At 30.7% G+C, this 57,671-nt stretch carries 58 protein-coding genes, 1 other RNA gene and 1 pseudogene (2 of these 60 running past the window's edge); 28 read left to right on the top strand and 32 right to left on the bottom strand.

The annotated features are described in order from the left end of the window. The 5 genes from G4L40_RS08590 to G4L40_RS08570 form a co-directional block, all read left to right on the top strand. Positions 1-1,563: the 3' portion of an AMP-dependent synthetase/ligase gene (locus tag G4L40_RS08590; RefSeq protein ID WP_166236791.1), read on the top strand. 219 nt of this gene lie to the left of the window's left edge; only the last 1,563 of its 1,782 coding nucleotides appear in the window; its start codon lies off the left edge, out of view; it ends in the stop codon at positions 1,561-1,563. A gap of 122 nt (positions 1,564-1,685) precedes the next feature. Next, entirely contained in the window at positions 1,686-2,126 is a 441-nt protein-coding gene (locus G4L40_RS08585) for a MarR family winged helix-turn-helix transcriptional regulator (protein ID WP_166236790.1), read from the top strand. Positions 2,127-2,146: 20 nt separating this feature from the next. Beyond that, positions 2,147-4,537, top strand: coding sequence for a 3-hydroxyacyl-CoA dehydrogenase/enoyl-CoA hydratase family protein (locus G4L40_RS08580; RefSeq protein ID WP_166236789.1), 2,391 nt, complete (start codon positions 2,147-2,149; stop codon positions 4,535-4,537). Positions 4,538-4,540: 3 nt separating this feature from the next. After that, positions 4,541-5,725 (top strand): acetyl-CoA C-acyltransferase, encoded by a 1,185-nt coding sequence (locus G4L40_RS08575; RefSeq protein WP_166236788.1) that lies wholly within the window; start codon positions 4,541-4,543, stop codon positions 5,723-5,725. A gap of 137 nt (positions 5,726-5,862) precedes the next feature. Continuing rightward, positions 5,863-7,653, top strand: a complete 1,791-nt coding sequence (locus tag G4L40_RS08570) for an acyl-CoA dehydrogenase family protein (RefSeq protein WP_166236787.1) — start codon at positions 5,863-5,865, stop codon at positions 7,651-7,653. Between the two features lie 80 nt (positions 7,654-7,733). Here the strand turns inward: G4L40_RS08570 and G4L40_RS08565 are convergent, their stop codons facing one another. Together G4L40_RS08565 and G4L40_RS08560 are read right to left on the bottom strand one after the other, a co-directional pair. After that, on the bottom strand, positions 7,734-8,426 hold the full coding sequence (locus G4L40_RS08565; protein ID WP_166236786.1) for an SIMPL domain-containing protein: 693 nt from the start codon (positions 8,424-8,426) through the stop codon (positions 7,734-7,736). A 46-nt stretch (positions 8,427-8,472) separates the two neighbouring features. Further along, entirely contained in the window at positions 8,473-9,099 is a 627-nt protein-coding gene (locus tag G4L40_RS08560; RefSeq protein ID WP_166236785.1) for a rhomboid family intramembrane serine protease, read from the bottom strand. An 80-nt stretch (positions 9,100-9,179) separates the two neighbouring features. Here G4L40_RS08560 and G4L40_RS08555 point away from each other — a divergent pair, with 80 nt between their 5' ends. Then, the gene (locus G4L40_RS08555) at positions 9,180-10,052 is read left to right on the top strand and encodes a lysophospholipid acyltransferase family protein (RefSeq protein ID WP_166236784.1); all 873 of its coding nucleotides are present in this window, start codon (positions 9,180-9,182) and stop codon (positions 10,050-10,052) included. Here G4L40_RS08555 and G4L40_RS08550 read toward each other — a convergent pair. Next, the gene (locus G4L40_RS08550; protein ID WP_166236783.1) at positions 10,049-11,536 is read right to left on the bottom strand and encodes an aminotransferase class V-fold PLP-dependent enzyme; all 1,488 of its coding nucleotides are present in this window, start codon (positions 11,534-11,536) and stop codon (positions 10,049-10,051) included. The two genes, G4L40_RS08555 and G4L40_RS08550, sit on opposite strands and share 4 nt — an antisense overlap. A gap of 96 nt (positions 11,537-11,632) precedes the next feature. On the opposite strand from G4L40_RS08550, the gene pepT reads away from it, so the two are divergent. From pepT to G4L40_RS08535, 3 genes are all read left to right on the top strand, one after another. Then, positions 11,633-12,877, top strand: a complete 1,245-nt coding sequence (gene pepT, locus G4L40_RS08545; RefSeq protein ID WP_166236782.1) for a peptidase T — start codon at positions 11,633-11,635, stop codon at positions 12,875-12,877. Positions 12,878-12,981: 104 nt separating this feature from the next. Beyond that, positions 12,982-15,219: a M20/M25/M40 family metallo-hydrolase gene (locus tag G4L40_RS08540; protein WP_166236781.1), complete on the top strand. Its 2,238-nt coding sequence runs from the start codon at positions 12,982-12,984 to the stop codon at positions 15,217-15,219. A 65-nt stretch (positions 15,220-15,284) separates the two neighbouring features. Continuing rightward, on the top strand, positions 15,285-15,863 hold the full coding sequence (locus tag G4L40_RS08535; RefSeq protein WP_166236780.1) for a YdeI/OmpD-associated family protein: 579 nt from the start codon (positions 15,285-15,287) through the stop codon (positions 15,861-15,863). Between the two features lie 52 nt (positions 15,864-15,915). On the opposite strand, the gene yajC is transcribed toward G4L40_RS08535, so the two are convergent. The 4 genes from yajC to G4L40_RS08515 all read right to left on the bottom strand — a co-directional run bounded on the left by yajC (position 15,916) and on the right by G4L40_RS08515 (position 18,811). Further along, positions 15,916-16,185 (bottom strand): preprotein translocase subunit YajC, encoded by a 270-nt coding sequence (gene yajC / locus G4L40_RS08530; protein ID WP_166236779.1) that lies wholly within the window; start codon positions 16,183-16,185, stop codon positions 15,916-15,918. Between the two features lie 8 nt (positions 16,186-16,193). Next, the gene (locus G4L40_RS08525; RefSeq protein WP_166236778.1) at positions 16,194-16,670 is read right to left on the bottom strand and encodes a DUF1573 domain-containing protein; all 477 of its coding nucleotides are present in this window, start codon (positions 16,668-16,670) and stop codon (positions 16,194-16,196) included. 12 nt (positions 16,671-16,682) lie between these two features. After that, positions 16,683-17,624 (bottom strand): transcription antitermination factor NusB, encoded by a 942-nt coding sequence (gene nusB, locus G4L40_RS08520; protein WP_394367766.1) that lies wholly within the window; start codon positions 17,622-17,624, stop codon positions 16,683-16,685. Positions 17,625-17,707: 83 nt separating this feature from the next. Beyond that, positions 17,708-18,811: a Glu/Leu/Phe/Val dehydrogenase gene (locus G4L40_RS08515; protein WP_166236777.1), complete on the bottom strand. Its 1,104-nt coding sequence runs from the start codon at positions 18,809-18,811 to the stop codon at positions 17,708-17,710. A 193-nt stretch (positions 18,812-19,004) separates the two neighbouring features. Here G4L40_RS08515 and G4L40_RS08510 point away from each other — a divergent pair, with 193 nt between their 5' ends. Both G4L40_RS08510 and G4L40_RS08505 read left to right on the top strand, forming a co-directional pair. Further along, positions 19,005-20,771, top strand: a complete 1,767-nt coding sequence (locus tag G4L40_RS08510) for an ABC transporter ATP-binding protein (protein ID WP_166236776.1) — start codon at positions 19,005-19,007, stop codon at positions 20,769-20,771. A 69-nt stretch (positions 20,772-20,840) separates the two neighbouring features. Then, positions 20,841-21,215 carry a PUR family DNA/RNA-binding protein gene (locus tag G4L40_RS08505; RefSeq protein ID WP_166236775.1) on the top strand — a complete coding sequence of 125 codons (375 nt, stop codon included), beginning with the start codon at positions 20,841-20,843 and terminating at the stop codon, positions 21,213-21,215. A gap of 38 nt (positions 21,216-21,253) precedes the next feature. On the opposite strand, the gene miaE is transcribed toward G4L40_RS08505, so the two are convergent. The 10 genes from miaE to G4L40_RS08455 form a co-directional block, all read right to left on the bottom strand. Continuing rightward, on the bottom strand, positions 21,254-21,835 hold the full coding sequence (gene miaE, locus G4L40_RS08500; protein ID WP_166236774.1) for a tRNA-(ms[2]io[6]A)-hydroxylase: 582 nt from the start codon (positions 21,833-21,835) through the stop codon (positions 21,254-21,256). A gap of 101 nt (positions 21,836-21,936) precedes the next feature. Continuing rightward, on the bottom strand, positions 21,937-22,986 hold the full coding sequence (locus G4L40_RS08495) for an o-succinylbenzoate synthase (protein ID WP_166236773.1): 1,050 nt from the start codon (positions 22,984-22,986) through the stop codon (positions 21,937-21,939). A gap of 33 nt (positions 22,987-23,019) precedes the next feature. Then, a complete protein-coding gene (locus tag G4L40_RS08490; protein ID WP_166236772.1) occupies positions 23,020-23,583 on the bottom strand; it encodes a TPM domain-containing protein in 564 nt (187 codons plus the stop codon). Positions 23,584-23,590: 7 nt separating this feature from the next. Continuing rightward, positions 23,591-24,787 (bottom strand): tetratricopeptide repeat protein, encoded by a 1,197-nt coding sequence (locus G4L40_RS08485; RefSeq protein WP_166236771.1) that lies wholly within the window; start codon positions 24,785-24,787, stop codon positions 23,591-23,593. Between the two features lie 41 nt (positions 24,788-24,828). Further along, the gene (locus tag G4L40_RS08480; RefSeq protein ID WP_166236770.1) at positions 24,829-25,506 is read right to left on the bottom strand and encodes a metal-dependent hydrolase; all 678 of its coding nucleotides are present in this window, start codon (positions 25,504-25,506) and stop codon (positions 24,829-24,831) included. Positions 25,507-25,536: 30 nt separating this feature from the next. Next, complete coding sequence (gene menA, locus G4L40_RS08475; RefSeq protein WP_207785351.1) at positions 25,537-26,427, bottom strand: 1,4-dihydroxy-2-naphthoate octaprenyltransferase; 891 nt, start codon at positions 26,425-26,427, stop codon at positions 25,537-25,539. 2 nt (positions 26,428-26,429) lie between these two features. Further along, positions 26,430-26,708, bottom strand: coding sequence for a hypothetical protein (locus G4L40_RS08470; protein ID WP_166236769.1), 279 nt, complete (start codon positions 26,706-26,708; stop codon positions 26,430-26,432). A gap of 18 nt (positions 26,709-26,726) precedes the next feature. Continuing rightward, on the bottom strand, positions 26,727-28,232 hold the full coding sequence (locus G4L40_RS08465; RefSeq protein ID WP_166236768.1) for a PH domain-containing protein: 1,506 nt from the start codon (positions 28,230-28,232) through the stop codon (positions 26,727-26,729). Then, complete coding sequence (locus tag G4L40_RS08460) at positions 28,225-28,797, bottom strand: PH domain-containing protein (protein WP_166236767.1); 573 nt, start codon at positions 28,795-28,797, stop codon at positions 28,225-28,227. The genes G4L40_RS08465 and G4L40_RS08460 overlap by 8 nt, the downstream gene beginning before the upstream one ends. Positions 28,798-28,863: 66 nt before the next feature. Then, positions 28,864-29,703 carry a 1,4-dihydroxy-2-naphthoyl-CoA synthase gene (locus tag G4L40_RS08455; protein WP_166236766.1) on the bottom strand — a complete coding sequence of 280 codons (840 nt, stop codon included), beginning with the start codon at positions 29,701-29,703 and terminating at the stop codon, positions 28,864-28,866. 101 nt (positions 29,704-29,804) lie between these two features. Here G4L40_RS08455 and G4L40_RS08450 point away from each other — a divergent pair, with 101 nt between their 5' ends. Together G4L40_RS08450 and G4L40_RS08445 are read left to right on the top strand one after the other, a co-directional pair. After that, complete coding sequence (locus G4L40_RS08450) at positions 29,805-30,923, top strand: C1 family peptidase (protein ID WP_166236765.1); 1,119 nt, start codon at positions 29,805-29,807, stop codon at positions 30,921-30,923. Between the two features lie 22 nt (positions 30,924-30,945). Next, positions 30,946-32,127, top strand: a complete 1,182-nt coding sequence (locus G4L40_RS08445) for a serine hydrolase domain-containing protein (RefSeq protein ID WP_166236764.1) — start codon at positions 30,946-30,948, stop codon at positions 32,125-32,127. Position 32,128: 1 nt separating this feature from the next. Here the strand turns inward: G4L40_RS08445 and ygiD are convergent, their stop codons facing one another. The 4 genes from ygiD to G4L40_RS08425 form a co-directional block, all read right to left on the bottom strand. Continuing rightward, entirely contained in the window at positions 32,129-32,962 is an 834-nt protein-coding gene (ygiD, locus tag G4L40_RS08440) for a 4,5-DOPA-extradiol-dioxygenase (RefSeq protein ID WP_207785353.1), read from the bottom strand. A gap of 109 nt (positions 32,963-33,071) precedes the next feature. Further along, a complete protein-coding gene (locus G4L40_RS08435) occupies positions 33,072-33,356 on the bottom strand; it encodes a hypothetical protein (protein WP_166236762.1) in 285 nt (94 codons plus the stop codon). A gap of 1 nt (position 33,357) precedes the next feature. Beyond that, positions 33,358-34,194 carry a CvfB family protein gene (locus tag G4L40_RS08430; RefSeq protein ID WP_166236761.1) on the bottom strand — a complete coding sequence of 279 codons (837 nt, stop codon included), beginning with the start codon at positions 34,192-34,194 and terminating at the stop codon, positions 33,358-33,360. 133 nt (positions 34,195-34,327) lie between these two features. Continuing rightward, positions 34,328-35,545, bottom strand: coding sequence for a porin (locus G4L40_RS08425; protein WP_166236760.1), 1,218 nt, complete (start codon positions 35,543-35,545; stop codon positions 34,328-34,330). Between the two features lie 91 nt (positions 35,546-35,636). Here G4L40_RS08425 and prmA point away from each other — a divergent pair, with 91 nt between their 5' ends. Both prmA and G4L40_RS08415 read left to right on the top strand, forming a co-directional pair. Further along, positions 35,637-36,470, top strand: a complete 834-nt coding sequence (gene prmA, locus G4L40_RS08420) for a 50S ribosomal protein L11 methyltransferase (RefSeq protein ID WP_166236759.1) — start codon at positions 35,637-35,639, stop codon at positions 36,468-36,470. A gap of 60 nt (positions 36,471-36,530) precedes the next feature. Continuing rightward, positions 36,531-36,806 carry an ATP-dependent Clp protease adaptor ClpS gene (locus G4L40_RS08415; RefSeq protein WP_166236758.1) on the top strand — a complete coding sequence of 92 codons (276 nt, stop codon included), beginning with the start codon at positions 36,531-36,533 and terminating at the stop codon, positions 36,804-36,806. Between the two features lie 31 nt (positions 36,807-36,837). Here the strand turns inward: G4L40_RS08415 and G4L40_RS08410 are convergent, their stop codons facing one another. The 3 genes from G4L40_RS08410 to G4L40_RS08400 form a co-directional block, all read right to left on the bottom strand. Beyond that, entirely contained in the window at positions 36,838-37,104 is a 267-nt protein-coding gene (locus G4L40_RS08410) for a heavy-metal-associated domain-containing protein (RefSeq protein WP_166236757.1), read from the bottom strand. A gap of 80 nt (positions 37,105-37,184) precedes the next feature. Then, positions 37,185-37,598 (bottom strand): DUF6691 family protein, encoded by a 414-nt coding sequence (locus G4L40_RS08405; RefSeq protein ID WP_166236756.1) that lies wholly within the window; start codon positions 37,596-37,598, stop codon positions 37,185-37,187. A gap of 2 nt (positions 37,599-37,600) precedes the next feature. Beyond that, a complete protein-coding gene (locus tag G4L40_RS08400; protein ID WP_166236755.1) occupies positions 37,601-38,167 on the bottom strand; it encodes a YeeE/YedE family protein in 567 nt (188 codons plus the stop codon). Positions 38,168-38,271: 104 nt separating this feature from the next. Between G4L40_RS08400 and G4L40_RS08395 the strand changes: the two genes are divergently transcribed. The 11 genes from G4L40_RS08395 (at position 38,272) to creD (ending at position 45,021) form a co-directional block, all read left to right on the top strand. Beyond that, a complete protein-coding gene (locus G4L40_RS08395; protein ID WP_166236754.1) occupies positions 38,272-38,769 on the top strand; it encodes a DUF4199 domain-containing protein in 498 nt (165 codons plus the stop codon). A gap of 6 nt (positions 38,770-38,775) precedes the next feature. Continuing rightward, a complete protein-coding gene (locus G4L40_RS08390; RefSeq protein ID WP_166236753.1) occupies positions 38,776-39,231 on the top strand; it encodes a 2-dehydro-3-deoxyphosphooctonate aldolase in 456 nt (151 codons plus the stop codon). A 99-nt stretch (positions 39,232-39,330) separates the two neighbouring features. Then, on the top strand, positions 39,331-40,149 hold the full coding sequence (gene kdsA, locus G4L40_RS08385) for a 3-deoxy-8-phosphooctulonate synthase (RefSeq protein WP_166236752.1): 819 nt from the start codon (positions 39,331-39,333) through the stop codon (positions 40,147-40,149). A 16-nt stretch (positions 40,150-40,165) separates the two neighbouring features. Beyond that, positions 40,166-41,011, top strand: coding sequence for a hypothetical protein (locus G4L40_RS08380; RefSeq protein WP_166236751.1), 846 nt, complete (start codon positions 40,166-40,168; stop codon positions 41,009-41,011). Between the two features lie 18 nt (positions 41,012-41,029). Next, positions 41,030-41,359: a hypothetical protein gene (locus G4L40_RS08375; protein ID WP_166236750.1), complete on the top strand. Its 330-nt coding sequence runs from the start codon at positions 41,030-41,032 to the stop codon at positions 41,357-41,359. 117 nt (positions 41,360-41,476) lie between these two features. Further along, positions 41,477-42,100 carry a hypothetical protein gene (locus G4L40_RS08370; protein ID WP_166236749.1) on the top strand — a complete coding sequence of 208 codons (624 nt, stop codon included), beginning with the start codon at positions 41,477-41,479 and terminating at the stop codon, positions 42,098-42,100. Position 42,101: 1 nt separating this feature from the next. Next, positions 42,102-42,473 (top strand): hypothetical protein, encoded by a 372-nt coding sequence (locus tag G4L40_RS08365; protein ID WP_166236748.1) that lies wholly within the window; start codon positions 42,102-42,104, stop codon positions 42,471-42,473. A gap of 10 nt (positions 42,474-42,483) precedes the next feature. After that, positions 42,484-42,780: a winged helix-turn-helix domain-containing protein gene (locus tag G4L40_RS08360; protein WP_166236747.1), complete on the top strand. Its 297-nt coding sequence runs from the start codon at positions 42,484-42,486 to the stop codon at positions 42,778-42,780. A 56-nt stretch (positions 42,781-42,836) separates the two neighbouring features. Next, positions 42,837-43,292 carry a hypothetical protein gene (locus tag G4L40_RS08355; protein WP_166236746.1) on the top strand — a complete coding sequence of 152 codons (456 nt, stop codon included), beginning with the start codon at positions 42,837-42,839 and terminating at the stop codon, positions 43,290-43,292. Positions 43,293-43,400: 108 nt separating this feature from the next. Then, positions 43,401-43,718: a hypothetical protein gene (locus tag G4L40_RS08350; protein ID WP_166236745.1), complete on the top strand. Its 318-nt coding sequence runs from the start codon at positions 43,401-43,403 to the stop codon at positions 43,716-43,718. A 13-nt stretch (positions 43,719-43,731) separates the two neighbouring features. After that, on the top strand, positions 43,732-45,021 hold the full coding sequence (creD, locus tag G4L40_RS08345; protein WP_166236744.1) for a cell envelope integrity protein CreD: 1,290 nt from the start codon (positions 43,732-43,734) through the stop codon (positions 45,019-45,021). A 62-nt stretch (positions 45,022-45,083) separates the two neighbouring features. Here the strand turns inward: creD and G4L40_RS08340 are convergent, their stop codons facing one another. The 3 genes from G4L40_RS08340 to G4L40_RS08330 form a co-directional block, all read right to left on the bottom strand. Beyond that, a complete protein-coding gene (locus G4L40_RS08340; protein WP_166236743.1) occupies positions 45,084-46,850 on the bottom strand; it encodes a sugar MFS transporter in 1,767 nt (588 codons plus the stop codon). Positions 46,851-46,881: 31 nt separating this feature from the next. Then, positions 46,882-48,981, bottom strand: a complete 2,100-nt coding sequence (locus G4L40_RS08335; RefSeq protein WP_166236742.1) for a glycoside hydrolase family 97 protein — start codon at positions 48,979-48,981, stop codon at positions 46,882-46,884. Between the two features lie 233 nt (positions 48,982-49,214). Next, positions 49,215-50,417, bottom strand: coding sequence for an NAD(P)-dependent oxidoreductase (locus G4L40_RS08330; protein ID WP_166236741.1), 1,203 nt, complete (start codon positions 50,415-50,417; stop codon positions 49,215-49,217). 153 nt (positions 50,418-50,570) lie between these two features. On the opposite strand from G4L40_RS08330, the gene ssrA reads away from it, so the two are divergent. After that, positions 50,571-50,968: a transfer-messenger RNA gene (gene ssrA, locus G4L40_RS08325) on the top strand. Between the two features lie 790 nt (positions 50,969-51,758). Here ssrA and G4L40_RS13195 read toward each other — a convergent pair. The 5 genes and pseudogenes from G4L40_RS13195 to G4L40_RS08295 form a co-directional block, all read right to left on the bottom strand. After that, positions 51,759-52,457, bottom strand: a pseudogene (locus G4L40_RS13195) (recombinase family protein); the annotation flags it as partial. Between the two features lie 233 nt (positions 52,458-52,690). Next, entirely contained in the window at positions 52,691-53,599 is a 909-nt protein-coding gene (locus G4L40_RS08310; protein WP_166236740.1) for a hypothetical protein, read from the bottom strand. A 613-nt stretch (positions 53,600-54,212) separates the two neighbouring features. Next, positions 54,213-54,833 (bottom strand): hypothetical protein, encoded by a 621-nt coding sequence (locus G4L40_RS08305; protein WP_166236739.1) that lies wholly within the window; start codon positions 54,831-54,833, stop codon positions 54,213-54,215. A gap of 168 nt (positions 54,834-55,001) precedes the next feature. Continuing rightward, on the bottom strand, positions 55,002-56,330 hold the full coding sequence (locus G4L40_RS08300) for a nucleotidyltransferase (protein WP_166236738.1): 1,329 nt from the start codon (positions 56,328-56,330) through the stop codon (positions 55,002-55,004). Continuing rightward, entirely contained in the window at positions 56,317-56,835 is a 519-nt protein-coding gene (locus G4L40_RS08295; protein ID WP_166236737.1) for a hypothetical protein, read from the bottom strand. Before G4L40_RS08295 ends, G4L40_RS08300 begins: the two co-directional genes overlap by 14 nt. Positions 56,836-57,552: 717 nt before the next feature. On the opposite strand from G4L40_RS08295, the gene G4L40_RS08290 reads away from it, so the two are divergent. After that, positions 57,553-57,671: the 5' end (the start) of a ribonucleoside triphosphate reductase gene (locus G4L40_RS08290; protein WP_166236736.1), read on the top strand. The gene runs 1,999 nt beyond the window's last position; only the first 119 of its 2,118 coding nucleotides appear in the window; its start codon is at positions 57,553-57,555; its stop codon lies beyond the right edge, outside the window.

The raw sequence follows: 57,671 nt of genomic DNA, 5'->3' as shown, positions 1-57,671 counted from the left end.
CATATCACAGATATTGGTGCTTTGCAAACTGGCGCACAAACAGTTCCAATTTATCCAACGATATCTTCTGAAGATTACGAATACATTTTAAATCATTCTGAATCTTCTTATTGTTTTGTATCCGATCAAGAAGTATATGACAAATTAGTTGCTGTACAGAACAATATTCCAAATTTAAAAGCTATTTATTCCTACAACGATATTAATGGATGTAAAAGCTGGAAAGAAATTTTGGAACTTGGAGCCGATGAATCTAACCAAGATGTTGTGGAAGACCGCAAAAACAATGTCACTACAACTGATTTAGCTACAATAATATATACGTCTGGAACTACAGGAAGACCAAAAGGTGTGATGTTATCGCATCAAAACATTGTTTCGGATGTTTTATTAAGTGCACCTAGAGTTCCGTTAAGACCTGGTGATACAAAAGCATTAAGTTTCTTACCTATTTGCCATATTTTTGAGCGAATGTTGACATACTTATACCAATATTATGGTATTTCAATATACTTTGCCGAGAGCATTGAAAAAATATCAGACAATTTAAAAGAAGTACATCCACATGTAATGTCTGTTGTTCCTCGTTTATTGGAAAAAGTGTACGACAAAATTTATGCAAAAGGTGCTGAATTGACAGGTATTAAAAAGAGATTATTCTTTTGGGCAACTGGATTGGGAATTCAATACAAGCCATATCAAGAGAATGGATGGTTCTATGAATTCCAATTAAAAATTGCCAGAAAATTAATTTTCTCTAAATGGCAAGAAGCACTTGGAGGCGAATTAGAATTACTAGTTTCTGGTAGTGCTGCGTTACAACCAAGACTAACCAAAGTATTTACTGCAGCAGGAATTCCAGTTATGGAAGGTTATGGATTAACCGAAACATCGCCTGTAGTATCCGTTAATGACATGAGAAACAGAGGTTTCAAAGTAGGAACAGTAGGAAGAGTTTTAGATGGTGTTGAAGTAAAAATTGCTGAAGACGGTGAAATCTTATGTAAAGGACCAAATGTAATGATGGGTTATTACAAAGATGAAACACAAACTAATGAAGTGTTAAAAGGAGGCTATTTCCACACAGGTGATATTGGCGAAATTGATAATGAAGGATTCTTAAAAATTACTGATCGTAAAAAAGAAATGTTCAAAACTTCTGGTGGTAAATATGTGGCTCCTCAATTATTAGAAAATACTTTTAAACAATCAAGATTTATTGAGCAAATAATGGTAATTGGTGAAGGCGAAAAAATGCCAGCTGCATTCATACAACCTGCTTTTGATTTTATTAAAGATTGGGCAATTAAACATCCAGATGTAAAATTGGGTGATTCAAATGAAGAAATTTGTTCAAATCCAATAGTAATCAAACGAATTCAAGAGGAAATCGACCATTATAATGAGCGCTTTGGCAATTGGGAAAAAGTAAAACGTTTTGAGCTTACACCAGACGTATGGTCAATTAACGACGGGCATTTAACTCCAACCATGAAATTAAAACGTAAAATAATTAAAGAAAAATATTTAAACTTATACACTAAAATATACGGAGAACAATAAAAAAATCCACCAAAAGGTGGATTTTCGTTTTTTAAATGTTAAAAAATCATTAATTATAGAAAAAAGTCTTAAAATACTATGCGTGCATAGTATTTTTTTTTATATTTGAACAAATTTAGATTATGCAAGACAAAACAATTGACTATATATTAAGATATACTTGGCAAGCAGTTGCTAGAATGTATAATGAAGAAGCGACAAAATATGGTGCTACCATGGCAACAGGTTTTGCGCTTTTAAGCATTGATAGAGAAAATGGAACACCATCAACCACACTAGGTCCGCGAATGGGAATGGAAGCCACTAGTTTGACCCGTACCTTAAAATCAATGGAAGAAAAGGGGTTAATCATTCGTAAAAAAAATCCCGCTGATGGTAGAGGCGTTCTAATATATTTAACCGAGCTGGGTAAAGAAAAAAGAGAACTTTCAAAAAATACCGTACTACGATTCAATGATACAGTTAGAGCTAATTTAACCGAAGAGAAATTGCAAAATTTTATGGAAGTAGCCGAAATTATTAATGAGTTAATTACGGATAAAAAAATATTTAACGACAAATAAAAACAAACCCTATCAACAACATGAAACGTAATATTAAAAAAGTAGCTGTTATAGGTTCGGGTATTATGGGAAGCGGCATCGCTTGTCATTTTGCTAATATTGGTGTAGAAGTCTTATTATTAGACATTGCTCCAAACGAATTAACCGAAGCTGAACAGAAAAAAGGATTGACTTTAGAAAGTAAAGTTGTTAGAAATAGATTGGTGAATGACCATTTAGCTAATGCTTTAAAATCGAAACCCTCTCCTATTTATCATCCCAGTTTTGCTAATCGAATAACTACAGGAAATACAACAGATGATATGTCTAAAATTGCAACTGCAGATTGGATTATCGAAGTTGTTGTAGAGCGCTTAGACATTAAAAAAATTGTTTTTGAACAAGTTGATAAATATAGAAAACTAGGAACTTTAGTGACTTCAAATACTTCTGGTATTCCTATTCAATTTATGAGCGAAGGAAGAAGCGAAGATTTCCAACAACATTTCTGTGGTACGCACTTCTTTAATCCTGCGCGTTACTTAAAATTATTTGAAATTATTCCTGGACCAAAAACATCACAAGAAGTATTGGATTTCTTGAATGGTTATGGTGAAAAATTCTTAGGAAAAACTTCGGTGATTGCTAAAGATTCTCCAGCTTTTATTGGAAATAGAATTGGAATTTTCGGAATCCAAAGTTTGTTCCATCAAGTAAAGGAAATGGGATTAACCGTTGAAGAAGTAGATAAATTAACAGGACCAGTAATTGGTCGTCCAAAATCAGCTACTTTTAGAACGGTTGATGTTGTAGGTTTAGATACTTTAGTTCATGTTGCTAACGGAATTTATGAAAATTGTCCAAACGACGAGGCTCATGAATTGTTCAAACTTCCTGAATTTGTTAACAAAATGATGGAAAACAAATGGTTGGGAAGCAAAACAGGACAAGGTTTCTACAAAAAAGAAGGAAAAGACATTCTAACTTTAGACTTAGATACATTAGAATATAGAGCGAATAAAAAAGCTTCATTCGCAACTTTAGAATTAACCAAAACGATTGAAAAACCAATCGACAGATTCAAAGTTTTAGTTACTGGAAAAGACAAAGCAGGAGAATTTTACAGAAAAAATTTCGCTTCGATGTTCCAATATTGCTCTAACAGAATTCCTGAAATCACCGACGCTTTCTATAAAATCGACGATGCTATGAAAGCTGGATTTGGTTGGGAAAACGGTCCATTCGAAATTTGGGATGCTATCGGTGTTGAAAAAGGAATTGAATTAATGAAAGCGGAAGGCTATCAACCTGCTACTTGGGTAACTGATATGTTAGCTTCTGGAAGTACTTCTTTCTATTCAGTTAAAGATGGAGCAACACACTTCTACTCTATCACTAATAAAAAAGTAGAGAAAATTCCTGGTCAGGATGCTTTCATCATCTTAAATAACATTCGCGAAAGCAAAAAAATATGGAACAACAGCGATTCTATAATTACCGATTTAGGTGATGGTATCATCAATTTAGAATTTACCTCTAAAATGAATTCTATTGGCGCTGGTGTTTTACAAGGAATCAACAAAGCCATTGATATTGCTGAAAAAGACTACAATGGTTTAGTAATTGGTAATCAAGGAGCAAATTTCTCTGTTGGAGCTAATTTAGGAATGATTTTCATGATGGCTGTAGAGCAAGAATATGACGAATTAAACATGGCCATCAAAATGTTCCAAGACACGATGATGCGTTGTCGTTATTCTGCAATTCCAGTTATCGTTGCTCCTCACGGAATGACATTAGGTGGTGGTTGCGAATTAACCATGCACGCTGATAGAGCTGTTGCCGCTGCAGAAACTTACATCGGATTAGTAGAATTTGGTGTTGGAGTAATTCCTGGTGGTGGTGGTTCTAAAGAAATGGCTTTAAGAGCTTCTGATTTATTCCGTAAAAACGATGTTGAATTAAACGTTTTACAAGAATATTTCTTAACAGTAGGTATGGCAAAAGTAGCAACTTCAGCTTACGAAGGTTTTGATACTGGAGTTTTACAAAAAGGAAGAGATATTGTAGTAGTAAACAAAGACCGCCAAATCGCTACAGCTAAACAAGTAGCTTTACAAATGGCAGAACAAGGCTATACACAACCTGTAAGAAGAAAAGACATCAAAGTATTAGGTAAACAAGCTTTAGGTATGTTCTTAGTTGGAACGGACCAAATGGAAGCGGGTAAATACATTTCTGAACACGATAAGAAAATCGCCAACAAATTAGCTTATGTAATGGCTGGTGGCGATTTATCAGAAGCAACTTTAGTTTCTGAACAATATTTATTGGATTTAGAAAGAGAAGCATTTTTATCATTAACTGGAGAAAGAAAATCTTTAGAAAGAATTCAGTACATGTTAACCAAAGGGAAACCATTAAGAAACTAAGAAATGAGAACAGCATATATAGTAAAAGGATATAGAACAGCAGTTGGAAAAGCTCCAAAAGGCTTATTCCGATTCAAAAGACCTGACGAATTAGCAGCAGAAACCATCGAACACATGATGAAAGAGTTGCCTGATTTCGACAAAACACGTATTGATGACGTGATGGTAGGAAACGCCATGCCAGAAGCAGAACAAGGTTTAAACGTTGGTCGTTTAATTTCGTTAATGGGATTAAAAATTACAGATGTTCCTGGAGTTACAGTAAACAGATATTGTGCTTCTGGAGTTGAAACTATCGCAATGGCAACGGCTAAAATTCAATCAGGAATGGCAGATTGTATTATTGCTGGTGGTGCCGAAAGTATGAGTTACATTCCTATGGGAGGTTACAAACCAACACCTGATTACAAAGTTGCCGCTGCAGGTCACGAAGATTATTATTGGGGAATGGGATTAACGGCTGAAGCTGTTGCAAAACAATTCAACGTTTCTCGTGCTGACCAAGATGAATTTGCTTATCAATCTCATTTAAAAGCTTTAAAAGCTCAGGCAGAAGGTAAATTCGATAAACAAATTGCTCCTATCACAGTAGAACAAACGTTTATCAACGAAAATGGTAAAAAAGAAACAAAGTCATACGTAGTAAATAAAGATGAAGGTCCAAGAGCTGGAACTTCAGTAGAAGCTTTAGCTGGATTACGTCCTGTATTCGCTGCTGATGGTTCGGTTACTGCTGGCAACTCTTCTCAAATGAGTGATGGTGCAGCTTTCGTTTTAATCATGAGCGAAGAAATGGTAAAAGAATTAAACTTAGAACCAATTGCAAGAATGGTAAGCTACGCTGCTTCAGGTGTAGAACCAAGAATCATGGGAATTGGTCCAGTTACAGCCATTCCAAAAGCATTGAAACAAGCAGGATTAAAACAAGACCAAATCGATTTAATTGAATTAAACGAAGCTTTTGCAGCACAATCTTTAGCAGTTGTGAGAGAATTAGGTTTAAATCCTGAAATCGTAAACGTTAATGGTGGCGCTATCGCTTTAGGTCACCCACTAGGTTGTACTGGTGCTAAACTATCGGTTCAATTGTTTGACGAAATGCGCCAGAGAAACAGCAAATACGGAATCGTTTCAATGTGTGTTGGAACAGGTCAAGGAGCCGCTGGAGTTTTTGAATTTTTGAAGTAAGAAAAAGGAACACAGATTAGAAAAATTAGAGAAATTTTTAAAATTTTATTTATTTCTTCAATCTGTGTTCCAAAAAAAATAATTAACCAATAATGAATAGAAATTAAGATTTTCTTTTCTCTAAAAAAATAAAAGTTATGTCAGATATCATCAGAGGAGGACAATTCCTTGTAAAAGAAACAAAATGCGAAGACATCTTCACACCAGAAGACTTCAATGAAGAACAAGTTATGATGCGTGATTCGGTAATCGAATTCGTAGACAAAGAAATTTGGCCAAACAAAGAACGTTTCGAAAAGAAAGATTACGCTTTAACCGAAGACATCATGCGTAAAGCTGGTGAATTAGGTTATTTAAGTGTTGCTGTTCCTGCGGCTTATGGCGGAATGGAAATGGGATTTGTAAACACCGTTTTAGTTTGTGATTATATTTCAGGAGCAACGGGTTCGTTTTCAACTGCTTTTGGAGCGCACACTGGAATTGGAACGATGCCAATTACGTTATACGGAACTGAAGAGCAAAAACAAAAATATGTACCAAAATTAGCTTCTGGCGAATGGTTTGGAGCATACTGTTTAACAGAACCAGGTGCAGGATCTGATGCAAATTCAGGAAAAACAAAAGCCGTTCTTTCTGAAGATGGAACGCATTATAAAATCACTGGTGGAAAAATGTGGATTTCTAACGCTGGTTTTTGTAATTTAATGATTGTTTTCGCTCGTATCGAAGACGATAAAAACATTACAGGTTTCATCGTTGAAAATGATCCTTCAAACGGAATTTCAATGGGTGACGAAGAGCATAAATTAGGAATTCGCTCCTCTTCTACTCGTCAGGTTTTCTTTAACGAAACTAAAGTACCTGTAGAAAATATGTTGGCAGGTCGTGGCGAAGGTTTTAAAATTGCAATGAATGCTTTGAATGTTGGACGTATTAAATTAGCTGCTGCTTGTTTAGAAGCACAACGTAGAACAGTTACTGGAGCGGTACATTATGCTAACGAAAGAGTTCAGTTTAAAACGCCTATTTCAAGTTTTGGAGCAATTCAAGCTAAAATTGCTGAAATGGCAACAAATGCTTATGCTGGTGAAAGTGCAACTTACAGAGCAGCTGCAGATATTGAGAACAGAATTAACATTAGAGTAAGTGAAGGAAATTCACACCAAGAAGCAGAATTAAAAGGTGTTGAAGAATTCGCAATCGAATGTTCCATCTTAAAAGTAGCCGTTTCTGAAGATGTTCAAGCTTGTACAGACGAAGGAATTCAAATTTTTGGTGGTATGGGATTCTCTGAAGATGCGCCAATGGAAAGTGCTTGGAGAGATGCTCGTATCGCTAGAATTTACGAAGGAACTAATGAAATCAACAGAATGTTATCAGTTGGTATGTTAGTGAAAAAAGCAATGAAAGGTCACGTTGATTTATTAGGACCAGCAATGGCTGTGGCTGAAGAATTAATGGGAATTCCATCATTCGATGTTCCTGATTATTCAGAATTATTTGCTGAAGAAAAGGAAATGATTGCCAAATTGAAAAAAGTATTCTTAATGGTTGCGGGTGCCGCGGTTCAAAAATACGGACCAGAGTTAGAATCACACCAACAATTATTAATGGCTGCTTCTGATATTTTAATCGAAATTTACATGGCTGAAAGTACAATTCTTAGAACGGAGAAATTAGCTAAAAAAGAAGGCGAAGACAAAGTTCAAGAGCAAATTGCTATGGCAAAATTATACTTATATCATGCAGTAGATATCGTGACTCAAAAAGGAAAAGAAGGAATCGTTTCTTTCTCTGAAGGTGATGAACAACGCATGATGTTAATGGGATTAAAACGTTTTACAAAATATACGAACATGCCAAATGTAATTGGTCTTCGTGAAAAAATTGCTGCAAAAATTATTAGCGAAAATAAATACGCTTTTTAATACAGTGATATAATTGGTTTAGTTTGTTAAAAAAAGCCACTACAATTTGTAGTGGCTTTTTTAATGAAATAAATATTTGTTTACTCTAATACAAAAGTAACTGAAACATTTGCTACAATTTCAATTTCACCAATTGCTAAAGTTTCTCTCTCTGGTATTTGCTCGTAAGCTGCGTCAGAAGATTTTGCCATTGCAAAAACAGGTTGTGGATAATGTGTATATGAATTATCCGAAATTAATAATGCTTTACCCACTTTTTGACCAGATAAAACCGAAACATAATCTTCAGCTTTTTGTTTTGCATCTAGCATGGCTTTTTTTCGTGCTTCTTTTTCAAATTCTTTAATTTTTGACGATTTGAATTCTACTCCTTGAATGTTATTAATGCCACTATCAACTAAATCCATCATTAATTTATCATATTTTGACAAATCTTTCAAATGAATCGTAATAGTTTGATTCGCTACATAATTGTATTTTTTTGTATTATAATCGTAGTTCTTATACAAATTCACACGTTGTGTTTGATAATCAGCAGTTGGAATTCCCTTTTGCTTGATTAATTTCAATACTTTATCAACAGTTTCATCATTTTTCTTTTTCACTTCTACAGCTTCTTTTCCTGTATTTTCAACAGAAACTGTAATTAAAGCTTCATCTGGAGTTACTTTTATTTTTCCTTCTCCAGAAATACTAATTTGAGGTATTTGTTTTACCTCTTGCGCGTGTACCATAGTTCCCAATAATGTTAGTACTAAAATTAATTTTTTCATAATCTATTCTTTTATGATTAGTCATTTTCAAGTTTTGTGCCAAAACTTATAATTTGTTAGTTTTTTCCATAAAAAATAAAACAACAATTGGAACTAACAACGCCAAAACCGTTACGGGTTCGTTAGTAATCAAATAAGGTTCACGTGCTAATGTAATTCCAAAACCACCAATTGCTCCACCAAAATGAGCTACATGTCCAATATTATCGCTTTTTGATTTCATACCATAAATTGATAATAACAGATAACCAAATCCAAAAATATAACCTGGTATAAATCCATACATATAAATATTTGGTTCTAATAATATCGCACTGTAAATAATTCCTGTAACGGCTCCAGAAGCTCCAACGGCTCTATAATAATAATCGTTTTTATGAAAATATAAGGTAAGTAAACTTCCAGCAATTAAACTACCAAAATAGATATACAGAAAATACAAATTACCAAGGTTCCCAAAGACATAAGGCGCAAACAAGTATAATGTAAACATATTAAAAAACAAATGTTGAAAATCAACATGCAAAAAACCTGAAGTAAATAATCTAAATTGCTCACCTGCTTTAATACTTCCAATGTGAAATTCGTGCTTTCTAAAAAAGGATGAGTCATTAAATCCTTTATAACTAATGAGTAGGTTTGCAACAATAAGTGCAATCAATATAAAATTCATTATCTTTTTTTTGTAAATTTAAGAATAGTTTGGCTAATTAACTTAGAACTAAAAAAGTATATTTGTAAAAAAATATACGAATGCAGTTACTTATCTATTTATTATTATATCCGATACTTTGGTTAATTTCTATACTACCATTTCCTATTTTCTATTTATTTTCTGATTTTGTTTATTTTTTGACCTACAATTTAATAGGATATAGAAAAAAAGTTGTTCGTGCAAATATTGCTTTAGCATTACCGCATTTATCAGAGAAAGAAAGACTTAGTATCGAAAAAAAGTTTTATAGTCACCTATGCGATATGTTTTTAGAAATGATCAAAACACTTACTATTTCTCAAAAAGAAGTTGAAAAGCGTTTTACTTTCACAAACTTGGAAGTATATCATGAATTAGAAAAACAGAATAAGAGTATTGCTTTACTTTGTGCGCACTATGCAAGCTATGAATGGGTAATTTCAATGAATTATCACATTACATACAAAGGATTTGGAATTTACAAAAAAATAGCAAACCCTTATTTTGATAAATTGGTTCGAAAAATTCGTTCAAAATTTAAAGCCGCATTAATTACTACAAAAGAGACTATTCCAACAATTGCTGAAAATCATAAACAAGGCCTTTTATGCTTATATGGATTTGCCAGCGACCAATCTCCTAAAAAGAACGCGGCCTATCATTGGGCACCATTTATGGGACACATTGTACCCGTTCATACTGGCGCAGAAATGCTGGCAAAACGTTTTGACATGAATGTTATCTTTTTAAGAACTAAAAAAATTAAAAGAGGATACTATGAAGCTAGTTTTGAATTGCTTTCCAATGATGCTAAATCAGTTCCAAATTATGATATTACGGATAGATTTTTACAACTTGTTGAAGAACAAATTCATGAAGCACCGGAATTTTATTTATGGACGCACAAGCGTTGGAAATACATGAAAAACTAAACTTTAAACCAATTTTCAACCATTTGCTTTTCAGAATTTAGCGCATTTTTATGTGTAAATTCATTTGTTTTAGCATTATAATTATAATCTAACTTCCATTCTTTATGATTAGAGGCTAAGGCTTTGATGCTTTCGCATACATATTGAATTTCTTCGGTTGTAGTTGTTGGATGAATAGACATTCTAATCCACCCTGGTTTTTGAATTAAATCTCCTGAACTAATTTGGCACACTAAATTATGTGAAGTTTCTTGATCAACATGCAATAAATAATGTCCATAAGTTCCTGCGCAACTGCATCCACCACGCGTTTGAATACCGAATTTATCATTCAATAATTTTACTCCTAAATTATAATGCAAATCATCAATGTAAAAAGAAATTACACCTAACCTATCTTGGTGTTGATTGGCTAAAATGTGTAAATTATCAATTGAATTTAATTCTGAAAAAATATAATCTACAAGTTCATGTTCTCTGTCTAGAATATTTTGAACGCCCATTTTTTCTTTCAACTGAATTGCTAAAGCTGTTTTAATCACTTGTAAAAAACCTGGAGTACCGCCATCTTCTCTATCTTCTATATTGTCAATATATTTATGCTCCCCCCATGGGTTTGTCCAACTTACTGTTCCACCACCTGGGCAATCGGGTACATTATTTTTGTATAAGTTTTTATTAAAAATCAACACTCCCGAAGTGCCAGGACCACCTAAAAATTTATGTGGCGAAAAGAAAATTGCGTCCAAATAGCTTTCAGCATCTTCAGGATGCATATCAATTGTTACATAAGGCCCTGAACATGCAAAATCAACAAAACAAACACCATTATTTTGGTGCATTATTTTAGCAATTTCATGATAAGGTGTTTTTATTCCGGTTACATTAGAACAAGAAGTAATGGATGCGATTTTAAAACTTCTGTGTTTATATTTTTCTAATAATTGTTTAAATTCATTTATGCAAAATAATCCTTCATCATTAGCAGGAATTACTTCTACATCAGCAATAGTTTCTAACCAAGACGTTTGATTAGAATGATGTTCCATGTGAGAAATGAAAACTATCGGTTTTAATGCTTCAGGAATTGAAGTAAATTCTTTTAAATTTTCAGCAATACGAAGTCCCAAAATGCGCTGAAATTTATTCACTACACCAGTCATTCCTGTGCCGTCTGTAATGAGAATATCATCTGTATTTGCATTGACATGGTGTTTAATGATATGACGAGCTTCATGATATGCCATTGTCATAGCAGTTCCAGATACTGTGGTTTCAGTATGAGTATTTGCAACAAAAGGTCCGAAATCATTCATTAATTTTTCCTCTATAGGACGATACAATCTACCGCTAGCGGTCCAATCTGTGTATATAATTTTTTGTTCCCCGAATGGAGAAATAAACGATTGATTGATACCAATAATATCTTTTCTAAAAGTACTAAAATAACGTTCTAATTCCGTTGTAGTTGCTGTAGTAATCATTGCATTCTAATTTGATTCCAAAGATACATTTTTTTATAAAAACGCATCATTACAATATCATTTGAATTTGTACATTTGTATAAATTTTAAAAATTCATGCAACATATAATCGATCGCTTTATAAGCTACGTAACTATTGATACAGAATCTGACCCAAATTCAGAAACTACACCAAGTACAAAAAAACAACTAGACCTTGCTAATCTTTTAGTTAAAGAGTTAAAAGCAATGGGAATGACCGAGGTAACCATAGATAAAAATGGATACGTAATGGCTACTCTTGAAAGTAATGTAAAACATAAAGTGCCTACAATTGGTTTTGTGGCCCATTATGACACAACACCTGATTTTACAGGCGCTAATGTAAAACCTCAAATTGTAAAAAATTATGATGGTGGTGATATTGTTTTAAATAAAAAACAAAATATTGTACTATCTCCAAGTTATTTCAAAGATTTATTACAATATAAAGGTCAAACTTTAATTACAACAGACGGAACAACGCTTTTAGGCGCTGATGATAAAGCTGGAATCACCGAAATTATGTCGGCAATGGAATATTTAATTCAGCATCCAGAAATTAAACACGGAAAAATTCGTGTAGGATTTACGCCAGATGAAGAAATTGGTCGTGGTGCACATAAATTTGATGTAGAACAATTTGGCTGCGAATGGGCGTACACGATGGACGGAAGTCAAATTGGTGAACTAGAATACGAAAATTTTAATGCGGCTGGTGCTAAAATCACATTCAAAGGAAAAAGTGTACATCCAGGCTATGCTAAAGGAAAAATGATTAACTCGATGCTATTAGCCAATCAGTATATTGCTAAGTTGCCAAAGAATGAAATTCCAGAAAAGACCAAAGGATATGAAGGATTTTATCATGTAGTAGGAATTACTGGAAGCATTGAAGAAACTGTTGTTGAGTTAATTATACGCGATCACAGTGCTAAAAAATTCAAAGACAGAAAAGAATTTGTTCAAGATTTAGCTGTGAAATTCAATAAAAAATGGAAAAAACAATTTGGTGATGAAATTGTAATTGCCGAAGTAAAAGACCAATATTATAATATGAAAGAAAAAGTAAAGCCTGTTTTTCATATTGTAGAAATTGCTGAAAAAGCAATGAAAGAACTAGGCATCAAACCATTAATTAAGCCTATTCGTGGTGGAACCGATGGTTGTCAATTATCTTACAAAGGCTTACCATGTCCAAATATTTTTGCAGGTGGACATAATTTTCATGGAAAATACGAATATGTACCTGTTGAAAGCATGGTAAAAGCAACTGAAGTAATTGTAAAAATTGCCGAAATTACTGCTAGTACAAAGAAATAATAAAACAACTCTTTTTGAGACAATTATTGCAAAAACAAGCATTTTGAATGCTTGTTTTTTTTGTATATTCGCACTCTATTTATATTAATTACAAATAAAATTATATGTTCCAATCAAATTTCAAACAAAATGGTTTATTGATTTTATTGATTTTTGCATCAATAACAAGTTTTGGACAAGAAAAACATTTAAAAAACATCAAACAATTAACTTTTGGCGGAGATAATGCGGAAGCTTATTTTAGTCCAAAAGGAGATAAATTAACACTTCAAGTAACTAACAAAGCATTTGGTGTTTCATGTGACCAAATTTTCATGTTGGATTTACAAGCACAAGAATTTAATGAAAAAAGTCTTCAATTAGTTTCGACAGGAAAAGGAAGAACTACTTGTTCATATTATATGCCAGACGGACAACATATTTTATATGCTTCCACTCACGCAGCAGACCATGCGTGTCCTGCTCCTCCAAAACCAATTGACGGAAAATATTTATGGGCAATTTATCCAGAATTTGATATTTATATTGCCGATTTAAAAGGGAATATTACTAAACAATTAACAAATACTCCAGGTTATGATGCAGAAGCTGTTGTTTCGCCTGATGGTAAAAAAATTGCTTTCACAAGTATTAGAAGTGGTGATTTAGAATTATACACCATGGATATCGATGGAAGTAATTTAAAACAAATTACTTTTGGATTGGGATATGATGGTGGTTGTTTCTTTTCACACGATAGTAAAAAATTAGTATTTCGTTCTTCACGACCAAAAACAGCCGAAGCAATCAAAGAATATAAAGATTTGTTAGCCCAAAACTTAGTTGCTCCATCTGAAATGGAAATTCACACCTGTAATATTGATGGTTCTGACTTGAAACAAATTACACATTTAGGTAAAGCCAACTGGGCTCCTTACTTTCATCCATCAGATAAGAAAATTATTTTTTCTTCAAACCATCACTCAACAAGAGGTTATGATTTTCAATTATTTATGATTGACATTGATGGAGAAAATTTACAACAAATTACTTGGAATAGTGAATTTAATGCTTTCCCAATGTTTTCACCTGATGGGAAAAAATTAGTTTTCTCTAGCAATAGAATGCAAAGTAAACCAAGAGAAACCAATGTGTTTATTGCTGATTGGGTCGAAGGTGATGCTGCTGAAATTGCGCAACCAAAATCATTAAAAAAGCATATTTCTTATTTATCTTCAGACGAATTACAAGGTCGTTTAACTGGTTCTGTAGGAGAGAAAAAAGCTGCAGAATACATTGTAAAAGAATTCAAAGCCTTGGGATTAAAACCCTATGCAAATAAATCCTATTTACAAACATTTAATTACAAAGTAAAAGTTAATCCGCACAGCACAAACGCTGCTGATGACAAATCTAATAGCGGAACAAATGTTATTGCATATCTTGATAATAAAGCATCTAAAACAATTGTAATTGGAGCGCATTATGACCATTTAGGATTAAACGAACACAATCATTCAACCAAACCAAATGCTACTGGAGAAATTCACAATGGCGCTGATGATAATGCTTCTGGTGTAGCAGGTGTATTAGAATTAGCACGTATGTTTTCTCAAAATAAAACCAAAGAAAATGTAAACTATATTTTTGCTTTATTTTCTGGCGAAGAAGATGGTTTAATTGGTTCAAAACACATGGCTGAAACATTAAAAACATTATATCCTAATGTAGTTACTATGATAAATATGGATATGATTGGTCGCTTAGATAAAGACAAAAGTCTAGTTGTTGGCGGCATTGGAACAGCACCTGATTTTTCAAATATTGTAACCAAAAACAAACCCGCAGGATTCAATGTTACTTTAGACAATACTGGTCAAGGGCCATCAGATCATACCTCTTTTTATCTAAAAGATATTCCGGTGTTGTATTTCTTTACAGGTACACATGATGATTATCACAAACCTAGCGATGATGAAGATAAAATCAATTATTATGGTGTGAGAAATATTGTTGATTATGTATTTAGAGTATCGAATGAAATTGCAACTTTAGACAAAATTGAATTCACAAAAACTGCAATGAATGCAGGAAAAACAGCTCCAAAATACAAAGTAACCTTAGGCATTATGCCAGATTATACTGATCATGGAGATGGATTGCATATTGATGGTGTAACTGAAAATCGTCCTGCTCATGCCGCGGGGATTTTAGAAGGTGATATTTTAATAAAAATTGGCGATTGCGAAATCAAAGAAGTATATGGTTATATGGATTGTTTAGCAAAATTAACTGCTGGTGATGAAAAAGATGTTACAATTTTAAGAAACGGAAAACCGATTACTGTCAAAGTAAAATTTTAAAATAAGAAAGAGGATTCAATTCCTCTTTTTTTATTTATTATTTTTGAATTACTTAAATTGAGTCTATGTTAGAAAAAGAAAACAAATGGAATAAAACCAATCAATGGGCTGAAGAAATTGAGCTTTTGCATAACATCATTAAAAAAACATCGCTAATAGAAACTACTAAATGGGGAGGTCCTGTTTATACTCACAAAAATAAAAATGTAGTTGGTGTTGGTGGATTTAAGTCATATTTTGGCATTTGGTTTTACAATGGTGTTTTTTTAACCGACGAAAAAAAGCTGCTGATTAATGCCAATGAAGAAAACACGAAATCATTACGTCAAATGCGATTCAAATCGATAAATGATATTGATGAAAAATTAATTTTATCCTATATCTATGAAGCAATTGAGATTGAAGAAAAAGGATTGATGATTCCAAAAGAAAAAAAAGAAACAATTATTCCTGAAATTCTTCAAAAAGAATTAGACAATAATTTAGAATTAAAAACAAAATTTAATGCCTTTTCTCCTTATAAGCAAAGAGAATTTATTGAGCACATTACATCTGCCAAGCAAGAAAAAACACAACTTGCGCGTCTAGAAAAAATTCTTCCTATGATTTTTGAAGGAAAAGGATTAAACGACAAATACAGATAAACAAAAAGCCGAACTTCTATCGAAATTCGGCTTTTTTATGATTTTATTTAGCTTATTTAGCAGCTAATTTTGCACTTAATTCAGATGAAATAGCTGATTTTTCCATTTTAATTTTTCCAGCCATTGTTTCAATTACTACTGTATCATCAGTCATTTCGGCAATTTTACCATGAATTCCTGATTTAGTGATAATTTTATCTCCTACTTTTAATCCGTTTTCAAAAGCTTTTTCTTTTTTTGCTCTTCTTTGAGCTGGCATAATCATAAAAAAATACATTACTGCAATCATTGCAAGTAACATCAAAGTATTCTGATTCATCATAATAATTACTATTTATTTGTTGCGGCAATTCCCGCTTTTGGTGTTACGTTTGCTTTAATTTGAAATGTTTCATGACCATTTTCAGTATTGGTCGTTAATGTAACCGTTTTTTCTTGTGCTCCAGGCTTACCTTGAGAGTTAAACGAAACTTTTATTGGCGCAGAATCTCCTGGTTTAATAGGATCTTTTGGTGGTTGTGGCACAGTACATCCGCAACTTCCTTTTGCTTCGGCAATAACTAAATCTGCTTCACCGTCATTTGTTACTATGAATTCTGTTTCTACTTTGTCCCCTTCATTAATAGTTCCAAAGTCATGAACCAGTTTATCTAGTTTTACTTTTGGTAATTTTCCACCTAATGCTTTTTCAGCTTCAAGTGCTTTCATATCAGCGTCAGTAATTTTATCAGCTGCACTCTCTTGTTTGCATGAAGTAGTCATTAAAACCACTGAAAGGGCTAAAAACCCAATTGATTTTTTCATCATAATTTTTAAATTTTATAATAAACCTCTACCTGATTTTTTTAATTTTCCGTCTTGTGTAAATTCTTTGACTAAGTTGTCTAAAATTCCGTTGATAAAAATACTACTTTTTGGTGTAGAATATTCTTTTGCAATCTCTAAATATTCGTTAATTGTAACTTTTGCAGGAATTGATGGAAATTTTAACAATTCACAAATAGCCATTTTCAAGATAATTGTATCGATTTCAGCAATACGTTCCACGTCCCAATTAGGCGTTTTATCAATATATTCTTTTGATAATTCAACTTCGTTTAAAACTGTTTTTCTAAATAAGTTTTTTACAAAATCTTTATCATCTTCATCTTTATACACTTTAGGAACAACTAAAGCATCGTCAACTGACTTTAATTGTTTAATTTGTTTTAGAATCAAAGTGTTAATTCCTGGCAAATCATCTACCCAAGTTAACTTATAATCTTCCAAATAGTCATATAATTTATCACTTGGAGCAATTACTTCTGTATATAAATCAGCTATAAAATATTTATCATCATCAAAGCTACCTTCTGGTTTTTGCATATATTTTTGATACAACTCACTAGCTTTAATCGATTCAATTAGCATCAAAATAATGTCGTCATTTTGTTTCCAATTGTTAATTTTTCGATCCTCTAAAGCTTCTTCTAATGCTTCAGACTCGGCTAACAATACTAAAACTTTATTTTGAACAAATTTTAAACTTGGATTGCGTTCTTCTTTAGTAGCTAAATGTTTTTTTGAAGCTAATTCCATGTAAATTTCTTCTTTCTTTTTGATTTCAATAAGTGCTGAAAGCAATAAAAGATACAAGTCTTGGGTGTTTTCGATACTTTGATACAAGAATTTTTCTTCTTTATCTAAATTATCAGATTGGTGTTGATGCATAGCATAAATACTTTGCATTACTTTTACTCGGATATGTCTTCTGTTTAACATACTAATTAAGAACTTTATAAAATTAAGAGAGCGAAAGAATAACTCCTTTCGCTCTGCAAAAATACAATTTTATTTAAAACGAATTACTTGTTTAACCCATTTTTTGTATCATCAATACGCTTTTGTGCCATTGAAAAAGCGGCTTGATGTGTTGTAATATTATTATCATCAGCAAATTTGAAAATCTCTAATGCTGTGTTATAGATATTTTCAGTTTTTTGCATCACTTGCTCTCTTGACCAATTTACAATTTCTGAATACACATTGATAACTCCACCTGCATTAATTAAGAAATCTGGTGCGTATAAAATACCTTTTTCTTTCAAAATTTTTCCATGAACCGCTTCATTAGCTAACTGATTATTTGCAGCACCTGCAATAATTGAAGCTTTAATTTTGTCGATTGTATTATCATTAATGGTAGCTCCTAAAGCGCAAGGCGCATAAATATCCACATCAGCGCTGTATAAATCTGCACCAGTAAATATTTTAGCTCCATATTTAGCACCTATTTGATGTACTCTATCTTCGTTAATATCAGTAACCGTTACGATTGCTCCACTTTCTGTTAAATGTTGTACTAATACTTCACCCACGTGACCAATTCCTTGTACTAATACTTTTTTACCTTCTAAATTATCTGAACCATATTTATATTTTGCAGCAGCTTTCATACCCATAAACACACCATAAGCAGTCACAGGCGATGGATTTCCAGAACCTCCTTTTTCAACAGAAATTCCAGCAACATGTTTGGTTACTTCACTAACAATATCCATATCTTTAGTTTCCATACCAACATCTTCTGCAGTAATATATTTTCCTGATAATGAGTCTACAAACTGTCCGAATTTAGTCATCAATTCAGGTGTTTTTTGAGTTTTAGCATCACCAATGATAACTGCTTTACCTCCACCTAAATTTAATCCAGAAATCGAGTTTTTAAAAGACATTCCGCGCGATAAACGTAAAACATCATTCAATGCTTCCCACTCATTTGTATAATTCCACATTCTTGTTCCTCCTAATGCAGGTCCTAAAACTGTGTTATGAATTCCAATAATTGCTTTTAATCCTGTATCTTTGTCGTGACAAAATACAACTTGTTCATGACCATCAAAAGAAACTTGACCAAAAACTGGGTCTACTTTATGAAGCTCATTAGCTTTTAATAAATCTGCTGTCATGTGATTTGATTTGGGTTGAAAATTATTCAATATTTGATTACAATATTACGGATAATTTTAAAATGAATTAAAAAATTATGTATTTTTTAATAATTTAGCAATGAAATGTTATAAAAAAGAATAATACTTCATTATCAATACATTAGCTTTTTAATGGATTTGATAAGAAAATGTTATGACATCTAAAAATACTATGAAAGAATTACAATATTTAAACAAATATTTTATCAAATATAAATATCGCTTCTTGTTGGGCTTATTTATAACTATTATCGCACAAATATTTTCTTTATTTACTCCAGAGCTTATTGGAAACTCCATAAAAGTGATTGAAGATTTTGTAAAATCAACGCATAAAGATGTTGGTTTATTAAAATATTCGTTATTAAAAAACATTCTTTACATACTGGCAACCACAATTATAGCTGGTTTTTTTACTTTTCTAATGCGTCAAACACTCATAGTGATGTCACGTTATGTTGAGTTTGATTTGAAGAATGAAATTTTTAATCATTATCAAAATTTGACTCAAAGTTTTTACAAACGCAATCGAACAGGCGATTTAATGAATCGAATTAGTGAAGATGTAGGCAAAGTAAGAATGTATGTAGGACCTGCCGTTATGTATTCTTTAAACACGGTTATGCGATTTACAATTGTAGTGGTGTATATGTACAATATTTCGCCGAAGCTTACCTTATATTCTTTACTTCCACTACCTTTATTATCGTATAGTATTTTTAAAATTAGTTCAGAAATTCATAAGAGAAGTGGTGCTTTTCAGCAAAATTTATCAAATTTATTTTCATTTACACAAGAAATTTTTTCAGGTATTCGAGTAATAAAAGCATATGCTATTGAAAATAAAAAGCAAGATGATTTTTTTGAACTAACAAAAGAAAGTAAGGCTAAAGCAATGGATTTAGCTAAAGTAAACTCATTATTTGGTCCATTAATGATTTTACTTATTGGCTTGAGTAATTTAGTAGTTGTTTATGTTGGTGGTTCTATGTACATTAACAACGATCCAGAAATAGAGAGTATTGGCGTAATTGCTCAGTTTATTTTATACATCAACATGCTAACTTGGCCAGTAGCTTCATTAGGCTGGGTATCTTCTTTAGTTCAAGAAGCCGAAGCATCGCAAAAGCGAATCAATGAATTTCTAAAAGAAGAACCAGAAATTAAAAATACCACTACTACACATTCTAAAATTGAAGGAACAATAGCTTTTAATAATGTATCTTTTATTTATGAAGACACAAACATCAAAGCTTTAGAAAACATTTCGTTTACCATCGAAAAAGGTAAAACATTAGCAATACTAGGGAAAACAGGTTCAGGAAAATCAACAATTCTATCCTTAATCAGTCGTTTATATGATGTAAATGACGGCTCGATTACCATTGACAATCAACCGATAAAGCATGTAAACTTGTATGACTTGAGAAATCAAATTAGCGTGGTGCCCCAAGATGCTTTTTTATTTTCAGATAGTATAAAAAACAACATCAAATTTGGCAATGAAAACGCCACAGATACCGAAGTAATTGAAGCTGCTAAAAAAGCTGTTGTTCATGATAATATTATTACTTTTAATGAACAATATGAAACTATTTTAGGCGAAAGAGGTATAACACTTTCTGGCGGACAAAAACAGCGCGTTTCGATTGCTAGAGCATTAATTAAAAATGCCCCTATTTTACTTTTAGATGATTGTTTAAGTGCTGTAGATACTGAAACTGAGGAGATTATTTTAAACAATCTTTTAGACTATTGTAAAGACAAAACAACAATTATTGTAAGTCACAGAGTTTCTTCAGCAAAAAATGCCGACATGATTTTAATTCTTGAAGACGGCAAAATAATTGAGCAAGGCACTCATAATCAACTCATAGAACATAATGGTTATTACAAAGAATTGTATATAAAACAACTTTCAGAAAAAGAAATTAACTAAACTATTGTTTTATACATTTTTTTTTTAGATTTTTGATTCGCTATAACTAATTAATTTGACAGTAGGATTATGAGAGAAAATGAAATGTTAGAAAAAGAAGATATTTTTTCTAAAGTATTGCGAGCAGGAAGAAGAACATATTTCTTTGATGTAAGAGCAACAAAAGCAGACGATTACTACATTACAATTACAGAAAGTAAAAAATTTACAGAAGAAGACGGTTCTTTTCATTTTAAGAAACACAAAATTTATTTATACAAAGAAGATTTTGCCGCTTTCAGAGAAATTTTAGACGAAATGGTAGATTTTGTTTTAGACCAAAAAGGTGAAGAGGTAATTTCTGAAAGACATCAGAAAGATTTTAAAAGAGAAAATTATGCTGAAAATACTGAAGAAGTAAAATCAGCCGAAAGTTTTACAAATATTGATTTTGACGATATTTAATAAAAAAAGCCCTGAAATTCAGGGCTTTTTTTATTATACTATCCATGGATTGTTTCTGTTTTACCATAACTTTGAATGATTTTTGCTTCAAAGTCTAACCATTCTTCCCAACGTTTTTTAACATCGTAACCTTCTTCAGCTAAATCATGTGCAAATTGCAAGAAAGACGTATAATGACCTGCTTCACTAATCATTAATTCTTTGTAAAAAACAGCTAATTCCTCATCTTTAATATTATCTGAAAGCACTTTGAAACGTTCACAGCTTCTTGCTTCAATCATAGCTGCAAATAGCATTCGTTCTACAATCAAATGCTTACGATTTCCGGGTTTCATAAACTTAAACAAATCATTTACATAACTATCCTTGCGTTCGCGCCCTAAAACCCATCCTCTTGCTTTAATAATTTCGTGAACTTGTTCAAAATGATCCATTTCCTCTTTTGCTATTTTAGTCAGCTCAGTGGTTATTTCTGTAAATTCTGGTAACAAATTAATTAGCATAATAGCATTTGAAGAAGCTTTTAATTCACACCAAGCATGGTCAGTTAGAATTTCTTCTAAATTTCCTTCAGCAATATTTGCCCATCTTGGGTCTGTTGGTAATTTTAAACGAAACATTTTTTTTGGTTAAAAGTTAAAAGTTGAAAGAAAAAAGTTTGCTTTTGACCGACTATAAATCTTATACTAATAACAAAATTATGGATACAAAATTAAGAAGATTATAGTTCTAATCCTAAATTAGAAATGTCCCATTTTTTTTCTTGATTGTATTGAATTTTTCCATTTTTAATTTCTAAAGGGCAATCAAAATTATTGGTATATAAACCTCCAGTTCCTAATCCTTGAGGCAACGGATTTTGCAAAATATAAGTAAATTGAGTGATCGAATTTAAGCCAATATTACTTTCTAAAGCCGACGTAATCCACCATCCAATATTGTACTTTTCTGCCACAGAAATCCACTCCAAAACACCATTAAATCCACCCACCAAACTTGGCTTTAAAATGATATATTGTGGCTGAATTTTAACCAATAATTCTTCTTTCTTATCACGTCCAAATACACCAATCAGTTCTTCATCCAACGCAATAGGAAAAGGAGTGGTTTTACACAGTTCTGCCATCTTGTCAGTATTGTTTTTTTGAATAGGCTGCTCTATACTATGTAATTCAAATCCAGATAATTGATTCAATTTATATAAAGCTTCACTTAAATCAAAAGCACCGTTAGCATCAACACGAATTTCGATCGTTTTTGCATCAAAATTTTGGCGAATAAATCGTAATAAATCCAATTCTTTTTCAAAATCTATGGCGCCAATTTTTAATTTTATACAGGTAAACCCTTGTACTAATTTTTCCTCAATTTGAGCTTTCATAAACAACTCATTTCCCATCCAAACCAGACCATTAATCTGCATGTTTTTTTCACCTTGCGTAAAAGCAGAAGGAAACAAATCAAAAGGTGTTTTTGAACCCAAAGAACGGAAAGCAGTTTCAACCCCAAACTGAATCGATGGGAATTCTATTAATGCTTCTAAAAGTTGTTTTTCACCTATATGAATATTACGACAAACCCATTGCAATTTTTCTTCATAATCGGGTCTATCGTCTATAGAAAGTGTTCTTAAAATACCACACTCACCTATTCCAATTTTTCCGTTTTCTTCCAAGATTAAAAACCAAGTTTCTTTCTCAGTCATCACACCTCTAGAAGTACCACTCGGTCTTTTGAAATTGAGAATGTATTTTTTGTAAGTTGCTTTCAAAATAAGGCTAAAAGTTTATGAGTTATAAGAAGTTTATTTTAATCGAACTTTCAACAACTTAATTATTTCTAATAAACAAGCTTGAGTACCTTCAAAATATTCTTCTTTTTTAAAATATGGAATGACTTGATTTTTAATAATATTCGTTGTTTCTTCATCAGAAATTAATAAAGTAATTCCGTCTCCATTTTGAATTCTAATTTGTCTATATCCATCAGAAATAGCAATTAAAACTCCATTTGATTTATCTTTTTTACCAACACCCCAAGTTCTGGCAATATGTAATGATAAATCTTCGAATTTTTCTTTAGAAACTTTAAATGTGTCAATAGTTACAATTGCTATTTCAACTGTTGTTTCTTTTTCAAAATTTGAAATAATTTGATTTAATTCTTTCTCTTCTATATCAGAAAATAAGTTTTCATAATCATTTGTCCAATTATATGGCTTAGGCAAATCATCCCAAAACACTTGTCGATATGACTCCAGAGAAACCGATTTTTTACTTTCTAACTTCAATGTATCAGTCGTTTGAGCTTTCATTGAAAAAGCTAAAAGAAAAATTAAAAGCTGAAAATACAATCTAATACTTGACATTGGTAAATTATTCAATAACTCTCAATATTTTCTTGAAGTCGTCTGTTGGTAATTCGTGTTTTTCAAAAGTTGTGAAATCCGATTTTGTTTGCGCTATCCAGGTTTTACCGTTAGATAAGCTTTCATGAGCATATTTTTTATGAATGTCTTTTGCATCAGAAATTCTATCCGTAAACAGATAAACATGCGCTAAATTCAACTGAAAATGAATCTCGGAAGGATTCAACTTTAAACCTTTATTGTAAGTTTCTTCTGCTTTAGTAAATTGTTTAGAAATTAAGTAATAATCGCCTAAAATTTCATAATCAATGTAAGTTGCTCTATTTTTTGCCATCATTTCTGTAGAAATAATAGTAATCGCTTCTTCATAATTCCCTTTTTGAAAAGCAGCAAATGATTTTTCACGAATAATATCATAATAAGCTTTTAGTTCGCCAGTGCTTTTCAAACTTTCCTCGGTTAGCTTATCAATTGCATTATTTTTCTCTACAGTCAATAATTGCAAAAAATCTCGATATGTGAACTTTTTTGCCATGTTTTCGATAAAAACTGCATAAAACTGGTCTTTTTTAGTCAATTTCGATACAACTGGAAGTTTTTTAGCAATTGTCAGAATCTCATTTTTTGTTGTTTTATCCCAACCCCTACTAGCTTTATAATCAACCCACGGCACCACTTCTAAAACAATTTTTTGATTCATTAGCCAATTTTGGCTTTCGAATCCGAACCACAAATTGGGTAAATTAGTCAAACATAGTGATGAAGATGAAATTAATTTTGCTTCTTTATTTACTTTTTCTTTTTGCTCAAAACAAGCTTTGTCTGTTTTTCCATCTTTAAAAAAAACATTGGCAGCGTTTGCTTCTTGAAATAAAGCATAAGTACATTTGTCATCACCTGAAATAGCTGATGTTAATTGAATAGCACCCGCAGTTCCTTGACTAATTCCTGTTGGATCTGGAATTGCTTTTAAAACTGAGACCAAACTTGATGTTAACTTTTGACCTTCATCTAAAAGCGTGATTCGGTACACAAATTCTGTTGTTCCTACTGGTAAATCTTCTGTTTTTATTAATGCTCGCTTTCCTGCAGAAAGACTTATTTCTTTTGTAGTTGCTCTTTCTTTATCCCAAAAACCATCGGTTTGAGCATAAAAAGTTGCTGAAAATAATAAGGCTGATACAGTGTATAAAATTTTGTTCATTTTAATTTTTAATAGATAAATACAATTTGGATGCCAAAGACTTATAATTCGATACTTTGTCCGATTTCTAACAACATTAAGTCTTTTCCTTTGTCGAAAAATTTACGTTTAGCTTCTTCGTGATTGATTTCGATATAACCAAAAGTATCAAAATGATAGCCCAATACTTTGTCACATTGCACAAAGTCTGAAGCAATTATAGCGTCTTCAACATCCATGGTAAAATTACTTCCAATAGGTAAAATTGCTAAATCTAATTTGGTTCGCATCGGAATAAGCTTCATATCCATTGTTAAAGCAGTGTCGCCAGCAATATAAATATTTTTATGCTCACCCTCAATAACAAATCCACCAGGCTGCCCACCATAGCTTCCATCAGGGAAAGATGAAGTATGATGTGCAATTACATATTTTACCGTTCCAAATTCAAAGTCCCAACTTCCACCATGATTCATAGGATGATAATTAAGCCCTTTATTTCCAAAATGCGAAGCAATCTCATAGTTAGACACAATTACTGCATCTGTGCGCTTCGCAATAGCCTCTACATCTAAAATATGGTCTTGATGAGCGTGTGTTAATAAAATAAAATCAGCTTCTAATGTATTAATATCAATATGAGAAGCTTTTGGATTTCCCGAAATAAATGGATCGACTAAAATGTGAACATCATTTACTGTAATTCCAATACAAGCGTGACCGTAGAATGTGATTTTCATAGTTTTTATTTTAGTGATTATATAATTAGTTTATGAAACTAAAGCAATACAAAATAATATACTTAAAGCAAATGTTCCAAGCGCTACTTTTTTAAGTTCTGGATCGAAATCTTCGTATTTTTTTGATTTTCTTACTTTTTCAAGATGCTTTAAAAAGAAAATAAAAACAAAAAAACTGAAAAATATTTGCTTACTAATTCCAATCGAAAATATAAATAATAAAACAAATGGAATCACAATTAAAAAATGTTGATATTTCTTAGCCCTTTCTAGCCCCATTTTTACCACCAACGTATTTTTTCCAGCAATTGTATCATTTTCAATGTCTCGCATGTTATTTAGATTCAGTACAGCCACACTCAATAATCCAATTGAAGTTGCTGGTAAAAATAATTTCCAATCGATAAAATGAGTGAACAAAAAATTAGAACCTATTACTGAAACTAATCCAAAGAAAATAAATACAAATACATCTCCAAATCCACTGTAGCCGTATGCTCCTTTGCCTACAGTATATTTAACTGCCGCACCAATAGAACCGATTCCTAACAAAATAAAAATTAAACTCAATGCAAAATTCTCTTTTCCAAAAGCAACATAAATTAGCAACAAAGCGATAATAAAAGTTAATATTGCAGTAATAATAACCGCTTTTCTCATTTGTTGCGCTGTTATAATTCCTGCTGCCACTAAACGCTTTTCCCCAATTCTATTAGCATCAGTCCCTTTTACACCATCTCCGTAATCGTTGGCATAATTGGACAACACTTGCAAGCCTAATGTAGTCAATAATGCTAAAACCACAATTCTCCAATCTGTAAACCCTTGATGGTAAGCATAGGCGCTTCCAACAATAATTCCAGAAACAGAAAGTGGTAAAGTTCTTAATCTTGCGGCTTGTATCCAAGGTTTTATATTCATTTTTACTTTGCGATTTGTATTATTAATATTGTAACTTGAATAGCTAATGATAGAAATAAAATTTTTGATTTTTTGAACTTCCTTGAAGAAATTAAAACAAAAGTCATAATTGGTAATCCAAAAATTAAAAGTATTAAAGGTAACCAAAGTATTTCTGCAATTATACCAATAAATTTATTTTCATAAACATTGATATTGTTTGTTAGAATCCAGAAAAACATGACTAATAAGCTAACAAAAAAAATAACGATGTCAATAGTTGATTTTTTATCTTCTTTCATGGTTTTAATCTAATATATTTACATCCAATTCTCTTCCGAAGTTTCAACTTGAAACAACCAAAGATTGACTAAATTTTTAATTTCAGTATAATTTCCTGTTGAAAAACTGATAGTTCCACCAGCAGTAGACAAAGTTATTGAACCAATATTTGTTCCTTTTTGCCAAAAAAACTGCTGTGTTGTAATTGCTTGAATTTTATATGGTTCCACAATATTATTTTCAATATCCCATGCCCCATTCTGTTTGATTATAAAATCATTTGAAACAAAAAGTTTGTAATTTTTAAAGGAAAACCAAAGTAATAACCCAGAAAAAAGCGCAAAAACACAAGCGTATAAAATCCATTCTTTCCAAGTAATAATTTTGGTATTAAAAACTAGTATTAACGAAATCAAAAGTGGCAAAACAAGTAGAAAAAATGAATTTATAGCTAATTTTCTCCAATTAGGTAAGTATAATTTTTCTCTTGTAGGAAGTTTTTTGTACAATAAATTTAAAATTGCATCACGCTCGTTAGCTGTACATCCAGGCACTTCAATTTTGTCTTTTTCTTTAACTTTTTCTACATCACTTGAAGCTTGATGCACTTCAATTGTTGTTACATCAAATTTTTTCTGAAAATAATTTTGGGTAATCTTAATTTTTTGAACCTTATTGGGATTCAACAATGTGTTTTTCGTAGAAATCAACCCGTAAGTTAAAATAATTGCTTGTTTACTCTTTTGAATCGTGAAATCAAAATACTTAATAACCGTTCTAACCAAATTAACAACCAATACTAATCCGACAATACTTCCTAAAACAATTGCTATTGAAGTTAGGATTGGTAATTTATCTAAATAACTCGTTACTTTATCTTCGTCAATTACTTCATTTTGAGAAAATTGCTGCAAATTTTCCATAATAGTGGTAAAAAACAGAAATAACAGCGCAAAACTTTTTACATAATTTGAAGTAAATCCAATTTTTATCAAACTTAATAATCCAATTTTAATAAATGAAGTTGGCGTGTTTTCTTCCAGAATTGTTTCAGCGATTTCACTTCTATCAAGTTGAGAATGATTAATCAATCGTTCTTTTAATATGGTAGCCAAATCATGAGAAATTGCACTTATTGAGGCTTCTTTTTTATCGCTTCCAGCAGTATCAATTTCTAATTTATGCACACCAACTAATCGTTGAATTAAGCTTTGATTAATACTTACTTGCTGAATTTTATGCAATTGAATGGTTATTCTGGTCTTATTTAAAACACCTTTTTGAATTACAAATTCATTCGATTCATCATCAATATGAAAGGTGAAAAAATAATATTGTAAATATGAAATTAAAGCTATAATCAAAATAGCAACAGTAATTCCTCCAAAAACAAAAAACTTATTGAGTGTTTCAATTTTTACAATCCAAATTAATAATATTGGCCAAAATGCACGAACCGATTTTTGCAAAGTATTGGCAAACATTACTACAATCCCCGGAAGTGACTGTCTTTGTGGTTGTGAAAAATCAGCAAATTTACTCATTAGAATCAGTGCTTAATGGTGCTGTAGGCTCACTTTCAATTCTTTCAGCTGTTGGATTTATTTTTTGAGAAACCAAATTTTTAATTTTTTGAGCCTCTTCTAGTAATAATCCAGGTATTTTTAGATCGGAACTACTTCCTCCTGCAGTAAACAACTCCACTGATGCTAACCCTAATTTTCGAGAGATAAATCCCTGATGCAAAGCCACATGTTGTACACGATTAAACGGAATTATAGTGGTAGTCTCCGAAATCAGGCCAGATTTATAAATAGCATCATGGGATCGAAAAGCATAACCAATTTTCTTAAAACTTTTTTTTGTAAAGAAAACTATTAATCCTAATAATAAGATAAGGGCAACAAATATACTTCCCCATACATTAATAGAAAAAATATCTTTTTTAAGAACAAAAACTGTAGCAAAACCGCCTAAAACCAATATAATAAGCAACGAAAAATTAAACAACATTACTTTTAAATAATTAGAATGCAACCCACGCAATTGTACTTCCTCAAACTTGGGTAATTCGTTAATTTCTATAGCTTCATTGGTAAAATTTGTCATTCTATTTTCTAATTTATGAACTCTATTTTTTTCTAAATTCTAATTTCTAAATTCTGACTTATAATATTAAGGTAGATATTTCTTTTCAAAATTTGGTTTACGTTTTTCTAAAAACGCATCTCTACCTTCTTTAGCTTCGTCTGTCATATAGGCTAAACGAGTAGCTTCACCTGCAAAAACTTGTTGACCAACCATTCCGTCATCCGTTAAATTCATAGCAAATTTTAGCATTTTAATTGATGTTGGTGATTTGGCTAAAATTTCTTGTGCCCATTCATATGCTGTATCTTCTAATTCAGCATGCGGAATTACGGCATTCACCATTCCCATTTCAAAAGCGTCTTGAGCTGAATAATTTCTACCTAAAAAGAAGATTTCTCTAGCTTTCTTTTGTCCAACCATTTTTGCTAAATAAGCAGAACCATAACCACCGTCAAAACTAGTAACATCGGCATCGGTTTGTTTAAAAATAGCGTGTTCTTTGCTTGCCAATGTTAAATCACAAACCACATGAAGTGAATGCCCGCCACCAACAGCCCAACCCGGAACAACACAAATTACAGCTTTTGGCATAAAACGAATCATACGTTGTACTTCTAAAATGTTTAATCTGTGGTAACCGTCTTCTCCTACATATCCTTGATGACCTCTTGCTTTTTGATCGCCTCCACTACAAAAACTCCAAATACCGTCTTTAGAACTTGGTCCTTCAGCAGATAGCAATACTACTCCTATTGATGTATCTTCTTGCGCATCATAAAAAGCTTCGATTAGTTCTTTCGTTGTTTTTGGGCGAAAGGCATTTCTAACATCCGGTCTATTGAAAGCTATTCTGGCAACGCCATTACATTTTTTATATGTTATATCTTCAAATTCTTTTGCGGTTACCCAATTAATTGTGCTCATAGTATTTTAATATATTCAATTGAAATTGTTTGTTAAAACTAAATTTCAGTAAAAATAAATCATTTTTTGCATTATATTGCAAGTCCAAAACAATTACTCTTATGAAAAAATTATATATCGGATTTCTATTTGCTTCTGGGCTATTTAGTGCATCAGCTCAAAACTATGAATTTCAAGAAGTTATTAACGTAGAATGCTTGCCTGTAATCTCTCAAGATATCACTGGAACATGTTGGAGTTTCTCAACTTCTTCATTTCTAGAATCCGAAATTATTCGCTTAACGGGAAGACAAATTGACCTTTCTGAAATGTTTCAAGCTAGAACCACCTATTTAGCTAAAGCTGAAAACTATGTTATGCGACAAGGAAAAGCAAATTTTAGCGAAGGAGCTTTGGCACACGATGTTTTGAATAGTGTTTCAGAATATGGATTGATACCAAATCGTTTTTATGATGGTTTAGGAGAAGGACAAACCAAACATAATCATGTAGAAATGGTATCAGTTCTTGAAGCAATGCTAAAGACATATGTTGAAAATCCAGCAAAAAAATTATCACCAAATTGGAAACAAGCAATTAATGCCGTTTTAGATATTTATTTAGGAAGTATGCCTACTAAATTTGAATTTGAAGGCAAAAACTATACTCCAAAATCTTTCGCAGAATTCACCAAAATTAAACCTGAAAATTATATTACTTTAACTTCGTTTACACATAAATCCTATTATAAATCATTTATTTTAAATATACCAGATAATTTTTCAAATGGAAGTATGTATAATTTACCTTTGGATGAATTCATTGCAAACATAGACAATGCGTTGGCTAACGGCTATTCGCTTTCTTTAGATTGTGATGTTTCTGAAGCTACTTTTTCGGGAAAATATGGTGTTGCGTTTATTCCAGAAAAAGAAGAAGACATTAAAACCGGTTTAGCCGAAATTATTACTGAGAAAAATATAACTCCTGAATTCCGCCAACAAGAATTTGAAAACCTTTCTACAACAGACGACCATTTAATGCATATTGTTGGAAAAGTAAAAGACCAAAAAGGAAATGTTTATTACAAAGTAAAAAACTCTTGGGGTAGTGATGATAAAAAAGTAGCAAATGGCGGCTACGTATATATGAGTGTAGCTTATATTAAATTAAAAGCCATCTCAGTTTTGGTTCACAAAGACGGTTTAGATAAAAAAACAAAGAAAGAATTAAAATTATAATACGCTATTTTCTTACCATATAATGATTAACAAATTTTCAAGCCTACTATTTATTATATTTTTAATTAGTTGCCAAAACAAACCCGACAAAAAGAAAGAATCAACCATCAAAGATAAAGACGGTAATGTTTCAGAATATGCAGTTGATTTTACACCACTAACAACTGTTTATAAGAAAAAAACAGCTGATGATTTAGAAATATTTTTCAATGAAAAATTTAATACTAAAGATTTTAGTGGTTCTTTTTTAGTGGCTAAAAATGGTGAAATTTTATACGAAAACTACAGCGGTTATGCCTATAAAGAAAAAGATATTAAAATCACCGCTGAAACTCCAATACATCTTGCTTCTGTTAGTAAAGTAATTACTGCCGTAACGGTTTTAAAACTTGTTGATGAAGGAAAACTAAAACTAGACGATTTTGTAACAACAATTTTACCTGAATTTCCTCATAAAGAGACTACTGTTAGAATGCTTTTAAATCATCGTAGTGGCTTAAGAAATTATGCCTACTTTACTGATGACAAAGGTGTATGGGATAAAAAGAAGCCCTTGACCAATCAAGATGTTTTAAGATTATTGGCTACAAAAGACATCGGTTTGGAATCAAAACCTGGAAGTCGTTTTGGATATTGTAATACTAATTATGCCTTATTGGCTCTAATTATCGAAAAAGTTACTAAAAAAACGTATACTCAAGTACTTCAAGAAAAGATTTTTGATCCTCTAGGAATGAAACATACATTTGTTTTTGATAATTTAGAAAACAAAGAAAAAGTTAGTCAATCCTATAAAAATAATTATCTAAGATTAGCCTTTGAATTTCTAGACCAAGTATATGGCGATAAAAACATTTATTCTACGCCACGCGATTTACTTCAATTTGATTTGGCGCTTTATTCTGAAAAATTCTTGAGCAAAAAAATGAAAGCCGAGATGTTTAAAGGTTATAGTTATGAAAGAAAAGGTACAAAAAATTATGGCTTAGGTATTCGAATGCTTGAATTTGAGACAGGTCAAAAATATTTCTTTCACAACGGTTGGTGGCATGGTAATACTGCGTCTTATGTAACTTTACAAAAAGATTCAGTTACGCTAATAGCTATTTCTAATAAATTTTCAAGAAAACCATATCAAACCAAACGATTAGCACCAAGATTTGGCGACTATCCGTTTGAATTTAATGACGAAGAAGGCGAATAAATTATCCTATTTTAACTGAAGTCATAGTCAATGAACCGCCAACTGCCTTGTCATTGAAAAATTCTACTTTGTCGTTTTCAGTTTGTAATGCTAAAATATAAAGTAACGGATAATAATGGTCTGGCGAAGGTATTGCTAAAGTTGCTGCTTTATTTAATTTTTCATATTGAATTAATTCTTTATGAAAACCATTTGTTATTTTTTCTTTGAAAATAGCATTCATTTCAAGTGCCCAATCATAACCATATTCAGGTTGATTTAATTTATCCCAAGCCACCATTCGTAAATTATGGACCATATTACCACTTCCGATAATTAAAACGCCTTTTTTACGAAGCGAAAGCAATTGTTTTGCTAATTCATAATGATAAGCTGCTGGTTTGTAATAATCAATACTCAATTGCAAGACGGGAATATCCGCATCAGGATACATGTGCTTTACAACTGACCAAGTGCCGTGGTCTAATCCCCAATCGTGATCTAATTCTACTGCCGGATTTGTGATTAATTTTTGAATTTCAGTTGCCAATTCAGGACTTCCTGGTGCTGGATATTGTACATCAAATAAGGCTTGAGGAAAACCACCAAAATCGTGAATGGTTTTTGGATTTGGCATTGCCGTTACCATTGTTCCTTTGGTTAACCAATGTGCCGAAACGACTACAACTGCTTTGGGTGTTGGAATTTCTTTTCCCATTTGCTGCCAACGTTTTGAAAACTCATTATCTTCAATTGCATTCATTGGTGAACCATGTCCAATGAATAAAACGGGAAGTTTTTCGTCTTCCTCATGTAATGATTTAGACCAATTATATAAAGGTTGAATTGATGCCATAGCTGCTCCTCCTGAAATTATTTTTATAAAATCTTTGCGATTCATTTTTAATATTTGTATATACAAATGTATAGATAAAATTTTGATTAAAAAACATTTAATGAAAATTTTAAGAAAACAACTCTATTTTAAAATAACGAAGTATAAAAATAATTGTCAATAAGTTTAAAACTAAACTTATCCAATAATAGCCATTAAAATCAGAAGGATTACTAGCAATTTCATATAAATTTATAAGAGGTAAAATTACAACACCTATCCAAATAGGAATCCAAATGATTTCGGTTTCAAAACCAATAAAATGAATGGTTTGAAAATTTTTAAAAATAGCAACAAAAGTTAGCAATAAAATAAATAAGCTAAGAAAAAGATATATTTTATTTTTTGTTGTCATTTTATACCAAATAAATTCCGTCTTCTTTGATTTCGATTAGTTTTTGTTTATATAAATTTCCAACGGCTTTTTTGAAATTCTTTTTACTCATTTTCAATACCGTTTTAATATCTTCAGGATGTGAATTATCCGTTAAACGCAAGAAACCACGATTGGCTTTTAATTCGTCTAAAATTACTTGTGATGATGGTTCGATAGCCTCTACTCCAACTTTTCGCAACATTACATCAATTTTTCCATCAGGTCGAATATTTTTGATGTATCCTTTGGTTTTCATTCCAGGTTTTACATCATCATACACTTCGTTTTTATAAGCTAAACCTTTGTGTTTTTGATTGATAATGCAATTAATTCCACCTTCAGTAATGTGTGAAATTAAAATATCCACCTCCTCATTGCGTTGTAAATCAATATTTTCATTGCTCAAAAATTGATTGGTTTTGCTAGAAGCTACTAAACGATTGGTTTTTTCATCCATATGCATATAAACCAAATAACGTTTTCCTTCTTCCATTGGACGTGCTTGCTCTTTAAAAGGAACAAACAAATCTTTTTCCAATCCCCAATCTAAAAAAGCACCAAATTTGTTGATGTAATTTACTTTCAAATGCGCAAATTCATTCAGTTTAATATAGGGTTTAAGCGTAGTCGCAACTGGACGCTCTTCATGGTCTAAATATACAAAAACCGTTAAATCATCACCAATAGAAAATTCTTTTGGAACATATTTATTAGGCAACAAAACATCGTCTTCTTGTGTTGCTTCGCTTCCTAAAAACAAACCGACTTTAGTATCTCTAAGTATTTTTAACGTATTAAACTCTCCTATATGTAACATAACAATAATAAATATGGACAAAGGTAAGCAATTTAAAAATTAGAAGTTTGAATTTAGAAATCAGAAATACAGAAAATATAAAAACCACAAATCAATTGCTGACTTGTGGTTTCTATAAAATATTTTCAATTGGTTAGATTCCGATTTCTACTTGGAAACGAACATACCAATTTTGTTTGTTGCTACCATCAAAATAATCTAAATCTGATAAGGTTACTTCACCTTGCAATTTAAAAGCATGCTCCCACAAATATTTAGTAACACCCAATGAATATTGCTTAGAATCTGGAGTTAACGCTTTAATATCATCGTGCATTTTTTGTGTAGAAACACGACCGATTATTTCATAATTTGTTGGAAACACATAACTCAATTGATAATCCATTCCGCTTCCAACAGGTACATAATTAAAATCTGTAATATCATCTGGATTAAAAGCTATTGGATCTTTTGCAGAACGTGACATGTAAGAAGACATTAAACTCCATCCATTATATTTTAGCATTGCGTCCAATAAAACAGATTTCATTGTTTTTTGTTCAAATAAATCATTTCCAAGTTGGCCTTGTGTTCTTCTAGCTAAGTTATTTTGGTGAAAAGCTCCAGATAACAATAATCTTGGTTTTTCCTCTCTTGCAACATCTCCTTCAAAATTAGTTCCATCTTTTTTGAAAGATCCAAAAGGCATTAATTCTAATTTTCCAGTCAAAGCAACTCCGTCATCTGCTGATTTAGTCCAGTTTCTTCCTTCTCCAGTTGTTACAGCTGTTTTTACATTGTATGAAAATTTATCTTTGTTTTCATTCAAATAATAAGCTTGAAAACCAAAATCTCTATCAATTGTAAAACGAGCATTATTAATACTTCTGTCTGTTAATTGTAATGCTCCTGAAGAATTTACACGTTGGCGATTTCCTGGCAATTTAGTTTGTCCAAAAAGGAAATTCCAATGTTTATTTGGTCGGTAAAAAATAGCGGCATCTCTAATGATATTGATATTTTCTCCATCATGAACTTCACCAACATCACCTGGAGCAAACGATAATTGAATTACATATAAAAAATGTGGGTTCCCTACATATCCATCAAAACGTAAACGCAAACGTCTAATTTCTCCAGAATATGCAGCATCTTCACCCTCATTTTGAATAAAAGTCACTCTATTTTGCATTCTAAAACGAATATTTAACTGAAATAAACTATCTGGCGATGTTATTCCTAGTCCTTTTCCATAACTATAATATGGAAGTGCAGCCAACTTTAAATCGTTGTCTTTTGTGATTACTTTTACATCCTGAGCGACAGTAATTGTACTGATTATCAACAATAAAAGTGTTACTAATTTTTTCATATGTTATGTTGTTGTATATTTTGTGCAAACTTAACATCAAATCAATGTTAAGTATGTTAAGTAAATATTACCTTTGCAAAAAATTAACGTTATGTCAAACATATATATTGGATATCATTTTACAATCTGCCCTTTAGAATTAGGTAGTGAAATATTAATTGCCGAATTAGGAGAAAAAGCTTTTGAAAGTTTTATAGAAACTGAAACAGGAATTTCTGCCTATGTTCAAAAAGATTTATGGAATGAAAACATTTTAGATGATATTCAAATATTAACCAATCCAGAATTTACAATTGAATATACTTTTGAAGAAATTGAGCAGGTAAATTGGAATGAAGAATGGGAAAAAAACTTTGAACCTATCGAAGTAGATGGAAAGTGCCATGTAAGAGCACCATTTCATGAAAAAACCGCAGCTGAATTTGACATTGTAATTGAGCCAAAAATGAGTTTTGGAACTGGACATCATGAAACAACACACATGATGATTCAACATATTTTGGAAACTGATTTTACCAATAAAAAAACCTTAGATATGGGATGTGGCACTGCAATTTTAGCCATTTTAGCTGAAATGAAAGGCGCACAACCAATCGATGCTATTGATATAGATAATTGGTGTTACTTAAACTCAATTGAAAATGCGGAACGTAATAATTGCAAACACATTTCAGTATATGAAGGCGATGCTGATTTATTAGTTGGAAAAAAATATGACATTATTATTGCAAACATTAATCGTAATATTCTATTAAATGACATGCAAGCATATGTAAATTGTTTAAACGAAAATGGTATTTTATTTTTAAGTGGCTTCTACACTGAAGATATTCCTGTTATTTCGGAAAGTTGTACTTCAAAAGGTTTGACTTATGAAAAACAATTTGAAAGAAATAATTGGGTGGCATTAAAATTTAGAAAATAGAATTTTGTTGTTTACAATTTAAATTTTATTTTTGTAATACAAGTTTCAAACTAAAAGAAAATGAGCACGATAGAAAAAGTACAAGAAAAATTTTTAGAAGAAGAAGCAGTTGGTGTAAACAATGAAATTGTATTACACAATGATGATGTAAACACATTTGACCATGTTATTGATACTTTAGTTAGAGTATGTAAACATGATGATTTACAAGCCGAACAATGTGCGTTATTAGTTCATTATAAAGGGAAATGTACTGTAAAAACTGGTCCAATTGATGAGTTAAAGCCTCAATGGCTTGGTCTCATAGATGCAGGATTAAGTGCAGAAATTATATAAAAAAAAGTCCCGATTGAATCGGGACTTTTTTTTAACTCATTTTTCCAATCGCGCAACTCACATAGGATTTAGCTTTTGAACCTAAAGTATTCGCTTCACCATCTTCTGGATAGCCTAAAGATTTTAATTTATCTTTTACCTCGATTAGAATTTCTTCAGATTCGTATTTTAAAGTAACTGAACTTTCTTCAACATTTACCAACACGTTAGTTACATTTTCAATTGAAGTAATATTTTTGGTAATTGTATTTGCACAACCACCACATTTTAAATTTTGTATGTATATTGTAGTTTCCATAATATTTTGATTTTATTTCTTCTCAAAATTACAAAAACCACAAACAATATAAGTGCAACATTTGTTACTTTAACGAAACTTTAATGAGGCAAATAATCTTTTAATAAGCCATAAATATAAGTTCCTAATAAAGCTCCTAGCAAGACTACAGCAATTGCATAGGTTCCTGTTCCTAATAATATAAAAATTGGTCCAGGGCAACTTCCTACCAATGCCCATCCTAAACCAAACATTGATCCTCCAATTATATATCTCCAAAAACCTCTTTCTTTTTCAATAATTTTAATTGGAAAACCATTGTAATCTTTTAGTTTTTTCTTTTTTATAATTTGTAACCCTATAATCCCTGTAAATAGAGCCGTTCCAATAATTCCAAACATATGAAACGATTGAAAATGAAACATTTCATAAATACGGTACCAAGAAACAGCTTCTGCTTTAGTTAAAACAATTCCGAAAAAAACTCCTGTTAGAAAAAATCTCGCTAACTTCATACTTATACTGCTTTAAAGATTATTGGTAAAAGATAATGTGCCATAACTAGACCTCCGATAAAAAAACCAATTACAGCCACAAGCGAAGGCAATTGTAAATTACTCAACCCTGAAATTGCATGACCCGATGTACATCCACCAGCATAACGAGTTCCAAAACCAATTAATAAACCTCCTATCATTAGTAACGCAAAACCTTTTGGAGTTTGTAACATTTCAATACTAAAAATAGCATCTGGTAATAATTTACCGTTAGGTGCATCAATTCCTAATGTTTGCAACTGTGCAATAGTATTAGGATTCAAATTAACACCACTTGCATTTGACAAAAAATGATAGGCAATAAATCCACCAACAATAGTTCCTAATACAACTGCCAAACTCCACTTATGCTCACGCCAATCCATTTTAAAGAAGTCGCTAAACTTACCAGCACCAGCCATAGAACACAATGTTCTTAAATTTGAAGACATTCCAAACGATTTTCCAAAATAAGTTAAAATAAGCATTGTTATTCCGATTAAAAAACCAGAAATAGACCAATGCCAAGTTCCGTAGATAAATTCCATATTTTTTTTGCAAATTTGTACAAAAATAGAAATTAAGATTGGTTTATGTAACAAATGTTACAAAATAGGCTAATTTTGATGTAACAATAAATAGCAATAGAAACATGAAAAAATTTGCAATAGAAATTAAATGGGCAATCATCTCAATTATTATTTTCTTAGCTTGGATGACTTTAGAAAAAGAATTAGGTTTTCATTCTGAGAAAATAAAATGGCAACCACTATTTAACTTATTGTATATTTTTCCAACATTTGTTCTATATTTTTTAGCGCTACGTGAAAAAAAGAAAAAATACTATAACAACAATATTAACTGGAAACAAGGATTAATCTCTGCCATTGTAATTTCATTTATAATTGTACTTTTTAGCCCAATTACTCAATTTATTACACACGAATTTATTAGCCCAGATTTCCTTGAGAACACAATAAACCAAATTGTTTTAAGTAAAAAACTAACTTTAGAAGAAGCTAAAGAATACACCACTTTAACCAGTTCAATTTGGAAAAACATTTCTGATGGATTATCATTTGGTGTTGTAATTGGCGCGATTGTTGCATATATTTTAAAAACAAAAACTACAGATTCAATAAGTAAATAATTTAGTATGAAATATTTTTTTTCAATTGTAACAGCACTTCTACTAACTAGCTGTGTAAGTACGAAATCAACTATAAAAAATGTTGATAGCACAGCAATTCGTCCTTTGATAAAAGACAAAGCCTATCTTATTACGGAATATGCTTCAGATGAAAAGTATGGCTATGACCAAGATTATCCAATAAATATTGGTTTTATCAATGAAAAACAAGAAGATATCAACATTCAATATTTTTTCAACGGATTAGAGGGACCAAATGGAGAGAAAATTAATTATAAAAAAGTCGAAACTTGTTGCCCTTTTCCTACCAAAAACAGTTTAATGGGCGCTGGAACGATAGGCGTTTATGAAATTACATTTGAAGGAAGTCAGAAAAAGATAACACTATATTTCAATACTTTTGAAAAAGGAAAAATAGTGTGTCCAAAAGGATTTAAAATAAAAACAACAACAAGTAAATAATAATAAAAAACATTTTTTTATTCTGTAACATAAGTAACCTTTTAAACTGCTGTTTAGAAGGTTTTTCTTTTTATCTTTGCAACTTCAAAATCAACACAAATGAATTTACAAAACATTCCACAAATTAAACATACTGAGAGTGGTAACTTTTTTTTACTAGCTGGACCATGTGCCATCGAAGGAGAAGAAATGGCAATGCGAATTGCTGAGAAACTAGTTACTGTTACTGATAAATTACAAATTCCATACGTATTCAAAGGTTCTTTCAAAAAAGCAAATCGATCTAGAATTGATAGTTTTTCTGGAATTGGAGATGAAAAAGCGTTAAAAATATTACAAAAAGTTTCAAAAGAATTTGGTGTTCCAACAGTAACTGACATTCACACTAACGAAGACGCTGCAATGGCTGCCGAATATGTTGATGTTTTGCAAATTCCTGCTTTTCTTGTACGTCAAACAGATTTAGTTGTAGCTGCTGCTAATACTGGAAAAACAGTTAACTTGAAAAAAGGACAATTTATGAGTCCAGAAAGTATGAAACACGCTGTTCAAAAAGTATTAGATTGCAATAATCAAAACGTGATGGTTACAGATAGAGGAACCATGTTTGGTTATCAAGATATGATTGTTGATTTTAGAGGAATCCCTACAATGCAACAATATGCTTCTACAGTATTAGATGTAACTCATTCACTACAACAACCTAATCAAACAACAGGTGTTACCGGTGGTCGTCCAGATATGATTGAAACCATTGCAAAAGCTGGAATTGCAGTTGGTGTTGATGGAATTTTCATTGAAACACACTTTGACCCTGCAAATGCTAAAAGTGATGGAGCTAATATGTTACACTTAGATTATTTTGAAGGATTAATGACCAAACTAGTAGCTATTCGCAAAACCGTAAATCAATTTTAATTTTTTATAACTTCAAATGAAACATCCATTTTTAATGGTTGTACTAACTTTTTGTGTTTTTTCACAGTACACCTTTTCGCAAGAAACAGTCGAAAATCCTGAAAAATACACGAGTAAAAACAAAGGTAAATTTTATATTTTTTGGGGAGGAAACCGCGAATCTTATTCAAGATCAGACATCCGTTTCAAAGGTGCTGATTATGATTTTACCATTTATGATGTTGCTGCACATGACAAACCAAAAGGTTGGCATTGCGACTATGTAAATCCATTACGTATGACCATTCCTCAAACTAATTTACGTGTAGGTTATTTCATTACAGACCATTACAACATTTCCATAGGTGTAGATCATATGAAATATGTGATGTATAATGACAGAACTGTAAATTATTCTGGTTATTATCCAAATGCAGGTACATATAACGAAAATCCAACAGCTGATGAATTAACATTAGACGAAGATTTTTTAACCTTTGAACACACTGATGGTTTAAATTATGTAAATACTGAATTTTCTCGCGTAGATGATATTTCTGGAATTTTTCGATTACCAAATACTGATAAGTTCCAAATTAATATCACTGAAGGTTTAGGAGCAGGATTGTTGTATCCAAAAACAAACACTAAACTTTTAGGAAAAGAAAGATATGATGAATTTCATATTGCCGGATATGGAGTATCTGCAAAAGCAGGATTGAATTTCACCTTTTTCAAATATTTCTTCATTCAAACAGAATTAAAAGGTGGTTATATAGAAATGAATGACATTAGAACCACAAGTGATTCAGCAGACAAAGCAGAACAACATTTCTGGTTTCTTCAAAGAATGATTAGTGTTGGCGGTATTTTTAGAATTTAAATATATAATAATCCTATTGTGAAAAAATCAGTAAAAATCATTGCGATAGCAATTGTAGGTATTATTACTTTATATTTTTGCTTCATAGCCTATTCTGGTTATACCATCAAACAGAATGAAGCCTATAAAGTTGCTATTTCTGCTATTGAAAAAAACACGGTGATTCAATCAAAAACAGGTGGAATTATTGGTTATGATGCTTTTCCAAGCGGCAGTATTTCAGAGAATGAAGCTGTTTTATTGATTACTGTTAAAGGAAAGAATAAAGATGCTAAAGTAGTCGCAATGCTCACCAAACTATCTGGTAATCAATGGCGACTATACCAAATGATGAATGATTTTAAGTAACAAATAATAAAATACTAGACTAAAGCCTAACTTAAAAAAAAGTTAGGCTTTTTTTATAAAAAAAAGTTTGCTCATTAAATTTATTATTATTTACTTTGTATTTCAAAGTACTTTAAAATGGAAGATAAAAATTATTTAGAAGACATTACAGAAATAAAAAAAATGATGAACAAATCATCTCGTTTTATTTCATTAAGTGGTTTATCCGGAATTTTAGCTGGCGTTTATGCAATTGTTGGTGCATGGTTAGCCTATAAAACGATTTACTTTGACACTTCTACTATGGGCGCTTATCGTGATTTAATAATTTCGGAAGAAGCGGTCATTCGTTTATTAGTAATTGCACCTTCTGTTTTAGTTTTATCGATTCTTACCGGAATTGTATTAAGTATCAGTAAAGCAAAAAAAAGTAACGAAAATATATGGAACACAGCTTCAAAACGATTGGTTATCAATTTTATGATTCCATTAGCAACTGGAGGATTTTTCATTATCTTTTTAATCGAAAAAAACATGTTTGGATTAATCGCTCCCTTAACCTTAATATTCTACGGATTAGCTTGTGTAAATGCAAGTAAATATACGATTGGAGATGTTCGTTACTTAGGGATAACAATGATTGCTTTAGGGTTATTATCCACTTGGTTTTTAGGTTATGGTTTGCTATTTTGGGCTTTAGGATTTGGAGGTTGCCATATTTTATATGGTAGTTTAATGTATTTCAAATACGAAAGAAAGTAAGATGTATTTTTTGATTGGAATTAGTATACTTTTACTTTTAAGTATTTCTTGGTTAAGAAAGAAAAAAATAGGCTACTTTAAAATAATTGCAATATCATCAATTAGTTTGTATCTAATTTCTATTTTGGCACTACAATATTTTGATTATGTTGACAAACAAGAATTTAGAAAATTTGATTTAAATAAAAATGGTAAAATTGACGGAAATGAATATACATACGAATATGAACAAATAGAATTGGATATTATCAATGAAAATGGGACAAACCAGTTTTATCTTTTAGGTTATCCATTTTGTTTAGTTTACTCAATTATCATTGTTTTAATTTTTTACATCATAACAAAAATATTAACCTTAAACCCTAAATTTTAAACCATTTTAAATGCTCAATATCATCCAAAATATCAACAAAGCCTTTGATCACCGAATTCGTTTGGGGATTATGTCGGTATTAATGGTAAATGAAAGTGCCGATTTTAATATGTTGAAAGAACTTTTAGGCGTAACTGATGGTAACTTAGCTTCACACACAAAAGCATTAGAATTAGAAAATTATATACAAATAGAAAAACAGTTTATTGGTAAAAAACCCAACACAAAATATAGCGCTACCAAAGAAGGTAGAATCGCATTTACGGCTCACATTGATGCACTTGAAAAATTAATTAAGAAAAGCTAACTCTATTTTTTTTATTCATTTACTTTGAAATTCAAAGTACTTTTAAAATATTTAAAATGAAAGAAATTATTATTGAAACACTCTATAGAATCATTAAAGTACCTTATCAATTTATGTTCAAACAAACGAAGCCTTGGAACATAACTATACAAGATTTTTTAAAACTGCCCGAAGAAAGTCTAGGTTTTCACTATGGTTGCTTTTTATTAAAATACAATTTCAATATACAAGCTAGTCTTGAAGAGCACGATGTTTTTCATGTATTAACAAATACAGGAATTTCTGTAAAAGACGAAATTGATATGCAATTTATTCTATTAGGTAATGGTAAAAGAAGTCCTTTTGTTTTCATTGTAATAAGCACTGGACTTCTCTTCTATCCATTTGAATATAGAAGCTTCATCAAAAACTATAAAAAAGGGAAACAAGCACATCGTTTTTATGATTTAGATTTCTATAAAATGTTATCTATTCCTATTCAACATATTCAACAATCTTTTAATATCAAATAAAATGAACAAACTAATTAACCTCACGATGATTCTAGGAATTGCATGCTTTATAATCATTGAAGTAACAAAAAACATCGTCATAGAAACTAAATTAAGAACTATAAAATTATGGAAACAGATTTTTTAAAATGGCCGTTATCAACACAAATGGCAATCATTTCATTTGCAATTGGAACATTTTTATTTGGATTATTTTTTGCTTTTAAAAACCTAGATGAGATAGTAATCATTGGATTTTTCTATGTTATATCAGCAATTACAGTTAATGGGATTATGTTTTTAAAGCTAATCTATGATTGGATAAAACTCAAAAATAATAGAGATTCAATACAAAAACAAGTAATAATACTATTGACAAATATTCCTATTGCAATAACTTATTTATACATCATAATATATTCTATAACATCAAATTCACCTTTTTAAATTTTAAACAATCATGGAAAATCAAATGCAACAACAACCAAGAACATCTATTTTTCAATCGTCAACAGCAAAAATGATAATGGTAGGAATTCTAACATTAGTGTTATTAATTCCATTAGCTTTAGTACAAGAATTAATTACAGAAAGAAGCATTAGACAAAAAGAAGTCGTTACAGAAACTACTTCAAAATGGGGCGAAAAAATTGCTTTTCACGGACCAATTTTAAAAGTACTTTACACAGATCCAATCACTAAGAAAAATAATTTTGCTTATTTTTTTCCTGAAAATTTGGAAGCAAACATCCAAACAACAATGGAAAAACCTTTAGAACGAAGCATTTATAAGTCCAATGTATTTACAACACAAATGAAATACAGTGGTAAATTTTCAAACCCAAACTTTAAAAATATTCCAGCAGAAAACATTCATTGGAATCATTCAAAAATTGTAATTAAAACTTCGAATTTAAAAAGCTTAAAGGACGAAGTTAAAATCAAAATAAACAATCAAGAATTAACTTTTGAACCCTCAAATTCTGAGACTACTGATAGCATAGAAAGCCTTGAGACTAATTATTTTAATTACACTGCTATGCAAAAAGAGGCTTCATTTAAATTTGATATTGCCTTCAATGGTAGTCAGCAAATTAAAATAGTGCCTATTGGAAAAACAACTACAGTTAACATGGTTTCCAACTGGAATTCACCAAATTTTAATGGAAATTATGCTCCAACTACTAGAGCAATTACTGATGAAGGATTTAAAGCTACATGGAAAATACTACACTTTAACAGACCATTTGCACAACAATATTTTGAATCGTTACCTTCTTTATACAAATATAGTTTGGCTGTAGATTTTATAACTCCTGTTGATGAATATCAGCAAAATGAACGCGCTTCAAAGTATGGTTTTTTAGTAATTGGATTAACCTTTTTAATTTTCTTTTTAATTCAATCTATAAGCAAAATAAACATTCATATTTTTCAATATACTATGATTGGAATAGCGTTAATTATGTTCTACACTTTATTAATTTCAATCACCGAACATAGTAGTTTTTCGTTTGCTTATGGAATTGCAGCAAGTGCTGTTATTGTTTTAATATCAATGTATTCTATATCGATTTTAAAGGATAAAAAGTTTCCGCTATTTATTGGCACTTCATTATCAGTATTATATACTTTCATATATGTTATCATTCAACTTGAAGATTATGCGTTATTAGTTGGCAGTATTGGATTATTCCTAATTCTAGCAGCAGTAATGTATTTCTCTAGAAAGATAGAATGGAATAAATAAAAATAAAAAACTCCGAAAGAGAATTAATCTTTCGGAGTTTTTATTATTTGAATTTCAAACTGCTAATGACTTCCTTCAACTTCAATAGCATCAACATCAATATTTTGTTTTTTTAATAACCCTTTAACTAAAATTGCAAAAAGCGTTAAATAAGCAAAACACACAACAGCTACAATATACGATTGATGAATACCAATAATATCAGATAATTTACCTTGGATAGGAGGGATAATTCCACCACCCAAAATCATCATTACTAAAAAAGCTGAACCTTGTGAAGTATATTTTCCTAATCCAATAATTGACAAACTAAAAATTGATGGCCACATAATACTACATGCTAATCCACCTGCTAAAAAAGCATAGATTGCAACCGTACCAGTACTAAACAAACCTATCAACATAGCAATAACTCCAAACATTCCAAAAATAGTTAGTGTTCTTGCTGGTTTATCTTTACTTAAAAAGAAAGCTACAATTTGAACTATCACACAAATAACATAATAATATAACGGCTTCATATCTTTTCCTGAAAGAATATTTACACTTAAAATAATTCCAAAAGCTATCAAAGGAACAATAATTAAAGCTAATGTCTTTTTTATTCCTTGCAAATTGAAAACACTTATTGCTCCTGCCCAGCGCCCAATCATTAAACTTCCCCAATACATAGAAATATATGGTGCTATCTCCGATGATTGCAAACTGCCAAACTCTTTTAATTTTAATAATTCACCTAAATTACTCCCTATAGCTACTTCTACTCCAACATATGTAAAAATTGCTAACATTCCTAAAACTAACTGAGGGTATTGCATAGCACCCCATCCTTCAGACTTCTTCTTTGAAGAAGTGTAAGAAAACAAAATTCCTCCAACAACTACAAATAATGCACCTGAAAGCCAATACATTCTATATTTTTCTAGAGGCTCTTGAAGTGATTTTATTTCAGATTGCTTTGATGCAATCTCATGATAAATAATATCTTTATCAATATTACTTTCTTTTAATTCAACATTAATTAAATTATCCTTCTCCTTAGTTAAACTTTCTATTTTTAAAGCTTCTTCACTCTTATAACTTAAAAAAACTGGTGTAAACATTATTGCTAACAAAACAGTCATAACAACTAATGTTCTTAAAGCTTTGTTAGCTTTTTCCATTGGTTCGTTTGCAATTCCGCTTGGTACTTTCTTTGATAACCAAAACAAAGCAGCAGCAGCAACAAATAACAAACCAACTCCAACATATAATAACACAACCTTATTAAGTTCTAGAGCTTTAATTTGTTCATCAGAAACAGATGCAGCTGTACCAAATAAAGCTAATGCAACAACTATAGGACCAATTGTAGTTCCAAAAGAGTTAATTCCTCCTCCTAAATTTACTCTACTTGCTCCTGTTTTTGGGTCACCCAACAAAATGGCAAATGGATTAGCGGCTGTTTGTTGTAAAGAGAATCCTAATGCTACTATAAACAACCCTACTAACATGCCTGCATAAACACTAGCTTCAACGGCTACAATCATTGCACCTGCACCTAATGCTGAAAATAATAATCCATAAACTATACTCTTCTTATATCCCCATTTTCCTACAATATCTTTACCTGATAAATCGCCTAAAGCAAACAACAATAATGCACCAATATAATAAGCTGTATAAAAAGCAAAATCAACTAATTGTGATTGAAATTGGTCTAATGAAAAATAGCTTTTACAAAATGGAATAAAAATACTGTTCCCAGCAGCAATAAATCCCCAAAAGAAAAACACTGTAATTAGTGTATATAATGCCGGATAATTTGTTTTAATTTGGTTTGTACTCATAATTTTAGTTTGGTTTGGTTTTTTTGTTAGTTTAATCTACTAAAGTGAAACTAATTGCTGTTCCACCTCCATTAGCCAAATTTAACTTAATTTTTGAATTTGAAGTCACTTGTATAGTTTTTATAGCATATGATTTCGGATTTTTTTCCCAATCTGCGTCTTTTCCATCTTCATAAATGGTTGCTTTATATTTTTTTCCTTTGGTTAAAAAATATAATTTAACTTCTGTTTTTCTTGCTTTTTCATCCGTAATTGCACCTATAAACCACTCATCTTTCCCTTTAGTTTTTCTAGCTACTGTAAGGTATTCTCCTGGCTCTGCTTCTAAATAAATAGAGTTGTCCCAGTTTACAGCAACATCTTTTATAAATTGAAAAGCATCTGGATGTCTTTCATAATTTTCTGGTAAATCGGCAGCCATTTGTAAAGGAGAATACATCGTAACATAAAGTGCTAATTGTTTAGCTAATGTTGTATGCACTTGTTCTTTTTTAGTAGCATCATAATAGCTCATTTTAATTTCAAAGATTCCTGGTGTATAATCCATTGGCCCGCCAAGAAGTCTTGTAAATGGTAAAATAGTTTCGTGCATTGGCGGATTTCCTACTGACCAAGCGTTAAATTCATTCCCACGTGCCGCTTCAGCCGCAATGTAGTTTGGATATGTTCTATTATAACCTGTTGGACGCGAACTTTCATGAGAATTTACCATCAATTTATAATCTGCAGCACGTTGAGCCACAAAATTAAAATGATTGACCATTGTTTGTCCATCATGAAATTCTCCTCGTGGTATAATTCTACCTACATAACCCGATTTTACTGCTGGGTATCCAAATTGTTGCATCAATTCAAAAGCTCTATCCAAATGACGTTCATAATTTGCAACCGAACCCGAAGTTTCATGATGCATAATCATTTTTATGCCTTTTGATTTGGCATAATCATTCACTTCTTTTAAATTGAAATCTGGATAAGGTGTTACAAAATCAAATACATTTTCTTTCCAATTTCCAAACCAATCTTCCCAACCTACATTCCATCCTTCAACTAAAACACCGTCAAAACCATGCTTTGCAGCAAAATCAATATAACGTTTTGTATTAGCAGTTGTTGCACCGTGTTTTCCTGATGGCTTTAATTGACCATCGGCTGCATTTTGAGCATTTTGACTCCCAGCATAATCCCAAGTTGCTTTTCCTACATGCATTTCCCACCAAACACCCACATATTTCATTGGTTTAATCCAAGAGGTATCTTCAATTTTTGAAGGTTCATTTAAATTTAAAATCATTTTAGAACCAACAATATCGCGAGCATCATTTGAAACCATAATTGTTCTCCAAGGCGATACACACGGTGTTTGTAAATAAGCTTTATCACCAATTGCATTTGGAACTAAATTCGATTTTAAACTATAGTTTTTAGTATCAACATCTAAGTGCATTATTGGGTAATTTACAACCGCTGCTTCAAAAATATTAATATAAATACCATTTGGTGATTTCATCATTAAAGGCGATTGCACTCTAGATTGACTAGCTATTGACTTTACACCTATTCCATTATTCAAATCTAGTTTTGAATTGTCTATTTCTGAAATTTTTGTTTCATTGTATGCGTATTCTTGACTATCATAATCACCAGGAATCCAGAATGCTTTATGATTTTCCACCAAATTAAATTCAGTTTTTTCATCAGAAATAATGAAATAATTTAGACTTTCTTGCTTAGGAAATTCATATCTAAAAGCAACACCTTCATCATAAACTTTAAAAATAATATTGATTTTTCTATTGGTTGCTTTTTGTGACAAATAGTAAGTTACTTGATTGTATTTATTTTGAATCGTAGCTTGCTCGCCAAGAACAGGATTCCATGGTTCATTTACAGCTTTTGTTTCTTGTTTAAGCACCGAAAAGCCATTTTCTAAAGCTTGATTATCTTTTAATGTTATTCCCAATGTGCTCTCCTTAATTACTTCCTTAGTTTTATAAACTACTTTATAGGTAGGTTTGCCTTCATTTGAAAGTTTAAATTCTAAGCTAATATTTTTTGATGGAGATAAAATACTTTGAGCCTGAACAATTATTCCTGAAAACAAGAATAAAAATAACGATAGTTTTTTCATGTAGAATTGTTGTATTATTTATAATTTGACAGTTTCATTCTTTTTTATTGATTTAATAATTACTAATTCTAAAAAAAGAATACCATTTTTTTATAAAAATACATTTATATACAACTACCTACAAACACATTTTGTAATAGTTATTAACGAAAACGTTTGATTAGATTATTTTTAACTTTAACAAAAACAAAAAATCCCGAAATAATCGGGATTTAAAACTGTATTTTTTTTAATTATTTACCGTCGACATAATCTTGTAGGTAAGAAAAACGAGGTGTTAATTTTCCATTTTCTGTCATTTTTGCTCTCTCAAGAATCCCGTCTTTATCGCCATTAAAAAAAGCTGGAATTACATGTTGCATAAACATTTCTCCAAATCCTTCACTAGCATCTTTTGGCAACTCACAAGGCAAATTATCAACCGACATCACCATAATTGAAGCTGGATGTGTATACGAAACTTCTTTATGTTCACTTGGTAAATAGCCAAAAAATGGTTCTGCAATAGTTGAAGCTTTTAAAGTACATGCAACTGGACCATCCACATCGCACGAAATATCAGCCACAACTTGAATTTTATTATCTGGTGCTTGAAGCATTTCACGTGTTAGAATATCGGGCGCTCCATTTCCATGAAAATGTCCAGCCATATATATATCAGCAACTTTTGTAAAACGACCAAAATCTGAAATATATTCTTGTGGGTTTTTATAAAAATCTTCGTTAGACAAAACTTGACCGTCAATTCTTTTATTATAATCAAGAACATCTATTTGTGTATAAACAGGTTGCGTATAATTTTTAGCTAAAAAATCAGCAACACTTACCTGTTTTATTTTCATTCCATCTAAAATTTCTTTGGCTCCCATTCCAACTTTTCCATGACCAGTGAGCACAATTTTTATATTTGGAAGTGTTTGTCGTTTTAAACGAGCAATTAACTCATCCTTTCCGCTTAAAGTTTCTGCTTTTGCTAAAGTGAATAAATCATATTTAATTCCAAAAGCTCTAAATCCATTGTATGCTCCTACAATTCCGGCATATCTACCAAAACCAATTAATCTTCTATTCGTTGCATCAACAATAGTTTCGTGATCATACAATTCGATGTTTTTTTCAAGAATTGCTTGTAATAATTTACGATTATAAGGTTGTTTTTTAATCGTATGAGAAAAGAAAAAATATTTTTTATTTGGAATTAATGCGTCAACTGGAACTTCTTTTACACCAAAAAGAACATCACAATCTGTAACATCTGTATCAACTTTAATTCCTAGATTTTGATATTGCTCATCAGAAAAAACACGAATATCTGAACTTTCTACTTTTACAACTGCTTCAGGATGTTCAGATTGCAACCTAACTAACTCTTCTGGAGTAAAAACAACTCTTCTATCCGGTGGGTTTTTTCTTTCTTTAATAATACCAAACTTCATGCTAAAATTATTTTGTAACCAAACATTTGATTAATGTTACAAATATAACTTTTTACCTTTGTTTGCACAACAGTTTTTTTTATTGAAAATTTGATAGTACTTTTGGCTCACTTTTTGATAAATATACTATTCAAAAAAGCTAATTTTCACAATGGGGTCGACTGGTTTTGACAGCGAGTGGAATTGATTAGTAAGCACGTCGAGCGTTGTATGTTTAGCTCGTAAATCCAAATGTACGAACTTATAAACGGCGAAAATAATTACGCTTTAGCTGCTTAATCTGAATTATAGTAAGATTTGCCTAGTTCCTACAAGGTAGGAAAGCTAGATTCTCCTCAAAAGCCTTGGTTTATGGCGGTTGGTATAGGGGAACCGTAAAAGTAAACCTAGAGAAGGTAAAGCTTTAAATCCTTCTTGACACTGATAAAGCTAAGCTAAAAGTGGCAGTTTCTAGCCTTGCTTTTGGTCGAAAATTCAAGAAGAAACTAAGCGTGTAGAAAGCTTTTTGATTGCTTGTTTGGACGAGAGTTCGATTCTCTCCGACTCCACTAAAGTGGACAACTCTAAATTTTTATAGATTTGTCCACTTTTTTTATTTTCTAAAACACTATTATTCAACATTATAACTCGTAAAACTTCATTGATTCTTTGAGTTCGACATTTTTTCCCGTCAAAATAAATTCTTTCAGGAAATATCGAACTTAATAAAGCTTGTTTATCTCCTACAGAGCCATTTTTATAGAAGTTATTAAGATTACCTAGAACTGAGATACCAGACTTTAACCATTTACCGTATGTAAGATCAGTAACATTTAATGATTCAATTCTATCTTTTAAATCTCTTCTTATTCCTTCATAGCGCTGTAATGTCAACATATAATTTTCATTATCAATATTACCATCTACATATAAATCTTGAAGTTTTTGGATTCGAATATTTTGTTCGTTCAATTGTGCGGTTAATTTATCAAGTGATAGTTCATCTTCACCTGTTTTATTATTCAACAATTTTTTTACCATCAACTCATATAGTAATTTTGATTCTTTTGTAAACTGAAATTCTCCCAAAATAGATTCCATATTATAATTAACATCTTCGCTTGGAAATCTTTCATTATTACAATAATTACAATGATAGTAAGCATATCTTCTCCCTGTTGCACTTCTAGATTTACTAGCCGTTAACTTTGCATTACATGAAGAGCAAAAAAGAATACCTCTTAAAGGAAATTCTTCTCTTTGAAACGAATACACTTCTTTCTTATTTGATTTAACTCCATTTAATACATCTTGTACTTTAAAGAACAAACTATCTGATACAATTGCTTCATGAATGCCGTTAATAATTTGAGTAGGTTCTTCTCCTAGTTTTGGAATAATTATTTTACCCATATAAAATGGGTTTCTAAGTAATTTAGACATATTGCTTCTACTTACCTTAATTCCTTTTTTTCTCAGATCTCTTATAATATCACTCTGTGGTTTACCCTCGCTAAATTCTTTAAAAGCATTTTGAATTAAATTGGCATTATGTCCTACAATAACAATTGGCTTGTTATTCTCATCTCTAGAATTTTTGTATCCTAAAGGAGCCATTCTAGACCATCTACCCGATTTAAGTGCTGCACGAATTCCTCCTCTAATTTTTATTGATCTTCTTTCATTGTCGATTTCTGGAATAGCCAAAAACATTGCCAACATAGCTTTGTTTTCAGGAATTCTCATATCAATTGGTTGTTCTATAGCTTGAACCTCTACTCCATATTTTTCAAGAGTTCTTATCATTACAAGTGAATCTGTCAAATTTCTTGAAAATCTATCCCAGGAAGTAACAAGTAATAAATCTATAGCCCCTTTATTTTTCTTTAAAAAAGCAAGAAACTTTTGATATTCTGGTCTGTTGAAATTTTTAGCAGAATGGTCTTCACGATACTCTTTTACTATTTCAATATTGTTTCTTTTACAGTAAGTTACTAACTGTTCATATTGAATATCCAAACTATATCCTTTAGCTTGTTCATCACTACTTACACGACACATTATGACTGCTCTTTTCATAATTATTTTTTTTATAAAATTCTTCAACAGTTAATTTTGCATAAAACTCTAATAGTTCTTTAATCTCTTTAATACTCTCATCTGAATATTTAGTCCCTTTTTTGTTTAATATTTTTTTACATTCTTTAAATGAAACCATGTTAATTAGACATGTGCATCACTTTCGCTTTCTACGATAAGCTTACTATTTATTTATAGATCTGAGTTTTTCAGTATCATAATTTTATTTTTTCAGTATCTTCAAAATTTACTATATTTCCATTAGCTATATCAATAGTAATTTTTTTGTAATCTGCTTTTTTTATGTGATTGATAATTTTACTTTCTAATGCGACTTTTTTTATAGTAGTAACCTCAACTAATTCGATATTACCTGTTTTATATTTTACTTTTAATTGTTTAATTTTTTCAAAATTCTTTCTTATAATTTTTAGTAATTTACTTTCTTGTTCCGATAGTATCATAGTAAAAAAAACATTTTCTGATTCTTTTTTATTACTTAAAAATTTAGATACATAATTACTTAGTGGAATATTATAAAATGGAAAATTTAGAAAATCATCAACTAAACTCGTAACTCCAGAATTACTATATTCTTTTAACATAGTACTAGAAAAAGGTAGAAAAAAACTTGAATCATCTTTTCTTATAAATAAAGAAAGTTGTTCACCATAATAAATCACATTTACTATAAGAATATCTAACATATTAAAATTAAATTCTTTTTCAGGATCTGATTCGCTTAATTCAGTATAAAACTGATCATATACTTCAAAATTTTTATTTCCTATGATTTTCTTTATTTCACTTAATAATACTAAGTAATCATTTACTTTATATTTACTAACAAGATATTTTTTTAATAGTATAATATCTTCATTACTACATCCAAAATCTTTTAATTGTTCTACAATTCTTATCCATACATATTCAGAATAACTAATTTTATTCCAGTTACCCTTTTTGGATTCGTCATATTCAGATAACAAATTAAATCTTTCCCAATTTTTTATATCAGAATAAACTACATCAATTTCTGTTTTTAAAAACACTTTTTCCTGAATTTTATCAACTAAATCAGGTGCTTTTTCTAAAACATAGAAGTAATCTGTAACATTAATCATTTGTTATATTATTTTAGAATACGAATTTAAATAAAAGTTTGTAATAAAACAAACTTTTATTATCATTAAAAAATATTAATAAGAAATAAGTCGAAAAAAAAAGAAAAGATGGAAAATCGTAGTAGAAAAAAAGTAGTAAATAGTAGTAGAAAAAGTAGTAAATCGTAATAGAAAAAAAGAAGTAAATCGTAATAGAAAAAAGTAGTAAATAGTAGTAGAAAAAGTAGTAAATAGTAGTAGAAGAAAGTAGTAAATCTATATAAATAGAAACTAATTAATAAGAAATTTGAAAAGCTACAAAGAAACAATTAAACTGAAATTAATATACTTTAAAGTTTATTATCTAATTGAAAAAACATTTAATAATAAATTCTATAAAAACAAAAAAACTAGTATCAAACCTGAGCAGATACTAGTTTTAATTTAAATTCATAAGGTTACCCCTTCAAACTCGCAATAATAGCTAAAAACTATCTAAAGCTGCTTCTATGTTTTCTATAATTTCTTCTGCAAATTAAAAATATAACAAAAAAATTCATTCAGTAGCTGATTTTCCAATGCAAAATCAGGAAGTTGTAATTGAAGCAAACGGCTGTTGTGGCAAAGTTTTTCTTTAGAAATCATTTAAATCGTTATCTTGATCCTTTTTGGAGATAATTTTGTTTTTTCTATCCTCAATAGCTTTTTTTAAAAGTTCAAGAATATCAATATTGAAAGTGTCAATTTCTTTATTAATACATTTAACAACTTCTTTCATTTCATCTTCTAACGAACTTGCCCAATTTTTTATTTCTTTTTTAATTTCATCAGTTAAATTTAAATTTCCATATAAAGTCTGATAATGTATAGTGAAATTATTTTTACCAACATTTGTATCAACAATTTGACTAATTGTAAAATTTATTGGAGAAACTGACAGTAATTCAATATTATTACTTAGAAGATTATAAGAGTATGAAACTCTTGCACATGGATATTTTTGACCTCTTCTTACGTCATAATTCCTTGGAAAATTTTCAGCAGGAATATCAATCATTTTTGATTCTGCGGTTCTATTTTCGAAATCAATTGATAAGTGTTTCAATTTTAAAGGAGCTAATGTTTTTATAGCTAAACTTTCAACTTCACTATTAAATAATTCATAATCGTTAATACTATCTGCTTTTTTTATAATGTTTCGACCAGCAGTTATAAACAAATCATTAATTTTTTTTTCTCTGAATAATTTTATCATATTTTTTTTAGTTATTTTGGTTTAAAATTGTGCACAACGTTCCCATGCTAGAGCTCGTTGCGGCTTGGGAACTTTATTTTCTCCATTATTAGGAGCGAAGTTTGGAAAAAAGAACGAACAACTTACCGAAAACCCAGCCATGAGATTTAGCATGTGTTGTTGGCTGTGCTACTGTCGCACAATAACGTTTACCCTATCACGGGCAACACAGACATTATTTTTTATTGCAAAACAATCTACATAATGCTTACCAATAAATGCTGTTTTTTCGGGATTATTACTCGTTTTGTTGTCATTTATTTCTCCTCGTGGTTCGGAGCATGTGTTGTCATTTTTTACTTTCCATTTAAGAACTTGAGAGTTTGTGTTATTTGTAACTACTTTAAAGTCAATACTGTTTTTTGTATCTACAACGCCTCCAGCATTTTTTAGATTTGCATGATATTTTCTAAATCCATCTAATTTCTCAACAAATCCATCAATTAATAAGGTATAGTCAGAATCAATTAAAATTGGAATTTTTTGATCAAACAAAAAATTCTCCATAGAACTTTGTCTTATATAAAAACCACTTTGTATAATGTCTTTAATATTAGTTTGTTCGTTAATTTCTTCAAATGCAATTAATATAGCGTCAATAGCTTGATGAATTAGTTCTCTTTCTGACGAAGTAATATCTTTTATATAATTGTCTATATATTTCGTTCCATCAGCTCTATCTCGAATATTGGGACTTTCTATATCTTTTTTTAGGTTTGTGAAGAAATTAAATATGCTATCAAAAATTTCGAGGGAAGAATTAATTTTATAATCTCTAGTTATTAATTGCTCTAAATGAAAAGATTTCAATTTAAAATTTTCGTTTTTCGTCTTAGCAGCATTTTTCCATCCTTTTACAAATTTTACACTTTTTCTGAAATCTTTATTTTGCTTGTTTATGCTTGCGGCAACTTCAATATATCCAATTGGATCGGTTTTAATCCAATCAATACTTTTATGAGTTTCGATTGCATTTTTGTAGTAATCTGCTCGTTTATTTCCTCGATGGAATTTAATTATTTCTGGAACATAAAACATGCTTTTTCCGAATTCGTTTATTCCTGACTTAAGTGCTGGAACCAAATCAACGGCAAAAATTTCATTTTCATTTAGCATATACTTAAATGAAATAGAGTGTGTTTGAACTTCGATATTCAATTTATAGCTAGTTGGATTTTTATATTCTTTTTCAAACCGTTCTGCTAATTCAGTTAAAAGTTGCTTTGGAATTATGTTGGCTGAATTCCAATCTCCAATGATATACAATATATCTAAATCGTGCATTGGTTTAACAGCTGTGTATCGCGGATATGACCCAATTTGAATGCAGTTATTTGTACCTAATAGTTCGTTGAAAGATTGATATAATTTTGAAACAAATATAATATCGTCTTGCGTTGGAGATAATTCAGTTTTAACAAAGCTCCGTAAAAGTGAATTAATTCTATCTTTTTTCATAAGTAGTTGTAATTATAGATGTTACTATATCATTTAATAATCTGCCTCTAAAATTGACAACTATAGAATTTCGATTATCATTGATTTGATTCATTAAATCTGGTTCCAACCTTCCACCAGTTTGCGGAGCATAGACGATTAATGAATCACTGTCTTTTTTATATTGTAGTATTTCAGGTATTTTATCTGAAAACTCTGGGTAATTAACTAACATCATTGAATACCGTTCGCCTTTTGCCATAGAATCACGGCTGATTTTTTCAATGTTTTTAGCTTTAAACAAGCCAGAATCAATTAGTAAACTTTTTAGGCTTTCGTATTCATTTTCAGCATATAAGGCAATTTTTTTATTTGATAATCCTTTACCTAATCGTATCCAAACAGGAATAACACCGCTCAAGATTATATATACTCCATATACAAAGCTAATAATTGCTATTAGTGTAGTAATTCCTCCAATTATTATAAAAAAAGGATGATTAAAAAAATCGATAATTTGTTCCATAGTATTAATGTTTTGGATGTTCTAAAGCATTGCCTACAACTTATTTATATGCTCATTTTTTTTGCTATTTAGTTTAACATAGCTAGATGTTTTATGGGTAGATATGCTCAACTATTGTTGCGTATTGTTTTTTATAAATCTTTAATCTGCTGAATATTTTTGGTACTCTATACACTAAGTTAATTTACGTCTTATTATATATCACACTATCGCTAGCAAACAACTGCTTATCTATTACATCTCGAAAGATTTGTTCTGGATTCCGATTAACCATTGTCATAAAAAACTTACTTTCAAACATAAGAAAAAAAAGGTGCTAAACAACACGTAAAAATACCTGATTTTCAAACCAGGTATTTTTACGGGGGTACCTTCGGGAGCTAAAGTAAATAAAGGGTTTCAATAAATTTTACGGAAAACCGTAAACCATATAAATAAAAATAAATATTCTCAAAAATTAATTATTGAACCAAATCAACAGACAACCAATAACTAAACTATCTATTTTTTGATCATTTATAGAATCAATTTACTTCATCTTTTTTTAAATAGCAAAATATATTCGTTTACAATTATGAGTGGATTATAAATAATTATTTACAAAACAACTTATTAACAATAATTACCATTAAATTGTTGATTACTATTTATTCAAACAAGACTAAAAAGTCTTTTTAATATCTAAATTTGCTTCATACCACAATAAAATTCTGCAATATGGACAAATTTGTAATCAAACGAAATGGCACGTATTTACCATTTGAACCTTTCAAAATAGAAGAAGCCATTACAAAAGCTTTTGCCAGTGTAAGCGAAACTTTAAACCTAAAAGTTAT

This window comes from Flavobacterium celericrescens, from assembly GCF_011392075.1.
In the GTDB taxonomy this organism is placed as follows: domain Bacteria; phylum Bacteroidota; class Bacteroidia; order Flavobacteriales; family Flavobacteriaceae; genus Flavobacterium; species Flavobacterium celericrescens.
Note: the sequence above shows the minus strand (reverse complement) of the source record. Positions and strands in the feature narration are given on the sequence as shown.

Coding starts and splice junctions, on each gene's coding strand:
- G4L40_RS08585 (WP_166236790.1), top strand. CDS start 1,686: ATGCAAGACAAAACAATTGACTATATATTAAGATATACTTGGCAAGCA.
- G4L40_RS08580 (WP_166236789.1), top strand. CDS start 2,147: ATGAAACGTAATATTAAAAAAGTAGCTGTTATAGGTTCGGGTATTATG.
- G4L40_RS08575 (WP_166236788.1), top strand. CDS start 4,541: ATGAGAACAGCATATATAGTAAAAGGATATAGAACAGCAGTTGGAAAA.
- G4L40_RS08570 (WP_166236787.1), top strand. CDS start 5,863: ATGTCAGATATCATCAGAGGAGGACAATTCCTTGTAAAAGAAACAAAA.
- G4L40_RS08565 (WP_166236786.1), bottom strand. CDS start 8,426: ATGAAAAAATTAATTTTAGTACTAACATTATTGGGAACTATGGTACAC.
- G4L40_RS08560 (WP_166236785.1), bottom strand. CDS start 9,099: ATGAATTTTATATTGATTGCACTTATTGTTGCAAACCTACTCATTAGT.
- G4L40_RS08555 (WP_166236784.1), top strand. CDS start 9,180: ATGCAGTTACTTATCTATTTATTATTATATCCGATACTTTGGTTAATT.
- G4L40_RS08550 (WP_166236783.1), bottom strand. CDS start 11,536: ATGATTACTACAGCAACTACAACGGAATTAGAACGTTATTTTAGTACT.
- pepT (WP_166236782.1), top strand. CDS start 11,633: ATGCAACATATAATCGATCGCTTTATAAGCTACGTAACTATTGATACA.
- G4L40_RS08540 (WP_166236781.1), top strand. CDS start 12,982: ATGTTCCAATCAAATTTCAAACAAAATGGTTTATTGATTTTATTGATT.
- G4L40_RS08535 (WP_166236780.1), top strand. CDS start 15,285: ATGTTAGAAAAAGAAAACAAATGGAATAAAACCAATCAATGGGCTGAA.
- yajC (WP_166236779.1), bottom strand. CDS start 16,185: ATGATGAATCAGAATACTTTGATGTTACTTGCAATGATTGCAGTAATG.
- G4L40_RS08525 (WP_166236778.1), bottom strand. CDS start 16,670: ATGATGAAAAAATCAATTGGGTTTTTAGCCCTTTCAGTGGTTTTAATG.
- nusB (WP_394367766.1), bottom strand. CDS start 17,624: ATGTTAAACAGAAGACATATCCGAGTAAAAGTAATGCAAAGTATTTAT.
- G4L40_RS08515 (WP_166236777.1), bottom strand. CDS start 18,811: ATGACAGCAGATTTATTAAAAGCTAATGAGCTTCATAAAGTAGACCCA.
- G4L40_RS08510 (WP_166236776.1), top strand. CDS start 19,005: ATGAAAGAATTACAATATTTAAACAAATATTTTATCAAATATAAATAT.
- G4L40_RS08505 (WP_166236775.1), top strand. CDS start 20,841: ATGAGAGAAAATGAAATGTTAGAAAAAGAAGATATTTTTTCTAAAGTA.
- miaE (WP_166236774.1), bottom strand. CDS start 21,835: ATGTTTCGTTTAAAATTACCAACAGACCCAAGATGGGCAAATATTGCT.
- G4L40_RS08490 (WP_166236772.1), bottom strand. CDS start 23,583: ATGTCAAGTATTAGATTGTATTTTCAGCTTTTAATTTTTCTTTTAGCT.
- G4L40_RS08485 (WP_166236771.1), bottom strand. CDS start 24,787: ATGAACAAAATTTTATACACTGTATCAGCCTTATTATTTTCAGCAACT.
- G4L40_RS08480 (WP_166236770.1), bottom strand. CDS start 25,506: ATGAAAATCACATTCTACGGTCACGCTTGTATTGGAATTACAGTAAAT.
- menA (WP_207785351.1), bottom strand. CDS start 26,427: ATGAATATAAAACCTTGGATACAAGCCGCAAGATTAAGAACTTTACCA.
- G4L40_RS08470 (WP_166236769.1), bottom strand. CDS start 26,708: ATGAAAGAAGATAAAAAATCAACTATTGACATCGTTATTTTTTTTGTT.
- G4L40_RS08465 (WP_166236768.1), bottom strand. CDS start 28,232: ATGAGTAAATTTGCTGATTTTTCACAACCACAAAGACAGTCACTTCCG.
- G4L40_RS08460 (WP_166236767.1), bottom strand. CDS start 28,797: ATGACAAATTTTACCAATGAAGCTATAGAAATTAACGAATTACCCAAG.
- G4L40_RS08455 (WP_166236766.1), bottom strand. CDS start 29,703: ATGAGCACAATTAATTGGGTAACCGCAAAAGAATTTGAAGATATAACA.
- G4L40_RS08450 (WP_166236765.1), top strand. CDS start 29,805: ATGAAAAAATTATATATCGGATTTCTATTTGCTTCTGGGCTATTTAGT.
- G4L40_RS08445 (WP_166236764.1), top strand. CDS start 30,946: ATGATTAACAAATTTTCAAGCCTACTATTTATTATATTTTTAATTAGT.
- ygiD (WP_207785353.1), bottom strand. CDS start 32,962: ATGGCATCAATTCAACCTTTATATAATTGGTCTAAATCATTACATGAG.
- G4L40_RS08435 (WP_166236762.1), bottom strand. CDS start 33,356: ATGACAACAAAAAATAAAATATATCTTTTTCTTAGCTTATTTATTTTA.
- G4L40_RS08430 (WP_166236761.1), bottom strand. CDS start 34,194: ATGTTACATATAGGAGAGTTTAATACGTTAAAAATACTTAGAGATACT.
- G4L40_RS08425 (WP_166236760.1), bottom strand. CDS start 35,545: ATGAAAAAATTAGTAACACTTTTATTGTTGATAATCAGTACAATTACT.
- prmA (WP_166236759.1), top strand. CDS start 35,637: ATGTCAAACATATATATTGGATATCATTTTACAATCTGCCCTTTAGAA.
- G4L40_RS08415 (WP_166236758.1), top strand. CDS start 36,531: ATGAGCACGATAGAAAAAGTACAAGAAAAATTTTTAGAAGAAGAAGCA.
- G4L40_RS08410 (WP_166236757.1), bottom strand. CDS start 37,104: ATGGAAACTACAATATACATACAAAATTTAAAATGTGGTGGTTGTGCA.
- G4L40_RS08405 (WP_166236756.1), bottom strand. CDS start 37,598: ATGAAGTTAGCGAGATTTTTTCTAACAGGAGTTTTTTTCGGAATTGTT.
- G4L40_RS08400 (WP_166236755.1), bottom strand. CDS start 38,167: ATGGAATTTATCTACGGAACTTGGCATTGGTCTATTTCTGGTTTTTTA.
- G4L40_RS08395 (WP_166236754.1), top strand. CDS start 38,272: ATGAAAAAATTTGCAATAGAAATTAAATGGGCAATCATCTCAATTATT.
- G4L40_RS08390 (WP_166236753.1), top strand. CDS start 38,776: ATGAAATATTTTTTTTCAATTGTAACAGCACTTCTACTAACTAGCTGT.
- kdsA (WP_166236752.1), top strand. CDS start 39,331: ATGAATTTACAAAACATTCCACAAATTAAACATACTGAGAGTGGTAAC.
- G4L40_RS08380 (WP_166236751.1), top strand. CDS start 40,166: ATGAAACATCCATTTTTAATGGTTGTACTAACTTTTTGTGTTTTTTCA.
- G4L40_RS08370 (WP_166236749.1), top strand. CDS start 41,477: ATGGAAGATAAAAATTATTTAGAAGACATTACAGAAATAAAAAAAATG.
- G4L40_RS08365 (WP_166236748.1), top strand. CDS start 42,102: ATGTATTTTTTGATTGGAATTAGTATACTTTTACTTTTAAGTATTTCT.
- G4L40_RS08360 (WP_166236747.1), top strand. CDS start 42,484: ATGCTCAATATCATCCAAAATATCAACAAAGCCTTTGATCACCGAATT.
- G4L40_RS08355 (WP_166236746.1), top strand. CDS start 42,837: ATGAAAGAAATTATTATTGAAACACTCTATAGAATCATTAAAGTACCT.
- G4L40_RS08350 (WP_166236745.1), top strand. CDS start 43,401: ATGGAAACAGATTTTTTAAAATGGCCGTTATCAACACAAATGGCAATC.
- creD (WP_166236744.1), top strand. CDS start 43,732: ATGGAAAATCAAATGCAACAACAACCAAGAACATCTATTTTTCAATCG.
- G4L40_RS08340 (WP_166236743.1), bottom strand. CDS start 46,850: ATGAGTACAAACCAAATTAAAACAAATTATCCGGCATTATATACACTA.
- G4L40_RS08335 (WP_166236742.1), bottom strand. CDS start 48,981: ATGAAAAAACTATCGTTATTTTTATTCTTGTTTTCAGGAATAATTGTT.
- G4L40_RS08330 (WP_166236741.1), bottom strand. CDS start 50,417: ATGAAGTTTGGTATTATTAAAGAAAGAAAAAACCCACCGGATAGAAGA.
- G4L40_RS08310 (WP_166236740.1), bottom strand. CDS start 53,599: ATGATTAATGTTACAGATTACTTCTATGTTTTAGAAAAAGCACCTGAT.
- G4L40_RS08305 (WP_166236739.1), bottom strand. CDS start 54,833: ATGATAAAATTATTCAGAGAAAAAAAAATTAATGATTTGTTTATAACT.
- G4L40_RS08300 (WP_166236738.1), bottom strand. CDS start 56,330: ATGAAAAAAGATAGAATTAATTCACTTTTACGGAGCTTTGTTAAAACT.
- G4L40_RS08295 (WP_166236737.1), bottom strand. CDS start 56,835: ATGGAACAAATTATCGATTTTTTTAATCATCCTTTTTTTATAATAATT.